Annotated in this window: 50 protein-coding genes, 2 tRNA genes and 1 other RNA gene; 33 read left to right on the top strand and 20 right to left on the bottom strand. The window is 57.8% G+C overall.

Annotation, left to right across the window (positions count from 1 at the left end; translation table 11 throughout):
- Nucleotides 1–120 precede the first annotated feature (120 nt).
- On the top strand, nucleotides 121–1,503 hold the full coding sequence (locus tag HMPREF0183_RS05600; protein WP_040348257.1) for an NAD-dependent succinate-semialdehyde dehydrogenase: 1,383 nt from the start codon (nucleotides 121–123) through the stop codon (nucleotides 1,501–1,503).
- 103 nt (nucleotides 1,504–1,606) lie between these two features.
- Here the strand turns inward: HMPREF0183_RS05600 and HMPREF0183_RS05605 are convergent, their stop codons facing one another.
- A complete protein-coding gene (locus HMPREF0183_RS05605) occupies nucleotides 1,607–2,374 on the bottom strand; it encodes a nuclear transport factor 2 family protein (protein ID WP_005883766.1) in 768 nt (255 codons plus the stop codon).
- 182 nt (nucleotides 2,375–2,556) lie between these two features.
- On the opposite strand from HMPREF0183_RS05605, the gene HMPREF0183_RS05610 reads away from it, so the two are divergent.
- The 3 genes from HMPREF0183_RS05610 to HMPREF0183_RS05620 all read left to right on the top strand — a co-directional run bounded on the left by HMPREF0183_RS05610 (nucleotide 2,557) and on the right by HMPREF0183_RS05620 (nucleotide 7,082).
- Nucleotides 2,557–4,047 (top strand): malate:quinone oxidoreductase, encoded by a 1,491-nt coding sequence (locus tag HMPREF0183_RS05610; protein ID WP_005883769.1) that lies wholly within the window; start codon nucleotides 2,557–2,559, stop codon nucleotides 4,045–4,047.
- Nucleotides 4,048–4,209: 162 nt separating this feature from the next.
- The gene (locus HMPREF0183_RS05615; RefSeq protein WP_005883771.1) at nucleotides 4,210–5,880 is read left to right on the top strand and encodes a PrsW family intramembrane metalloprotease; all 1,671 of its coding nucleotides are present in this window, start codon (nucleotides 4,210–4,212) and stop codon (nucleotides 5,878–5,880) included.
- A gap of 2 nt (nucleotides 5,881–5,882) precedes the next feature.
- Nucleotides 5,883–7,082 carry a MarP family serine protease gene (locus HMPREF0183_RS05620; RefSeq protein ID WP_005883773.1) on the top strand — a complete coding sequence of 400 codons (1,200 nt, stop codon included), beginning with the start codon at nucleotides 5,883–5,885 and terminating at the stop codon, nucleotides 7,080–7,082.
- A gap of 46 nt (nucleotides 7,083–7,128) precedes the next feature.
- Here the strand turns inward: HMPREF0183_RS05620 and HMPREF0183_RS05625 are convergent, their stop codons facing one another.
- From HMPREF0183_RS05625 to upp, 3 genes are all read right to left on the bottom strand, one after another.
- Nucleotides 7,129–8,034, bottom strand: coding sequence for an endonuclease/exonuclease/phosphatase family protein (locus HMPREF0183_RS05625; RefSeq protein ID WP_005883775.1), 906 nt, complete (start codon nucleotides 8,032–8,034; stop codon nucleotides 7,129–7,131).
- A 108-nt stretch (nucleotides 8,035–8,142) separates the two neighbouring features.
- Nucleotides 8,143–8,922 carry a winged helix-turn-helix domain-containing protein gene (locus HMPREF0183_RS05630; protein WP_156798173.1) on the bottom strand — a complete coding sequence of 260 codons (780 nt, stop codon included), beginning with the start codon at nucleotides 8,920–8,922 and terminating at the stop codon, nucleotides 8,143–8,145.
- Nucleotides 8,923–9,078: 156 nt separating this feature from the next.
- Nucleotides 9,079–9,714 (bottom strand): uracil phosphoribosyltransferase, encoded by a 636-nt coding sequence (gene upp, locus HMPREF0183_RS05635; protein WP_005883779.1) that lies wholly within the window; start codon nucleotides 9,712–9,714, stop codon nucleotides 9,079–9,081.
- Nucleotides 9,715–9,799: 85 nt separating this feature from the next.
- Between upp and HMPREF0183_RS05640 the strand changes: the two genes are divergently transcribed.
- Nucleotides 9,800–10,339, top strand: coding sequence for a tRNA adenosine deaminase-associated protein (locus HMPREF0183_RS05640; RefSeq protein ID WP_040348259.1), 540 nt, complete (start codon nucleotides 9,800–9,802; stop codon nucleotides 10,337–10,339).
- A gap of 4 nt (nucleotides 10,340–10,343) precedes the next feature.
- Nucleotides 10,344–10,814, top strand: a complete 471-nt coding sequence (locus HMPREF0183_RS05645) for a nucleoside deaminase (protein WP_280990788.1) — start codon at nucleotides 10,344–10,346, stop codon at nucleotides 10,812–10,814.
- 81 nt (nucleotides 10,815–10,895) lie between these two features.
- On the opposite strand, the gene HMPREF0183_RS13230 is transcribed toward HMPREF0183_RS05645, so the two are convergent.
- Nucleotides 10,896–11,843, bottom strand: coding sequence for a roadblock/LC7 domain-containing protein (locus HMPREF0183_RS13230; RefSeq protein WP_245527118.1), 948 nt, complete (start codon nucleotides 11,841–11,843; stop codon nucleotides 10,896–10,898).
- The gene (locus HMPREF0183_RS05655; protein WP_169309664.1) at nucleotides 11,840–13,414 is read right to left on the bottom strand and encodes an ATP-binding cassette domain-containing protein; all 1,575 of its coding nucleotides are present in this window, start codon (nucleotides 13,412–13,414) and stop codon (nucleotides 11,840–11,842) included. Before HMPREF0183_RS05655 ends, HMPREF0183_RS13230 begins: the two co-directional genes overlap by 4 nt.
- Before the next feature lie 394 nt (nucleotides 13,415–13,808).
- Here HMPREF0183_RS05655 and HMPREF0183_RS05660 point away from each other — a divergent pair.
- A tRNA-Ser gene (locus HMPREF0183_RS05660) sits at nucleotides 13,809–13,896 on the top strand.
- A gap of 687 nt (nucleotides 13,897–14,583) precedes the next feature.
- On the opposite strand, the gene HMPREF0183_RS05665 is transcribed toward HMPREF0183_RS05660, so the two are convergent.
- A complete protein-coding gene (locus HMPREF0183_RS05665; RefSeq protein ID WP_342610882.1) occupies nucleotides 14,584–15,630 on the bottom strand; it encodes a DMT family transporter in 1,047 nt (348 codons plus the stop codon).
- On the opposite strand from HMPREF0183_RS05665, the gene HMPREF0183_RS05670 reads away from it, so the two are divergent.
- Entirely contained in the window at nucleotides 15,533–16,099 is a 567-nt protein-coding gene (locus HMPREF0183_RS05670; RefSeq protein ID WP_005883791.1) for a TetR/AcrR family transcriptional regulator, read from the top strand. The two genes, HMPREF0183_RS05665 and HMPREF0183_RS05670, sit on opposite strands and share 98 nt — an antisense overlap.
- Before the next feature lie 82 nt (nucleotides 16,100–16,181).
- Here the strand turns inward: HMPREF0183_RS05670 and HMPREF0183_RS05675 are convergent, their stop codons facing one another.
- On the bottom strand, nucleotides 16,182–17,765 hold the full coding sequence (locus HMPREF0183_RS05675; protein ID WP_005883793.1) for an AMP-binding protein: 1,584 nt from the start codon (nucleotides 17,763–17,765) through the stop codon (nucleotides 16,182–16,184).
- Between the two features lie 86 nt (nucleotides 17,766–17,851).
- Entirely contained in the window at nucleotides 17,852–18,859 is a 1,008-nt protein-coding gene (locus HMPREF0183_RS05680) for an alpha/beta hydrolase (protein ID WP_005883795.1), read from the bottom strand.
- Between the two features lie 77 nt (nucleotides 18,860–18,936).
- Here HMPREF0183_RS05680 and hisC point away from each other — a divergent pair, with 77 nt between their 5' ends.
- Entirely contained in the window at nucleotides 18,937–20,040 is a 1,104-nt protein-coding gene (gene hisC, locus HMPREF0183_RS05685; protein WP_005883796.1) for a histidinol-phosphate transaminase, read from the top strand.
- Nucleotides 20,037–21,473 (top strand): FAD-binding oxidoreductase, encoded by a 1,437-nt coding sequence (locus tag HMPREF0183_RS05690; RefSeq protein ID WP_005883798.1) that lies wholly within the window; start codon nucleotides 20,037–20,039, stop codon nucleotides 21,471–21,473. The genes hisC and HMPREF0183_RS05690 overlap by 4 nt, the downstream gene beginning before the upstream one ends.
- Before the next feature lie 38 nt (nucleotides 21,474–21,511).
- Here the strand turns inward: HMPREF0183_RS05690 and HMPREF0183_RS05695 are convergent, their stop codons facing one another.
- Complete coding sequence (locus HMPREF0183_RS05695; protein ID WP_005883802.1) at nucleotides 21,512–22,324, bottom strand: SGNH/GDSL hydrolase family protein; 813 nt, start codon at nucleotides 22,322–22,324, stop codon at nucleotides 21,512–21,514.
- A gap of 1 nt (nucleotide 22,325) precedes the next feature.
- On the bottom strand, nucleotides 22,326–24,473 hold the full coding sequence (locus tag HMPREF0183_RS05700) for a M3 family metallopeptidase (protein WP_005883804.1): 2,148 nt from the start codon (nucleotides 24,471–24,473) through the stop codon (nucleotides 22,326–22,328).
- A 22-nt stretch (nucleotides 24,474–24,495) separates the two neighbouring features.
- Between HMPREF0183_RS05700 and HMPREF0183_RS05705 the strand changes: the two genes are divergently transcribed.
- Nucleotides 24,496–25,761 (top strand): MFS transporter, encoded by a 1,266-nt coding sequence (locus HMPREF0183_RS05705; protein ID WP_005883806.1) that lies wholly within the window; start codon nucleotides 24,496–24,498, stop codon nucleotides 25,759–25,761.
- A gap of 5 nt (nucleotides 25,762–25,766) precedes the next feature.
- Here HMPREF0183_RS05705 and HMPREF0183_RS13235 read toward each other — a convergent pair whose 3' ends face one another.
- From HMPREF0183_RS13235 to ffs, 4 genes are all read right to left on the bottom strand, one after another.
- Nucleotides 25,767–26,090: a hypothetical protein gene (locus HMPREF0183_RS13235; protein ID WP_245527119.1), complete on the bottom strand. Its 324-nt coding sequence runs from the start codon at nucleotides 26,088–26,090 to the stop codon at nucleotides 25,767–25,769.
- The gene (locus HMPREF0183_RS05710) at nucleotides 26,087–27,013 is read right to left on the bottom strand and encodes an APC family permease (RefSeq protein WP_005883811.1); all 927 of its coding nucleotides are present in this window, start codon (nucleotides 27,011–27,013) and stop codon (nucleotides 26,087–26,089) included. The genes HMPREF0183_RS13235 and HMPREF0183_RS05710 overlap by 4 nt, the downstream gene beginning before the upstream one ends.
- A gap of 72 nt (nucleotides 27,014–27,085) precedes the next feature.
- Entirely contained in the window at nucleotides 27,086–28,519 is a 1,434-nt protein-coding gene (locus tag HMPREF0183_RS05715) for an Ig-like domain-containing protein (RefSeq protein ID WP_005883812.1), read from the bottom strand.
- Between the two features lie 84 nt (nucleotides 28,520–28,603).
- Nucleotides 28,604–28,700, bottom strand: an RNA gene (gene ffs, locus HMPREF0183_RS12525) — signal recognition particle sRNA small type.
- Between the two features lie 62 nt (nucleotides 28,701–28,762).
- Between ffs and HMPREF0183_RS05720 the strand changes: the two genes are divergently transcribed.
- From HMPREF0183_RS05720 to HMPREF0183_RS05735, 5 genes are all read left to right on the top strand, one after another.
- Nucleotides 28,763–28,847: transfer RNA gene (locus HMPREF0183_RS05720), tRNA-Ser, on the top strand.
- 470 nt (nucleotides 28,848–29,317) lie between these two features.
- Nucleotides 29,318–31,096, top strand: coding sequence for a BCCT family transporter (locus HMPREF0183_RS05725; RefSeq protein WP_005883814.1), 1,779 nt, complete (start codon nucleotides 29,318–29,320; stop codon nucleotides 31,094–31,096).
- Nucleotides 31,097–31,214: 118 nt separating this feature from the next.
- A complete protein-coding gene (locus HMPREF0183_RS13240) occupies nucleotides 31,215–31,955 on the top strand; it encodes a GntP family permease (RefSeq protein WP_005883816.1) in 741 nt (246 codons plus the stop codon).
- Nucleotides 31,956–31,988: 33 nt separating this feature from the next.
- Nucleotides 31,989–32,657, top strand: a complete 669-nt coding sequence (locus HMPREF0183_RS13245) for a GntP family permease (protein WP_005883818.1) — start codon at nucleotides 31,989–31,991, stop codon at nucleotides 32,655–32,657.
- 45 nt (nucleotides 32,658–32,702) lie between these two features.
- On the top strand, nucleotides 32,703–33,467 hold the full coding sequence (locus HMPREF0183_RS05735) for an alpha/beta fold hydrolase (protein WP_005883820.1): 765 nt from the start codon (nucleotides 32,703–32,705) through the stop codon (nucleotides 33,465–33,467).
- A 180-nt stretch (nucleotides 33,468–33,647) separates the two neighbouring features.
- Here the strand turns inward: HMPREF0183_RS05735 and HMPREF0183_RS05740 are convergent, their stop codons facing one another.
- A complete protein-coding gene (locus HMPREF0183_RS05740) occupies nucleotides 33,648–35,270 on the bottom strand; it encodes an inorganic phosphate transporter (protein WP_005883822.1) in 1,623 nt (540 codons plus the stop codon).
- 229 nt (nucleotides 35,271–35,499) lie between these two features.
- On the opposite strand from HMPREF0183_RS05740, the gene HMPREF0183_RS05745 reads away from it, so the two are divergent.
- Together HMPREF0183_RS05745 and HMPREF0183_RS05750 are read left to right on the top strand one after the other, a co-directional pair.
- A complete protein-coding gene (locus HMPREF0183_RS05745; RefSeq protein WP_005883824.1) occupies nucleotides 35,500–36,321 on the top strand; it encodes an aldo/keto reductase in 822 nt (273 codons plus the stop codon).
- 2 nt (nucleotides 36,322–36,323) lie between these two features.
- A complete protein-coding gene (locus HMPREF0183_RS05750; protein WP_040348263.1) occupies nucleotides 36,324–36,653 on the top strand; it encodes a hypothetical protein in 330 nt (109 codons plus the stop codon).
- A gap of 38 nt (nucleotides 36,654–36,691) precedes the next feature.
- Here the strand turns inward: HMPREF0183_RS05750 and HMPREF0183_RS05755 are convergent, their stop codons facing one another.
- Nucleotides 36,692–37,147 carry a flavodoxin family protein gene (locus HMPREF0183_RS05755; protein WP_040348265.1) on the bottom strand — a complete coding sequence of 152 codons (456 nt, stop codon included), beginning with the start codon at nucleotides 37,145–37,147 and terminating at the stop codon, nucleotides 36,692–36,694.
- A gap of 52 nt (nucleotides 37,148–37,199) precedes the next feature.
- Between HMPREF0183_RS05755 and HMPREF0183_RS05760 the strand changes: the two genes are divergently transcribed.
- Nucleotides 37,200–38,054, top strand: a complete 855-nt coding sequence (locus HMPREF0183_RS05760) for a Sir2 family NAD-dependent protein deacetylase (protein WP_005883830.1) — start codon at nucleotides 37,200–37,202, stop codon at nucleotides 38,052–38,054.
- Between the two features lie 17 nt (nucleotides 38,055–38,071).
- The gene (locus HMPREF0183_RS05765; RefSeq protein ID WP_005883833.1) at nucleotides 38,072–38,680 is read left to right on the top strand and encodes a TIGR03085 family metal-binding protein; all 609 of its coding nucleotides are present in this window, start codon (nucleotides 38,072–38,074) and stop codon (nucleotides 38,678–38,680) included.
- 47 nt (nucleotides 38,681–38,727) lie between these two features.
- On the opposite strand, the gene HMPREF0183_RS05770 is transcribed toward HMPREF0183_RS05765, so the two are convergent.
- On the bottom strand, nucleotides 38,728–38,970 hold the full coding sequence (locus HMPREF0183_RS05770; RefSeq protein WP_040348268.1) for a hypothetical protein: 243 nt from the start codon (nucleotides 38,968–38,970) through the stop codon (nucleotides 38,728–38,730).
- A gap of 139 nt (nucleotides 38,971–39,109) precedes the next feature.
- Here HMPREF0183_RS05770 and HMPREF0183_RS05775 point away from each other — a divergent pair, with 139 nt between their 5' ends.
- From HMPREF0183_RS05775 to HMPREF0183_RS05830, 12 genes are all read left to right on the top strand, one after another.
- A complete protein-coding gene (locus HMPREF0183_RS05775) occupies nucleotides 39,110–41,794 on the top strand; it encodes a DNA polymerase III subunit gamma and tau (RefSeq protein WP_005883837.1) in 2,685 nt (894 codons plus the stop codon).
- Nucleotides 41,791–42,405: a recombination mediator RecR gene (gene recR / locus HMPREF0183_RS05780; RefSeq protein WP_005883840.1), complete on the top strand. Its 615-nt coding sequence runs from the start codon at nucleotides 41,791–41,793 to the stop codon at nucleotides 42,403–42,405. The genes HMPREF0183_RS05775 and recR overlap by 4 nt, the downstream gene beginning before the upstream one ends.
- 125 nt (nucleotides 42,406–42,530) lie before the next feature.
- Complete coding sequence (locus HMPREF0183_RS05785) at nucleotides 42,531–43,826, top strand: aspartate kinase (RefSeq protein WP_005883841.1); 1,296 nt, start codon at nucleotides 42,531–42,533, stop codon at nucleotides 43,824–43,826.
- A complete protein-coding gene (locus HMPREF0183_RS05790; RefSeq protein WP_005883843.1) occupies nucleotides 43,823–44,857 on the top strand; it encodes an aspartate-semialdehyde dehydrogenase in 1,035 nt (344 codons plus the stop codon). The genes HMPREF0183_RS05785 and HMPREF0183_RS05790 overlap by 4 nt, the downstream gene beginning before the upstream one ends.
- A 96-nt stretch (nucleotides 44,858–44,953) precedes the next feature.
- The gene (locus tag HMPREF0183_RS05795; protein WP_005883845.1) at nucleotides 44,954–45,994 is read left to right on the top strand and encodes a metal ABC transporter solute-binding protein, Zn/Mn family; all 1,041 of its coding nucleotides are present in this window, start codon (nucleotides 44,954–44,956) and stop codon (nucleotides 45,992–45,994) included.
- Complete coding sequence (locus HMPREF0183_RS05800; protein ID WP_005883847.1) at nucleotides 45,981–46,811, top strand: metal ABC transporter ATP-binding protein; 831 nt, start codon at nucleotides 45,981–45,983, stop codon at nucleotides 46,809–46,811. The genes HMPREF0183_RS05795 and HMPREF0183_RS05800 overlap by 14 nt, the downstream gene beginning before the upstream one ends.
- Nucleotides 46,811–47,704 carry a metal ABC transporter permease gene (locus HMPREF0183_RS05805; RefSeq protein ID WP_005883849.1) on the top strand — a complete coding sequence of 298 codons (894 nt, stop codon included), beginning with the start codon at nucleotides 46,811–46,813 and terminating at the stop codon, nucleotides 47,702–47,704. The genes HMPREF0183_RS05800 and HMPREF0183_RS05805 overlap by 1 nt, the downstream gene beginning before the upstream one ends.
- Nucleotides 47,705–47,755: 51 nt before the next feature.
- Nucleotides 47,756–48,652, top strand: a complete 897-nt coding sequence (locus HMPREF0183_RS05810; protein WP_005883851.1) for a metallophosphoesterase — start codon at nucleotides 47,756–47,758, stop codon at nucleotides 48,650–48,652.
- A gap of 57 nt (nucleotides 48,653–48,709) precedes the next feature.
- A complete protein-coding gene (locus HMPREF0183_RS05815; protein WP_005883853.1) occupies nucleotides 48,710–50,986 on the top strand; it encodes a transglycosylase domain-containing protein in 2,277 nt (758 codons plus the stop codon).
- 57 nt (nucleotides 50,987–51,043) lie between these two features.
- Entirely contained in the window at nucleotides 51,044–51,205 is a 162-nt protein-coding gene (gene sp36 / locus HMPREF0183_RS05820; RefSeq protein ID WP_284925847.1) for a Sp36 family protein, read from the top strand.
- Between the two features lie 2 nt (nucleotides 51,206–51,207).
- Nucleotides 51,208–51,663, top strand: a complete 456-nt coding sequence (locus tag HMPREF0183_RS05825) for a RidA family protein (protein ID WP_005883857.1) — start codon at nucleotides 51,208–51,210, stop codon at nucleotides 51,661–51,663.
- 91 nt (nucleotides 51,664–51,754) lie between these two features.
- Nucleotides 51,755–52,675 carry an NUDIX hydrolase gene (locus HMPREF0183_RS05830; protein WP_005883859.1) on the top strand — a complete coding sequence of 307 codons (921 nt, stop codon included), beginning with the start codon at nucleotides 51,755–51,757 and terminating at the stop codon, nucleotides 52,673–52,675.
- A 6-nt stretch (nucleotides 52,676–52,681) separates the two neighbouring features.
- Here the strand turns inward: HMPREF0183_RS05830 and HMPREF0183_RS05835 are convergent, their stop codons facing one another.
- Nucleotides 52,682–53,488, bottom strand: coding sequence for an MBL fold metallo-hydrolase (locus HMPREF0183_RS05835; protein WP_005883861.1), 807 nt, complete (start codon nucleotides 53,486–53,488; stop codon nucleotides 52,682–52,684).
- Between the two features lie 175 nt (nucleotides 53,489–53,663).
- On the bottom strand, nucleotides 53,664–54,341 hold the full coding sequence (locus tag HMPREF0183_RS05840; protein WP_005883863.1) for a Crp/Fnr family transcriptional regulator: 678 nt from the start codon (nucleotides 54,339–54,341) through the stop codon (nucleotides 53,664–53,666).
- A gap of 161 nt (nucleotides 54,342–54,502) precedes the next feature.
- Here HMPREF0183_RS05840 and HMPREF0183_RS05845 point away from each other — a divergent pair.
- The coding region (locus tag HMPREF0183_RS05845; RefSeq protein WP_005883865.1) for an endonuclease III domain-containing protein at nucleotides 54,503–54,754 on the top strand (252 nt) is incomplete at its 3' end.

Raw genomic sequence — 54,754 nt, forward strand, 5'->3', positions numbered from 1 at the left:
CTTTTGCACAGTCGCGCCCACCCACTCAAAGAAGCCTCAGAACCAAGACTCACCCCTCCACATGCGTGACCAGCGGTGTTAGTCTGACCGTACATGCGAGTCAACCTTCAAGGAGATGTGATGACAAACGGTTACCGCGTAGAAAACCCCGAAACCAGTGACGTTGTTGAAACCTTCGACAACGCAACCGACGCACAGATTGAAGAAGCTCTCGCCCTCGCGAATGACGCGTACAAAGAATGGTCGGCACGCCCCATGTCAGAACGAGCTGACATTGTGGCTAAAGTCGCCGCCCTGTTCGACGAGCGAAAAGACGAACTCGCCGACATCATCGGCCAAGAAATGGGCAAGCGCCACTCCGAAGGCGCTGAAGAAGCCGAATTCTGCTCCGCTATCTTCGGTTACTTCGCCACCAACGGTGAAAAGCTCACCGGCGACCTTGACCTCGAAGTCGACGGCGCACACGCTGTTCTGGAACGCCGCCCAATCGGAACGATCCTGGGCATCATGCCGTGGAACTTCCCGTACTACCAGGTGGCCCGCTTCGCCGGACCTAACCTGGTGCTGGGTAACACGATCCTGCTCAAGCACGCTGAAATCTGCCCCAAGTCAGCTGCCGCAATCCAGCAGATCATGGACGACGCTGGCGTGCCAAAGGGCGTGTACCAAACCCTGTACGCAACCCACGATCAGATTTCCACCGTGATCGCTGATAACCGTGTCGCAGGTGTTTCCCTCACCGGTTCGGAACGCGCCGGCGCCATCATCGCTGAACAGGCCGGTAAGGCACTCAAGAAGGCCGTCCTGGAACTCGGTGGCTCTGACCCATACATCATCCTCGACGCCGACAACGTCAAGGAAGCAGCCGCCAACGCGTGGGCTACCCGTATGTACAACACCGGGCAGGCATGCGACTCGAACAAGCGCATGATCGTCATGGACGACATCTACGACGAATTCGTCGCCGAACTCGAAGCGCTCGCCTCCAAGATGACCCCAGGTAGCTACACCTCGGACGACGAAACCGTGTTCCAGCCACTGTCCTCACGCTCAGCCGCTGAACGACTGGCCGGACAGCTGGAAGACGTCAAGAAAGCAGGCGGAAACATTCGCGTGGGCGGTGAACTCTCCGACAAGGGCGCCTACATCAGCCCTGCTGTCGTCACCGACATTCCACGCGGCTCCGACGTGTACTACGAAGAGTTCTTTGGCCCAATCGCCGTGGTCTACAAGGTTTCCAGCGACGAAGAAGCCCTTGAACTCGCCAACGACTCGCAGTTCGGCCTGGGCGGTTCCGTGTTCTCGCAGGACAAGGAACGCGCAGAGAAGGTCGGCTCGCAACTTGAAGTTGGTATGGCCAAGATCAACACCCACGCCGCGGAAGGCGAAAGCATCCCATTCGGTGGTGTGAAGCGCTCCGGTTACGGCCGTGAACTGGGTCCAGTTGGTATGGACGAATTCGTCAATAAGCGCCTGTACTGGGTTGGCGAAGAAGGCGCCTAACCGCGCCCCGGCGTCCAGCCGCCCCAACCAAAACCGCGCATAGAAGAACGGGCCCGAGGTCGTTGCTCCGACCTCGGGCCCGTTTTGGTTTGCGGGGAGTGGGTTAGAAAACCCCGTGGTTGTGAACAGCTTGGTCGTCTGCGGGGACCTCGCTGATTGCGTCCCACAGTTCGACGATCGCGCCGTCTTCTACGCGCCACAGTTCGCAGTACGCGTGACGGGTGCCGGCGATGCTGCCTTCAGAGTGCGTGAGCACGAAGTCGCCTTGCGCTACTGTGCGGTGGATCTTGTCATACTCCAAGCCTTCACCCGCCTCGCGGAGCTTCTCCAGGAAGTCGATGACGGCTGGGATGCCGTCGGCGATGTCGGGGCTGTGCTGGTCGAAACGCCCGTCCTTGCTGTACGTTTCAAAGCCGGAGTAGTCGCCACCCACCAGGGTCTTTTCGAAGAACTCGACCACCAGGGCGCGGTTCGCCTCAGTGTCAGCTGACGTATCAGGGTCAGTTGGACCGTCCAGCTGTGTGCGCCCCGATTCGTTGGGGGCAGCTTCAGGAACCAGGCTGTCCCAGTGTTCAGTGATCTTGCCGTCTTTCACCCGGTAAATGTCGAAGCCCACCAGAACGTCGTCATCGAGTCCCGTGAACTTGCCGTGCAAAGCAACCAAGTCGCCGTCTGAAATGACGCGCGAGTTTTCGTATTTCAGTCCCTCGCCGGCGTCTTCCACCAACTTCTTCAGGCCCGCACGGTCACCGGCTACAAGTGGTGAGTGCTCTACGAAATCGTCCGTGAAATCCGTGTCTAAAACTGAAGTGTCGTGTTGGTGAAACAGTCGAGTGTGGGTGTCGAGTACGAACTGTCCGTGATCTGCCATGACTGACGTCCTTCCACGTAGCGGTGCAGAGTGAACTGCCTGTTCTTGCAGTCTAATCACATCAAGAAGCGTGGCGGAACCCCTAGCTGGGAGCCGGTGTTTAGCCCATGGCATGAAAGGAGTAGAGTTTGTAGAGGAAGCAAGCCCTAGATAAAGGGTCACCAGGCTTGAGAAGGGTAAACATGTCCTACACGAAAGAAAACGTCGACGTTGTGCTGATCGGCGGTGGCATCATGAGCGCCACCCTGGGCACAATGCTTGCCGAACTCCAGCCCGAATGGTCCATTCGTGTTTACGAACGCCTCGACTACGTTGCGCGCGAAAGCTCAGACCCATGGAACAACGCGGGTACCGGTCACGCTGCTCTGTGCGAACTCAACTACACGCCACAGCTGGCAAACGGTGACATCGACATCACCAAAGCCGTCAACATTAACGAACAGTTCCACGTGTCACGCCAGTTCTGGTCGTACCTTGTTGACGAAGGTGTTTTGACCAACCCGTCGTCGTTCATCAACGCGGTTCCACACGTGTCCTACGGGCGCGGCGAAAAGGGCCGGGACTACATTCGCGCTCGCCGCGAAACCCTGGTGAAGAACCCGCTGTTCCGGGACATGGAATTCACCGACGACCCTGCTGAACAGGCCGAATGGCTTCCACTCATGTTTGAAAACCGTGGCCCTGGCCAGGTCAACGGCCTTTCCCGCATCAAGGAAGGCACCGACGTTGACTTCGGATCGCTCACCCGCCAACTTCTGGCCCACATGGGTACGCGCGGCGCACAGATCCGCACCGGCCACTCTGTATCCGACCTCAACCGCACGGCTGACGGCTGGAAAGTCAGTGTTCACGACCACACGGGTGCAGAATCCTTCGACGTTAACGCTAAGTTCGTCTTTATCGGTGCTGGTGGTGGTGCACTTCCACTGCTCCAGAAGTCCGGCATCGCGGAAGCCCGCGGTTACGGCGGATTCCCTGTTTCCGGTTTGTTCCTGCGCACCGCGAACCCAGACCTGGTTGAACGTCACCACGCTAAGGTTTACGGCCAGGCTTCCGTTGGTGCCCCACCCATGTCGGTTCCTCACCTAGACGCTCGCGTGGTTGGCGGCAAGAAGTACCTGATGTTCGGCCCTTACGCTGGCTTCAGCCCCAAATTCCTCAAGGGTGGATCGATCTTCGACCTCCCGTTCAGCGTGCGTGGCAACAACCTGCCGGTCATGCTCAACGTGGCCAAAGACAACTTCGACCTCGTCAAGTACTTGGTGACCCAGCTGGCTGAAACCAAGAAGGGGCGCTTTGAAGCTCTCGCTGACTTCACCCCAGACATCAACCGTGACGACTGGGAAATGTTGGTAGCAGGTCAGCGCGTCCAGGTGATGAAGCGTGACCCCAAGAAGGGTGGCGTCCTAGGCTTCGGTACCGAAACCGTGGCAGCTGCCGACGGCTCACTGGCCGCACTTCTGGGCGCGTCCCCAGGTGCATCCACTGCGACCCCCATCATGGTGGAACTGCTCAAGCGTTGCTTCCCGCAGCAGTACACCGGCTGGGAACCTAAGCTCAAGCAGATGATTCCATCGCTGGGTCGCAAACTGCACCAGGACGAAACCCTGCTCAACGAGGTGTCGGAATACAGCGCCCGTACCCTGCAGACCCAGGCACCTGACAACGACTAATTTGTCAGCACTCCTTACAGATCACGCCGAGGTCGTAGCGACTACCGCTACGACCTCGGCGTTCGTGTGGAGAGAGAAGTAGCGGACCTGTTACTTTTCGCGCAAAAGCGTGTAGGGCCAAAGCGCTTATGCTTGTTTTAGCAAACAACGTGAAGGAAGCGAATGTCGAACCAGTACGATCCTTACGGTCAGGGCAACCAGGGCCACGGTAATAATCAGTTCGGTAGTCAACCGGGCGCACAGCCTTACGGTTCTCAGCCTGGTGGCCAACAGTTTGGCAACCAGCAGTACGGCAGCCAACCATTTGGTGGCCAGCAACCCGGCAGCCAACCATTTGGTGGCCAGCAACCCGGCAGTCAGCAGTACGGCAGTCAGCCAGGGGCGCAGCCATACGGTAACCAGCCCGGCGGCCAACAGTACGGCAGCCAACCCGCCGACCACCAACGGTTCAGCCCTGGCGCGCAGCAACAGCAGCCGGCCAACTTCAACCAGTACGGCGGTTACCAGTACGGGTTCCAAGATCACACCTCGGACCAGGTACACCAACGCACATACGACGAAGGACGCTTCGCACCTTCACACACGCAGGCTCTCCGTATCCAAAACCGCGTTGAGACCCACCAGGGGGCACCTGCTCAGGCTCCATGGACCACGCAGGCGATCAGTGTCACCCCGAGCGTTGCACAGAAACCCAGTGACACCGGCGACATTGTCCGCCTGGTCATCGCTCTAGCTTTGGGTGGCCTGTTGCTGTTGGGCTTCGCCATCCTTTTCTTGTTCATGACTCTGTCGTCGGGTCTCGTGACATTCGTGGCGATGTTTCTGTCGTTCTTCCCGCTTCTCCTCATCATCGGTATGGTGCTGTGGTTCGACCGTTGGAAACCCCAACCTAAAGTCGCAATGGGCTTGTGCATCCTATGGGGTGGCGTTGCCGCGGTCATCCTGACGTTGATTTTCCGGTTCCCGCTGGAGTATTTGATGGCAGGCGCCGGGGTTACCGACGAAAGTGGCGCGATTAGTGCGGTTGTCATGGCGCCGATTTTTGAAGAGATCACCAAAGGTATGATCCTGGTGGTTATCGCGTTGGCTGCTCGCCGCTACTTCGAAGGGCCCCTGGACGGGTGGGTGTACGGCTCACTCGCTGGAGCAGGATTCGCATTCACCGAAAACATTTTGTACCTGTCAAGCGCGTACATGAGCGGTGCGCAGTACGGCGTGGGTGCGGCCTCCCTCATCATGACGTTCATTGTGCGTTGTTTGCTGTCCCCACTCTTGCACTCCACGTTCACCATGTGTGCAGGTGTGACTATTGGTTTGGCGGCCCGTCGTGGCCAGTGGTGGTCGATTATCCTCATGTGGATTCCGGGCTTGCTCGCAGGAATGTTCCTCCACGCCCTGTGGAATGGTTTGGCCACGTTCTTGCGACCCTCATCGTTCCTCGCGGCGATCGTGGTGATCATCGTCCCGTCGTTGCTGATTTCCTCGATCTGGTTCGGTCTGGCGATCTTCCTGCAGTTCAACGAAACAAAGCAGACACGCGCTAACTTGGGTGACTACGCGAACGCTGGTTGGCTCACCCACGCCGAGGTGGAAATGCTTGGCACGTGGAAGGGCCGTCGCGCTGGTAAGCGTTGGGCAGGACGATACCCATCGGGTAAGCAACACATGAAGAAGATGATCAAAACCTCTACCGCCTTGGCTACCACTCGTATGCGTATCGTTGGTGGAGTTGGTGGGGCTGGCGAGCAGGAACGTGAGCGTTACTTGCTGGATCAGTTCACTCAGGAACGTTCGGCGCTCATGCACGCTGCCGGGCAGCCTGGAGGTTTCTGATATTGCCCGCCCCTGACCTCATCCTCGCTTTCGTGGGGATCACCACGGCCTTTGCAGGGTGGAGGCGCGGTCTTATCGTGTCCTTGTCCTCTTTTGTGGGGTTCGTTGTGGGGTTTGCGCTGGGGCGGGTTTTGGCCGGTCCGGTTGTTGGTTGGGTGAATGGAAGTGCCAACGCCGAGGTCGTTCCCGCCTGGGTTGTTCCTCTGGCCCCGCTGATTGTGGGTTTTGTGGTTGCCGGCTTTGGTGGCTGGCTGGGGATGTGGCTCCGGCGGGTTTTGCACAAGACTCCTGGGAAGTGGGTTGACGCTGGGCTGGGTGCGTTCGTTGGTGTCGTCTCGTTTTTGCTGTGCGTGTGGTTAGCTGCCACGTGGATACGGACAACACCTTTTGTGCAGTTGAACCGGGCTGTTGCCGAGTCGCGCATCGTTGCGGTCACCGATTGGATCATGCCCGCTGACCCCAACGTGGTTGTGGGGACCTTGGATAGGGCGCTTGTGAACTACGGGTTCCCCACGGTTTTTAAGGGGCAGCCTGAGCGTATCCGGGGGATTGGCGAGCCGAACCCGGAAATGGTTGAGGTGGGCAAGTCTGTCAGTGGGTCAGTGGTCAAAGTGCGAACTGACGAGACCGTGTGTGACAATCTGCAGTCTGGAACCGGTTGGGTGTTCGCACCGGAACACGTCGCTACGAACGCGCACGTCGTAGCCGGTTCGACCAGTCTCACGGTCCAGGTTAAAGGAAAAGGGAAAGTGTTTGACGCTCAGCTGGTGGCTTTTGACCCCAAACGTGATGTCGCTGTTCTGCGGGTTCCGGGTTTGGCCGCCACACCTTTGGATACCGGGGCCGACCTTAAGGCAGGTGCTGACGCAGTAGCCGTTGGATTCCCTGGTAACGGTGGTTACACGATCTCACCAGCGCGCACACGCGAAACACTGAGGGCGCGGGGCACAGACATTTACGACGACGAATCAGTCACTCGAAACGTATACTCATTGCGCGCGATCATTCGTCAGGGAAACTCTGGCGGTCCCTTGCTAGATAAGAACGGTCGGGCCGTAGGAATGGTTTTTGCCACGTCCCTGAACGACAAGGAGACGGGTTACGCGCTGACAATAGGCGAAATCGAGTCAGTTCTGCGCCAAGGACGCAATGCGGAACGGCCCCTCCCATCAGGGAAGTGCCCCATGCTGACGGGTAAATAGGTGGCTGGCTACTTAGCGTGATGAGTGCTTTAGGTGTGCTGACCGGTTAGTCGTTTACATTGATGCCTGCAACAATTGCCCTGTGATCAGACGTCCCGCGTGGCAACACTGTGTCTGACACTGGTTCCATGCCACGGACCATGATGTGGTCAACGCGCGCCACCGGGAACTTGGCTGGCCACGTAAAACCGAAACCTCCGCCGGTTGCGCGCCGAGTATCCGTGAGCGAATCGTTGAGGTCAGCAAAGTAGCGGTCAGTGCTTGTGGAGTTGAAATCTCCGGCGACAATAACCCTCTGGGCCGGGTCCTCCGACACTTTCTGCGCAACCGTTTGCAGAGCAGCGTTACGCAATGATTCACTGCCTGGGCGCACTGACGGCATGTGAACCGAATACACGCGCACGTCCCCGTGGTCGGTTTTGACAGTGGCGGCAAAAGCGCGTGGCCAGGACAGCCCCAAATCGATTTCTTCAATGTCGCTAATAGGCCACTTGGACCACAAGCCCACCGTGTCGCTCACCTTGTGGTGTTTGAAGTTCTTGTCCATTTGTTCGCGGATGATCTTGCCAGACAAGGACTCGATCTCTTGGAGCGTCACAATGTCAGGTTTGCGCTTAATAATGTTCAACGCGGTGGCTGAGGGTTGAGGGAGGCGTGCGCCCACGTTTTGAGTAGCGACCACAATATCGGTGTGGTCGGGTTCACCGGCGGGCTTGAGATACATGCCAAACATTGACCCCCAAACCAGCGCGGGAATAACTACACCGATCACGGACCACACGGAGAACCGGATGAGTCCCAGGACCAAAAGAAAGACAACAAGAACTCCTGTCCACGGGAGCACGCTTTCCACCATGAGAGCGAGTCCGCGGGTGGTTGGAATCAAATGGTGTAGCAGAAGCAGGGCAGTGAGCCCTGCCCCCATGAGAAAAACAAAAGTCCCTTTGCGCATTGTCTCTCAACTTTACGGCCATACTCTGACCGCGGTTATAAGCACTTTTGCAGGGTTTATGAAGGTTGAGCGGTGCTCAGAAGGAGCGTACGCCTACTGCAGCGAGACTTATTTCACTGCTGTCGCGAGCCACACGGATACATCGGGGTGCTCGTCGAACCTGTATCCCACACCTCGGAGAGTGCGGATCACACTAGAGTATGACCCCAAACGGTTGCGGAGTCGGCGAATGTGCACGTCAACAGTACGTTCGTCGGTGTCTTGGCCAGCCCACACTTTTTCGATGAGCTGTTCCCTGGACAGGGATTCGCCGGGGTGGCTCACCAGTGTTGCCAGCAGGTCAAACTCCTTGGCAGTGATCTTCTGCGGGGCACCATCCACGTAGATTTCGCGACGAGGAATATCTACCCGGAGGCCCAAGTCTTCACGCATCGCTGGAGGTTGGATGCGTGAGGGGATGCGGGTGCGAAGCGGCCCGTGCTGACCGGCTGTTCCGCCGGTTGCGGCTGGGGAGCCGCTCAAGGCGGCGCGGACCGCTTCCAGGTCACGACCTCGGCCTTCTGGTGCCAAAGCAATGACCGCCGAGGTCTCTGCCTGGGAGGCGAGTTCCTTAGCGTAGTCCTGGAGCGCCTGTGCGATCTGGGTGAGGTTGGTGCCGTCCTGGGCGGCTTTTTCTTCGTCCAGACCAATGTAAATGGCGATGCCACGGGCAGCGTGAGGGGTTTGAGTGACGCCAGCGGGACCGAACGTGCGGGGTGCTTGTTCGGCGTCGACCGGTGCAAGGCGTGAGCCCTGGCGGCGCATCGCGACCGCGCTTCGGGGGTGTGCGGCGCTTGTTGATGAGGGACGACGCTGGGGGAGTGGTCCACCGTTCCGTTGCTGTGTCATATCGTCATTGTTCTTCATACGAGGAGGCTGGGCTCATTCACCATGTCATAAAAGACGTCGATGTGAAGAATTATGACACTATTTGACACGCCGAGGTGTCTGCGGGTAGGTCTGGAACGTGTGCTTAGGTGCGTTAGCGGTGGCGGGTGCAGGCGTTTACACCACGCCGTACAAGCGGTCGCCAGCGTCGCCCAGCCCCGGCACGATGTATGCGTCGTCGTTCAGGCCTTCGTCGTACGCAGCCGTGTGAACCGAAATGTTGGCGCGTCCCTCAAAGCGGTCGCTGACAGCCTTCACACCTTCAGGCGCCGATACCAGGCACACTGCGGTCACCTCGGACACCCCGCGTTCCAACAGGTACTCAATGGCCATGATCAGCGTGTTTCCGGTGGCAAGCATGGGGTCAACAACGTACACCTGGCGGTTCTTTAAGTCGCTAGGCAACCGTTCTGCGTAGGTGGTCACTTCGAGGGTTTCGTCGTTGCGTACCATGCCTAGGAAACCCACTTCCGCCGTAGGGATCATGCGCATCATGCCGTCGAGCATTCCCAGCCCGGCACGCAGAATCGGCACCACGAGAGGGCGTGGGGTGGCCAGTTCGACACCCACAGTTTCCTTTACGGGCGTGCGAATGTGCTTGTCTGTCACACGGATATTGCGGGTGGCTTCATACGCAAGAAGGGTGACGAGTTCGTCGGTGAGCTGACGAAAACGGGCCGAATCGGTTCGTTCGTCACGTAGAACGGTGAGCTTGTGGGCGATCAGAGGGTGGTCGGCAACGTGAAGTTCCATGTCAAAAATTATGCCTTATATGCATTGCGTAATTCGCGTCACGCGCGGGGGTGCGCACGGCCGGATCATGGGTAACAATTGAGGTATGTCATATTTCACTGCCGCCGTTGCTCAGGCCGGTGACGAATACCGCCCTGTAGATATCGACGTTGAAGAATGGTCAGACCTGGACGAGCTGGCCGACGCCCTCCGCTCTGTTGCAGGTGAGGACTGCGAAGCCGTCGCGATTGTCGAACGCGAAGACGAATGGTTCGCCCTTGTGCGCCTCACCGAAGCCGACAACATCAAAGTGTTTATTTCTGACATCGATGCCGCCCAAGCCAGCCCATATGCGGACCTCTTTGAGGACTACCTCGACTCGCCTCTTGACGAGTACGAGCTCGAAGACGGTGACGACTTCGATGACGACTATGAAGAGCCTAGTGACGATGATGAGTCTGAGTCAGCGATGTTCCCGGACGAAGACTCCACGTGGGGTGGCGACTCCGACATTTTCGACGACCTCGGGGTCAGTGCCAGCGACCTGCTGGACCAGTGCGAGAAGCACTCTGCGGACCCTGCCCGGATTGTTGCGCACGTAGGTGAAATCGTGGGGTTCGCTGAAGCTCTCGAGGCTACCCGCTAAGAACCTGGTGAGTCCTCTGCAGAGTCGGTCTGATCACCGCGCGTGGATGCAGCTCGCGCTAGGTGAAGCTCGCGCATGTGCCACCAGTGGCGATGTTCCGGTTGGTGCTGTCGTTGTGGTGGACGGTGAAGTTGTGGGGCGGGGGCGCAATAGGCGTGAAGCTGATGGGGACCCCACCGCCCACGCCGAAGTCGTAGCTCTGCGCGCTGCTGCCTCCAGGTTGGGGAGGTGGCGGTTAGACGGCGCGACCCTGGTGGTCACGCTTGAACCGTGCGCGATGTGTGCAGGCGCAGCCGTGGGTGCGCGGGTGGACGCGATTGTTTTTGGGGCGTTCGACGAAAAGGCGGGGGCGTGTGGGTCCCAGTGGGATCTGCCACGTGACCGGGGTTCCTTGCACAGGCCCCAGGTCTATGCGGGGGTCATGTCGGTTGAAGCCGTTCACGTGTTAGAGGAGTTCTTCGCTGCTCGCAGGTGAGGGTGCCTAAATGTATCGAGGGGACAGCATACGCTGTCCCCTACAAGCCCTTCATTCAACAAACTTAGGCTAAGCCATGAATCACACCGAGATCTGCTCAGCAAGCTTTTTCAGCTTGTGGCGTGCGAGCGCCAAGTTCGCGTGGCGACGATCGAGAACGAGGTAGATAAATAGACCTTCCGTCGTCGAACTGTTGAGCACGCTCAGCAGGTGGTATTGCGATTCGAGTGTGATCATGATGTCTTCGATGCTTTCATTGATTCCAAGATCAGAAATCGTGGACAACTTGGCACGAATAACATTAGAGTTTCCGGCTGCAGCGACATTGAGATCAAAGTTCGGGTTGCCTCCGCTTCCGAGCTCCATGCCGGATGCGATGTCGACGATTGCAGCGCCAGTAGCGCCCTCAATCTCCATCAGGTCGTGAATGAAAGCTTGGATATTTGTTGACATATTGCTCTCTTTCGTTTCTGACCGAGGTTTTCTCGCCTCGGAAAATGAATCGTTGTTTTGCTCAGTTTTGCCAGGATGCTGTGAGATGGACTCTTCAGTCCTGACATTGGAAGTATAGTCGCGGACTTCAGTGAAAAGTGGCGTGGGTTCATTTGAATGATCATTGACGGTGTTGGTCTCTGTGGCGAGTGGCCGTTGACCAAAACTTTCAAAAGCTGTTGGGAAGTAGTCGCGCGACTGATTGGCCACGTGTTTTGCCTCAGCACCCGCGTGGTGGTCAGGGGCGTCGGCGGGATCTACGTTGTATGAGTCCGCATCGTAGTTGGTGTCTTGCTGGTTGTGAACGACGCGTTCGTGACCTGTTGCTTTTTCGTGCCACTTTGTCACGGGATCATTTGATCCCGCTACGTGCGGCTGTACGGCACCGTAATGCCGCACGCTAGATTGAGCGATCTGACCCGGCGTCTCCGTGTCCGGCAGGGTTTGCATTGTGTGTGAAGTATCGGTCACATGAGGTTCATCAGTCTGCGATTTATCTCGCGGCTTGGGTGAGCGGCGGAAAAAGTTGAAACTCATCCAGACTCACCTCGAACACCCTTGTCTGTGGGTAACTTGGTGGTTGGTTCGGTGCTCGACTCTGTGTTCGACGAAGAGCGTCGCTTGCTTGATGTGCGGAAGGGGGTATACCCAAGAGCAATCATCATGACTGTGTCTTCCGTGAATCCGTCGGTGTCGAGCGGTCCGATAAGCTTGTTATCACGCATAACAGCCACTCTGTCACTTAAGGTGAGGAGTTCGCTGATGTCTGAGGACAAAAGGATGCACGCGCTGCCCCGGCTGGTGACTTCTTCCAGGAGCTTATATGCAGCTTGTCGCGAAAGCTCATCAACTCCGCGGGTGGGTTGATTGAGCACGAAGATGTTCGCATCGCTGTGCAGAGTCTTCGCCACAGCAAGTTTCTGCTGATCGCCTCCGGATAGCTCGCCGATCTTTCTTTGAATGCCCGGGGTCTTTACCCTCAGCTCTTTGAGGGTTGCGAGTAGCTCCCTGAAGCTCTCGACTTGGACGGCAAAAGACTCACCGTCTTCGTTGACTTTGGAGTACTCCGACGCGAGGAGGTTACCTTCCCCGTAGTCAACCTGACCATCGTTTTCTCCCAACGTTAAGATTCCCGATTGAAGTGCCTCATCTGGACTTGAAAACGTCTCTTCTTCACCGTTGACGGTGATGGTTCCGGAAGTGTGGGTCGCCTGTCCACTGATGACTTCCGCCAGCTGTTCGACGCCTGACCGGCGCAGTCCCGTGATGCCGAGGATTTCGCCCTTTCGGAGAGAGAACGTGGTAGGAGAGAGTTTCCCTTCGAGGGCGACATTGTCAAACCGTAGGATCTCGTCGCCGATTTCGTTGCGCTTTTTGGTGGGAACGGGAGCCTCAGTGTCAAAGATCTCGACTGTGATCGTTTTACGGTCGGCTTCCAGGGGAGTCAAGATGGAGCGAAGCTTGCCGTCTCTGATCACTGCAATACGGTTCGAAAGCGACTGTAGCTCGTCCAGGCGGTGGGAGACATAGATAATGGCTCGGCCCTGCTTGGACAGGCGGATGATCAGATCATGAACGAGTGAAATTTCGTGGTCGTTGAAGGTTGCGGACACTTCGTCCAGCAGGATCAAGGACGTTTCTTCGTTAGCGAGCCTCAGGATTTCCACCATTGTGCGTTCAGCTTGAACGAGATCGCGTATATATTCGTCAGCAGAGATGGAAACGCCGTTGTCTTTAAGGAGTCGGTTGGCTTCAGAGCGCTTCTCGTCATCCGACAGTTTGGACCGGTACGATGTGCGAAACATCGTCTGGTAGACGGTCTGATCTTCGTCGACTGTAATGCGTTGCGGAATGTACCCTACGCCGATGGCTAGAGCTTCAGCTTCGTTTGCCGGGGTGAACTTTTCATCCGCGAAAGTGATTGTACCCGCGTTGGGGGTGATTCCGCCGGACAACACCTTCAGAAGCGTTGATTTGCCTGCACCGTTGGCACCGACAATGCCAAGAACCTCTCCGCGTTTTAGCGTGAATGACAAATCATCGAGAGCGGTTTGAGACCTGTGTTTGACAGTCAGCCCATCAACCGTCAAAACAACATCGCTGGTCATTAAGCCTCCACCATAGTACAGAAACAGTGCCTCCACCATAGTACAGAATCATTGTTCGCACCCGTGTTTAGCGCCACGCTGAGAATCATCGAAAGAGTGGGTCCTCGGTGTAGTGTACGCGAAACGCGGTCTACACGAGTTTGCCGCGTGATCGGCGCTGTTCAACGAAAAGCCCTCACATTTCTTCATACGTCGACCGGGCTGTTTCCTCAACTTTCGTGGTGCTTCGCTGTCGATTCCTCGCAGTGACGGGGTGGGAGTCTCAAGTAATCTTCCTCGCAGGGTTGATGGGGGCGTGGTGGGTGCAGTTTGGTATCGCAGTTCTACTCGTGGACTATGTGTGAGTTTCCTAGAGGTTTGACTTAGATATAGCGCTCACAATAGAGTATTCCGCGGTAGCGTGTCCGAGCGGCCGAAGGTGCAACACTCGAAATGTTGTGTAGGGCAACCCCCTACCGTGGGTTCAAATCCCACCGCTACCGCGTTGTGAAGTCTCGGGACATCGTTCACTCGATGTCCCGAGACTTTTGGGTTATAGGCCAAAATGTGTGTATGGGTTGGGCGTGTCAGTTGTGTGGCACATGTCAGGTGGTTTTCTCTGTACCTCTGAACTGTTGTTCGTCAGCTGTATAGAATAATGTGTTGATTTTGGGCTGAAAACATAAACAAAACGAACAAAAAGGGCGTTTGCCCAACACATCAAATCGAGCTGTGGTGGGCAACACGCCTTTGGAAGTAGCTTTGCTGCAAGTGCTGAAGTTTTTGCCGGTTGATATCAAGGTGTGTTGCTGCGACTTTAACTGTACTGACGCCGGATGTTAGTCAAGCACAAGAAGGGTGGCTGGTTGCCACAGGTGTGTGAGATAGCCGCCACCGTTGTCGGACTAGATCTGCGCGACGAAGACGCTCCGCTGGTTGAACTACCCGACAGGCCCGCCCGGTTGCGATCGACATGCTGGCGGACGACTTAGTGCAGTCTCCCCCGTAGGGAGAGGTGCCGAGCTTTTTGCATTGACATACAGCATGGCCCAGGGGAGGTCATGCTCGTATTGCCGGGCGGGCTCTCCGATATCGTGGCGTGAGAGCAGCATTCGGGTGAGTCATGAAAGCCTTGCTTCTGATGTTGACCTGGTGTCGGAGCTCGAATCCGATCGGTTTGGGGCCAACGGTCAGGCTGTGCCTTGCTCACGTTGGTTGGAGCCTCTGGTAGCGAGGCCGACGCCACTCAGAACGACCGCGAGTCCAATCCATTGCAGGGTCAAAGGTTGCTGGCCAAACATCGACCACGCCCACAGCATCGTGGTTGGTGCAGTCAGGTAGAGCAGAGTGCTGGTCGTGGTGGCTCCTACGTGGCGCAGGCACCAGATGAACATTGCGTAGCCGCCCAGTCCGGACATGAACACCAGCCAACTGATCGCCAGCACCAGGGCCCCGGTCACTCGCAAAGCGAGACCGTCAGTCAGGAGGGCGACGCCACTGAAGATCACGGCAACAACGCTCACCTGCACGGTCAGGCTGGTCACCACTGGCACCCGGGGTTGCCAAGAGCGTTCCAGCAGGGAAGCCGCGGACAGCCCCAGGAGGCTCACGACCACCAGGCTCACGCTTCCCAGCCCCGTTGTGCTGATGCCTCCCACACTCAGGGCGACGCCACCGAGGGCCATGAGCAGGCCAACCCACTGGAAACTGCTGACCCGGTCACCGAAGATGATGCGTCCTGCCGCAGTCACGAGCAACGGTTGGAGTGCACACACCAACGCAGACAAGCCGGCATCCAGCCCTTGTTCAGCAGACAGGAACACGCCACCTAGGAAGAGCACGTGAGACAAGACGGCCAGGACGACCTGCTGCTGCACCTGACGTCTACTCAGTGTATGGAAAGATCGACGCAGCGAGGGGATTAGGAGGCACCCGACGAGCAGTACAAGGGCCGTCACTAGATATCGCCATGCCAGCAGGGTCCACGTTCCCGCGCCTGTCCGGTCCGCCAACGTCGCCCCGACGAACCCGGAACTCCAAGCCACTACGAACACCACACACATTAACCATCGCATACGTTTAGGTAAACATACCGGTCGGTATACTGTCAGTGCACCGCAATTGACTTGGGGGTAGACCATGCACATTGACTTGGCGGCATTCGAGCCTGTCGACACCACACCGGTCGGCCGCAGGATTCTCGAGGCTGCCTCAGAACTCTTCCGCGACCACGGCATCACCGCCACCGGTGTCGACAGCATCGTCGAGCGCGCTGCGACCACGAAGCGGACCTTGTACCAGCGCTACGGTTCCAAGGGTCGGCTCGTCGCCTGTTACCTGCAACAACGCGCGCACTTCTGGCAGCGAGAACTCCTAACAGCCTTGACCGGCGCCTCCCCCGTCCAAGCCTTGGAAGTCGTCTACCGGCATACTGTCCAGTGGGCGACCGCCACTCCGCGCGGTTGTGCTTTCGTCAACGCCTGGGTTGAGATTGGCGCCAACGACCACGAGGCCACCGAGTTAATCCGAGCAGAGAAGGCCTGGATGCTGACTCTTTTCACTCAGATTGCCGGTGGTGATGGGAACACGGGGACTATCTTGCACCTGCTATATGAAGGAGCCCAGGTCACCACGTCAATCCAAGGCGACCCACGAGAACTCGCCCAAGCGTGCGCCGCATCACAGGAATTACTCAACCGTCAGTGAAGAGCATTTCCTCGTAGCAAGACCACGTATGAAAATCGCGCGACACAGTCTGTTCTGTGTCGCGCGATTTCGTGTTTCGCTTTCAGTCTTCGCGCTTCCGCAACTCCCCGCGACGCAATTTACCGCTTGGCGTCTTAGGAAGTGCATCCACAAAGTGGACCTTGCGTGGGTACGCGTGAGCGGAGTACCCCTCCTTGACCAGCAACTTGAGCTCTTCAGCCAACTCAGGGGTAGCCTCCACGCCCTCCCGTAGCACCACGTACGCTTCAGCGAGTTCACCTCGGACGCCGTTGCGGTCTGGTTTACCAACAACTCCAACATCGACCACGTCAGGGTGCGTGATAAGTACGGACTCAACGTCGAACGGCCCAATGCGGTAACCGGCCATGAGGATCACGTCGTCATCGCGACCTTCGAAGAAGAAGCTACCGTCTTCATCCTTGTACCCGGCGTCTGCGGTGAGATACCACTTACCGTCTTCACTGAAACGCTCAGCCGACTTCTGCGGGTCGTCCTGATAACCCGTGAACCACAAGAGCGGGCTGTTTGGCACGCTGATGACGATCTGACCGTCCAGAATGTCTGCCTCATACCCGGCGATCGGCTTACCCATGGATCCAGGCTTGAGCTCTTCACGCACGTCGTCGTTCCACTGGTTGCAGATCACCATGCCCAGTTCGGTTTGGCCGTACTGGTCATAGACTTCGGTCCCCAGTTTTTCTTTAGCCCAGTCGATCACGTCAACCGTGAGTGGCTCTCCTGCTGAAGATGCCCGGCGTAGCGTGAACCCGGGTTCCAGCCCAGACTTGGATAGCGTGCGGTACACGGTGGGCGCGGAAGCGTAGTTGGTCACGCCTTGTTCGCGCATGAGCTGCAGAGTCGAGTCGGCGGTGAACTTGTCTTGTTGCATGAGGTTGGGTAGCCCGATGGCCAGCGGCCCCAACACTCCGTAGTACAGGCCGTACGCCCAGCCTGGGTCGGCCGCGTTCCAAAACACGTCCTCGGGGCGGACGTCCAGGGAGTAGTGCATGTAGCAGTGGAAGCTTGCCAGCGCGCGCACTGGGACTGCAACCCCTTTGGGGTTGCCAGTGGTGCCCGAGGTGAACAACTGCACCAGCGTGCCGTCGCCTCCCATCGCAACCGAGTCCTCAAGCGGTTCAGGCTCGGTTTGCATGCGGTCGTAGTCTTCACCAATCGTGATGACGTTGAGCCAGTTCAGCGGTTTCACCTTGTCTTCTTGCGACGGTTCGGTGATGACGAGCTTGGCTTTTGCACCTTCCATGCGCACCTTGATCGCACCGGTGGCAAACGCTGTGAACAATGGGACGTACACGGCCCCCAGTCGTGTGAGTGCTAGCAGCGTGACGGGCATGTCGGGGCATTTGGTGAGGAGGACTCCCACGCGGTCACCCTTCTCAACACCCTGTTGCTTAAGCGCGGTGGCAAGTCGCTTGGACCTGTCAGACAGCTCACCGTACGTCGGTTTGGACACCGTTCCGTCGTGAGCGATGAAGGTGAACGCGGTGGCCTGCGGGTCGTGGCGGTCACACAGTAGATACGAAGCATTTGCGTCTGGTGTGTCGTAGGTTTCGAGCCATTCTTGAACGAGCTGATCTAATTTCACCCGTGCCTCCTGGGTTAAGGGTTTCCCTGTTGTTTTCACCATAGCGCTGGGGATTTTTCCGCCTGCGCGCAGGGTAACCTAAACCACATTTTGGGGTGCCACTAACTCATCAGCTTCCGCACGTTCACTTAGTCCAGGTAGCCGTGGACAAACTGCATGATGCGTGTGAACGCTTGGTCGCGAACGCTCTCTTCAGACAGGTACACGTCGTGCATAGCGCCTGGAACACGGTCCACAACAACAGTGTCGGCAAGGTCGAGGGCCCGCCTGGCCAGAATCTCCACATCGAGCACAATATCCGCGTGAGCCATCTGTGGAGCGTAGTTCACCGATTGCATCGAGGTGCGCGACATCTGCACAAGCACTGGCACGTCCAGGTCAAGGCCACGTTCCACCCGCTTGTGCCCATCAAACACCGCCCGCAAGAACTGCGGATACACGGGGAACGACTCTGGAGGTTTGAGCCGAAGGTCAAACGGTGTATCCCCGTGGGCTTGCGCAACAGCCAGCACGTAGTAGTTAGGCAGGGAGATACGAAGCGGACTCACTGGGTTCCGGGCCGCCATGAGGGGTCCCAGCAGTTTGCGGACGCTCGCGGTGTATTGGAACTCCAACCACGGCGAGTTCAGCACCAGACCAGCCACTCGCCCAGGGTTATCGTTGGCCCACAGCGCAGCGGTGAGGCCTCCGGTTGAGTGGGCGCTGAGCACCACACGGCAGTGGGGGTGAAGACCAGTGAGCACGTCCAGGCAGGCGGAGATTTCTTCATCATAAGCGCCGAGGTCGTCAATGAGTCCCGGGGTTCGTTCAGGATCGGAGAGGTCCAGGTTCCTGCCGTAGTTGCGCAGGTCAACGGCGTAGAAATGGGCGCCCATGTGGGCCCAGAACCGGGCTAAGTCACGGTGGTAGAAGTAGTCGGACCACCCGTGAATGTAGAGGACGGCAGTGTTGGCGAGTTCCACGGGAGGGACGCCGTCCAGGTGGGGGACACCTCGGGAGGGGTGGTTATCAACCCGGGGCAGGTATCTCACCAGGGTTGCCCGATCCCCGCAGGGCAGTTCCAGGGGCAGGGATTCGAACCCCGGGCCAAGAATGTCTGGAAGCCACTGCGACTGCGTAGGTGGTGTGGGGTTCATGCCCCTATTGTGCCAGGTGAAAAACCGGTACGGCACAGGTCTGGGAACGTACTTGCCACGGTGTTTACTATGGTCGTATGGAGTTTCGAGTACGGTCAGCGGTCGCTGACACCCCCGCGTATGTTCCCGGCAAGCCTGCTGCTCCCGTGGCTGGACAGAAGGCGTACAAACTGTCGTCCAATGAACACTTCATGAGCCCGCTTCCCGCTGTTGTTGAAGCGGCCGCGAAGTCCTTGGAAACCATGAACCTCTATGGCGACCCGGGCGTTTTCGACCTCACTGAAGAGATGGCGCAACACCTGAGTGTGGAAACGAACCAGCTGGTCTTTGGGGCCGGTGCCTCTGAGATTCTCGCTGCCCTGTTTCACATCACTGCAGAACCCGGCACCGAGGTGGTTTTCCCGTGGCCGTCGTTCGAAATGTATGTGCCGCTCACGTTGCTCGAAGGGGCTACCCCGGTCAAAGTTCCGTTGCGTGAGGACTTGGGGCACGATCTTGACGCGATGGCCGAAGCCATCAATGACCGCACCCGTCTGGTGATTCTGTGCAGCCCCAACAACCCCACAGGTGGACCGGTGGGCCGTGAGGAATTTGAAGAGTTCATGGCGAAGGTTCCTCACGACGTGCTGGTGGTGTTGGACCAGGCGTACTTCGAATACATGGTCGAAGGTGGTTTCGACGGCGTTGACGCTCTGCCGTCGCACCCGAACCTGGTAGTAGTGCGTACATTCTCGAAGGCACACGGCATGGCGGGCTTGCGCGTGGGATGGGCGGTTGCTCACCCCGATGTCATCAGCGCTATGCGCACCGCAATCATGCCGTTTAGTGTGTCACGCGTTGCGCAGGCCGCTGCTTCTGCGTCCTTGCGATTGGCATCCGATGTGGATGTGCGGGCAAAAGAAATTGCCCGCATCCGTGACGATATGCAGGCACGGTTACGTGAAATCGGTGTCCCAGTAGCGGACTCCCAGGGTGGTTTCTTGTGGCTTCCGCTGGAAGACAAAGCAGAAGAGTTTGAACGCGCATGCCGTGACGTGGGCGTGGCCGTTCGTCAACTCACCGGGGGAGTACGTGTGAGCATCGGCGAAGAAGAAGCGATGGACCGCGTCGCCCATGTCGCCAGCGAGCTGGTAGCCCGCGGGCACGCAAGCGGTGCAACGACCTCGGGCCAAGAATCATGAGCAACCCAGGACTCCCGGATTCGACCGGACTTCCAGACCTCAACGAACTCGCAACCCAGCTCAGCCCTAATGCGCTGGTCACGGATACTGACGTTATCGCAGCCCACTCCAGCGACCGTGCGTTGTTCTCACCCGTGGAGAGCGCCCTCGCCTTGGTGCGTGCTACGTGTGTTGAAGATGTGCAGGCCACGGTACGGTTTGCCGCCAAACACGCGATCCCCATCATTCCGTCCGGGGCACGCACGGGGCTTTCGGGAGGCATCAACGCGCTCGACGGGTGCATTCTGTTAAACGTTGCCAAAATGAACCGGATCCTGGAAGTGAACACGCTGGACGGGACCGTGACGGTGGAACCGGGGGTCATCAACCTGGATCTCAAGAACCACTTGGCCGATTTCAACCTGTCGTATCCGCCAGACCCAGGTTCGGTAGCGATTTCCACTATTGGCGGGAACGCGGCCACCAACGCCGGCGGTATGTGCTGCGTCAAATACGGTGTGACCAGGGACTTTGTGCGTAGCCTCAAGGTGGTGACCGCCGACGGTGAAGTCACCACGGTAGGGCGCAACACGGCAAAAGGCGTCGCCGGTTTCGACCTGGCGCAGCTGTTCATCGGTTCGGAAGGCACACTGGGCGTGATTGTAGAGGTCACGTTGCGCACAGTGCCCAAGCTGGCCGATCCGCTCACCTCTGTGGCACTGTTTTCTGATCCTGTGCACGCCGCTCGCACAGTCACTGACTACCTGGGCAAGGGTGCCACCCCGTCGCTGTTGGAATACATGGACGGCGGCACCATTGAAGCGGTCAACGCGTACCAGAATTTTGGGCTGCCCAGTGGGGCGGGTGCCATGCTGATTGTGCAGTCGGACGGTTCGGGTTCGATGACGCGCGCTCAGGAAGACCTGGAACTGTTCCAGCAGGTTGCTCAAGATAACGGGGCAACTGACGTGATGTATTCGGATGATCCGCGTGATTCGGAGTCCTTGGTTGCCGCGCGCCGGGCGGTTGCCCCGGCAAATGAAAAGTTGGCCCACTCCCGAGGTGGTGGCGAGCTGGTTGACGACGTGTGCGTTCCGCGGGGCCGCCTTGCGGAGTTCTTTGAGCGCCAGGCTCAGATTGCCCAGAAGTTCCCAGACATTTTGGTGATCGCGTGCGGTCACGCTGGTGATGGGAACATGCACCCCAACGTCATTTTTGATGCGGGCGACCCAGTTTCCATCCAGCATGCAAAAGAAGCGTTTGGCATGATCATGCAGGCTGGCTTGGATTTGGGCGGAACCATCACCGGCGAACACGGTGTAGGGGTTCTGAAAGCCGAGTGGTTGGCACGCGAGCTGTCGCCGTCAGCGCAAAAGATGCACGTGGCGATCAAACAGGCACTGGACCCGCAAGGGATCTTCAGTCCTGGGAAGATGCTGTCGCATTTGAAGTAGTTGATGAGGCTGTTTAGGTCGTGGTGCCAGTAGTGACGTCACGCCTGTTCAGCTTCGTGCGCTTCTTTTTCGAGCGCGCGTTTGGCAGCCCGGCGCACAGCTGGCCACAGTGCAGATGCCCACGCTACGTAACCGCGTTCGGACGGGTGGAAGATGTCGCCACCCGTGTACAGCAGATAGCGCCACAGGCCCAGTTCGTGGGTTGTCGAAAATAGGTCCGCCAGTTCCAAGTTGTTTAAGCGTGCCTCACGTTCGATGATCGTGTTAGCGGCACGCACCTTCGGCTCAAGCCACGGCAGGCCAAAGCTGGGGATCGTGGACACGACTGTGCCGGCCGGAAGGCGCTTGTACAAACGAGTTGCTGTCCACTCGAAACCCTCGAGCGTGTACTTAGGGTCGATCAGGTCATTGGCTCCGATGACACACATGGTGATGTCTGCTGGTGGCAAGTCGTCCAGAAGGGGTAGCTGCTTTTCCATGAGAAGCCACGAGCTGGCCCCGGGCACTGAAATATTGGTGACAGAAACCTTGCGTCCAGTTTCTTCTTCGAGCCGCTGTTTCAAAAGGCCCACATATGCGCGCTCCGGTTTGGAAGCGCCCACCCCGCTAGCTGCCGAATCGCCTAAGACGTTGACCGTCAAGGGCGGAAGCTCCTGCAAGGATTCGTCGAGCTCAAGTTGCGTTCGCGCAGACTCAGCCCAGAACTTAGGGAACAGTGCTGACTGGATGCGCACACGCACAACCGCAATTCCGTACCCGGCACCCATTCCTAAGGTCACACCGCCCACTGCCGTGGCCGCCTTCAAACCAGCCTTAAGCCCAGCTTTCAACGCCGTTTTCCCAGCACCCACGTCAGTCCGCGTCCTTTACTGAGCTACCGTCCACCTCGGGCGTGCTGCCATCTACCTCAGTCTGGGTATCTGGCAGAGCCCGGCGCCGTAACAGTGGCCCCACACCGGGTTGCTCGCCAAAGAAGTCCGTAATCGTTGTGCCCGGGTCAGTGGAATACCCGGGAGCCAAAACTGCAGTGCGGAATGCGTCACCCGCTTCAGGGTTGAGCCCGCCCTGGGAGTTAAACCATTCGGTGACATACGCGGCGAGCTTTTCCGACCACAAGTACGAGTAGTAGCCAGCGGAGTACCCCAGAGCGAACGTGTGCTGGAAATACGGAGTGCGGTACCGAGGCGGCACCAACGGGTTGAAACCGGTGCCGGAGAGCACGTCGCGTTCGAAGTCGAGCACCGACTCCACCTGTTCGCCAGGCTCCAGCGAGTGCCAGCTGAGGTCCAAAAGCGCGGCCGCCAGGTACTCCACCGTGGCGAACCCCTGTCCAAACGCCTGGGACTTCTTGATGCGCTCAACGAGTTCGTCCGGGATCGGTTCGCCCGTGTGCACGTGGACGGCGTAGTGGGGGAGCACTTGCGGGTGTAGCGCCCACATTTCGTTGAGCTGGGACGGGAACTCCACATAGTCCCTGGGCACCGAGGTGCCTGAACGAGTTTCGTACGTCGAGTTCGCAAACAGCCCGTGTAGCACGTGCCCGAATTCGTGGAACAGCGTGCGCACATTGTCCAGGCTGAGCAGGGCAGGTTCGCCGTCTGCTGGTTTGGGAATGTTCATGGTCAGGCTGATAACCGGGCCCAAACCGGAAACTCGGCCTGGTGACACCAACTGGTCCATCCACGCCCCGCCACGCTTTGACTCCCGCGCAAACGGATCCACGCAAATCACGCCCAGCGGCCGGTCGCCGTCGAACGCGCGGTACACAACCACCTCGGGGTGCCACGCGGTTTCATCCGTGCGTTCAAAACGCACGCCGTACAACTGGGTTGCCGCAAACAGCACACCGTCGTTGAACACGTTCCACAGGTCGAAGTACTCAGCGACCGAACCCAACTGGTACGTGTCCTGTTTGTAGCGCTTGAGGTAGTACGCGATGTCCTCAGCTTCCAGGCGCTGTGGCTGGTACGTTGTGCGGATCGTGTCCAGTTCTGATTCGAGCTGTGCTAGTGCGGGCTCCAGCAAGTCCACCACCAGCGCGGTCGCGTTTTCGCCGTTGCCCGCGTCCTGCTGGGAAATCACATAGTCCTTGTACGACTTGTATCCCATGAGGCCGGCCAGGCCGGCGCGCAGAGCGGTGAGGTCGGAGACGATCCAGCGAGTATCGGTTTCGGTTCCGCGCGCACCTCGGTTGGTGGAGGCGTGGAACACGGCTGTGCGGGTTTCAGGGTCGTCCAAGTCCGAGGTGATGGGCTGTTGCGTAGTGGACTCCAGGGTGATGAGCGCGCCAGTGTGCCCGTCCTTGGTCAGGCCACGCTGAACTGCATGGGAGGTGACAGTGCTCAGTTGCGCGTCAGGCAAGCCTGCAAGTGACAGTTCCGAGTCGTGCGGAATGTGCACGGCTGACTCTTGGGTTTCGGCCAGAACGAACTGGCCGAACTCTGTCTCCAGCGCAGAAATCTCTTCAGCGAACGCTGCCACGCGCTTTTGGCTGTCCTCAGTGAGGCGCGCACCCGCGTGTGCGAAGTCGGCAACCATGAGTTCGTGGTGACGGGCGTCTTCCGGGTTCAGGGCCGCAGTGCTGACGCTTTCTAAACGTGCGAAGAGCTCAGCGTTGAGGAACACATCAAGTTCCGCGCGGGTGAGGATGGCGGCCGACTCTGTTGCCATCGCCTCCACAGCGTCAGACCACAAGCTGGATTCGTACAAGCGGATAAACGGTTGCAGGCGGAACACCAAGCTGCAGGCCGCATCAATCGCCAGCGTGGTGTTGTTGAAATCCGCCGGTTCAGGGTTGTCCAGGATCGCGGAAATGGACTGTTCTTGAAACGCGACGGCCCTGGCCAGGGCGTCCATGATGAGTTCAGGGGTGATGTGGGAAAAATCCGGTAGTGTCAGGGGCTCCGGCTGGCTCACAAAGTCCCACAGATAGTTAGGTGATTCCGCTTCTGGGACGTGGCCGGGATGGAGGTCTTCGGAACCCAAAACTTTCTCCTGCACTGTCGAGGTCTATTGTGAGAGGGTGAGCGAATACTTGGGTACTGGAGCAGGCGATCCGCGAACTCGACGAATCAAGATCGGAATCATGCTGGCCGGTCTCGCTACCTTTACACTGCTCTACAATACCCAAGCAATCTTGCCGGACCTCACACGCGACTACGGAATCACCCCGTCTGGGGCCGCGATGTCGGTGTCTATTGCAACCGCGGGCGTTGGGTTAGGGCTGCTTGTTGCAGTCCCTATCAGTGAACGGATCGGCCAAGGTCGTTTAATCCGCTGGTCTGTCGTCATCGCTGGCGTGATGGCCGTTGGGGTGGTGTTCATCTCCGACTGGAACCTGTTCTTGGTAGCCAGATTCGTGATGGGGTTCATTCTGGCGGGTTTGCCCGCTACTGCCACAGTGTACCTGCGTGAAGAGATCCACCCGTCGATCGTGTCATCCGTGATTGGGGTTCATATTTTTGGAAACACCCTGGGTGGATTGGGCGCCCGGATCATTCCGTCTACCGCCATTGAAGTGTTTGACTGGTTAGGGATCGAAGGGATCCTGGGGCTAGACAAGTCACACTCCGCCATGTTCACTGCCTCACTTGTTGGACTGTTAGCGGGCCTGGGGTGCTTTTTCCTGCTGCCGCCGGCCCAAGGGTTCGTGCAACACCGCGACTCGTTTAGCGTTCTGGTAAAGAAGCTCGGGCAGGCGTTCACCGACCCCGTTCTGCTGGGCCTGTTCGTCGTGGGCTACCTGGGCGTGGGGTCATTCATTGGTGCGCTCAACGTGATGGGATTCCGCTTAGAAGGCGATCCGTATTTCGTTCCGATTGGGATCGTGGGACTCATTTACTTTGTGTACCCGCTTGCCGGGTGGGCATCTGCGATAGCCGGCAAAATTGCCGATCGCACATCACTGCGAACAGTCATGGCGTTTGGTCCGCTCATCGGACTGGTGGGGGTTGCGCTCATGGTGATCCCCAACGTGGTGTGCATCGTCGCGGGACTGGCGATTCTTGCAATCGGGTTCTTTGTAGGACACTCCACCGCTGCGTCCTGGGTAGCAGGTCGAGCAATCCGATCCGTAGGCGTCCCCGCACAAGCCGCATCTATTTACATGGTGTGCTTCTACCTGGGATCGTCCGTCACCGGCAACCTCACGCCCCTAGCCTGGTCACACACCGGCTGGACAGGCGTCACCGCAATCATCGGAAGCCACATGGTTCTGCTACTGATCATTGCGCTCATCCTCAAACGCACACCAGTCGCACCCGCCCGCAACCGGACGGTCGACATATAAGCAAGCTATGAACGACCTCGGCGGTTAGACACGAACATCACGGCGACGATGACTACGGCCGCGGCTGCGCCTAAGAGCAGGCCGGTAGGTGAGACGGTGAACCCGATCGCAACACACAGCACCACGCCCAGAACCTGCAGAGCCTTGGGGTACATGCGGTGCTCACGGTCTTGCGTGAACGCGGCCAAGTTGGCGATCGCGTAGTAGAGCAGCACGCCTGTGGACGAAAAGCCGACGGCTTTTGTCACATCCACAGAAAAGACCAGGATGATGGCCAGGACGCAGAACAGGATTTCAGCGCGGGCAGGGGTCGAGTGGCGCTCGCTCACGTGGGCAAAAACGTGAAGTTGCGCGAATCCCTGGCCATCGCCAAACATGTGCGCCCCAAACCAGCCATGAGCCCCAACAAGGCGCCCAGGCACGCCAACGCCGCAACGACCTGGACCACCAGCTTCATCCACGGCACCTGAACGGCGTCAAAAATTGGGGCCGTGGAGGTGGCGAGGGTTTCCTGATCCAACATGTGGGTCAGTGTGAACGTGATGAAAACGTACACGATTAGCGTCAGGCCCAACGCCCACATGATGGCTCGAGGGATCGTGCGGGAGGGGTTCGTCACTTCTTCACCCAACGTCGCTACACGGGCATAGCCAGCAAACGCAAAAAACATAATGCCCGCACCCTGCAAAATACCCAACGGAGCGGAAGGTAAATAGGCAGCGGAAGGGGAGGTGACCTCGGCGGGGGTGCTCAACCACGACGTAGCCACGAACAATGCAAGTCCAGCCAGCACGATCACCACAATGACCTTGGTGACCGTCGCCGTTTTAGACACGCCCAGAATGTTGACGGTAGTGAGCGCGATCAACGCGAGGGCCGCAGTGAAGGACAGGACGAGCGGGGGAGCGCCGGGCAGAGCGTAGTGCGCGAACGTCATCGCCATTGCGGCAGCCGAAGCAGTCTTCCCCAACAGAAACGCCCACCCGGCAGTGAGCCCCCACGCCTGACCCAGCTGTGCGCGCCCGTACGCATACGTGCCGCCCGCAACCGGGTACTGCGCGGCTAGCTGACCAGAAGACGTGGCATTGCAGAAGGCAACCAGGGCAGCCAACCCCAGAGCAATGTAGATGCCAGACCCGGCGTGAGCAGTAGCTGGGGCGACCGCCACGAAAATGCCGACGCCAAGCATAGAGCCCAGGCCGATCATGATCGCGTCACTCAAGGTGAGCGAACGCTTCAGAGAAGACATCATGTCTGTGTTGGTATCAGGCCAAGGCAAACAGAAAGTGTCTTGAAGATGCGGTTGTGGGGCTGCCTTTTCGTGCTACTTCTTGATCGAGCTCAGCTTCTGCCACTCTTCCCACGTGTACACCCAGTCCTTGATGTCACCAGAGTCTGTGGTCAGGGAAACGCTGGATCCGACAACTTCAACCGGGTCGCCAAAGAGTGCAGATTCGTAGTATTCGGCGGCGTTCGGCGTGGACAGGTTGACGCATCCGTGGGACACGTTTGCGCGTCCCTGGGAGCCCGCCGACCATGGGGCCGCGTGGATGAACTCACCGTTGTTGTGGATGCGAACCGCATGGGTGACGGGGGTGGAATAGCCCCAACGTTCGGACTTCATGGTGTAGTTGCGGGACTTCGACATCACAATGTGCATCCCGTTGTACGACGGAGAACGTGCCGCACCCAGGGACGCTGGGAAGTCCATCACCTTTTTGCCTGAGCGTGTGACGGTAAGGCGGTGTTTTTTAGCGTCGGCGACAGCGATCTGTTCGCGGTCGATTTCGAAGTCCAGTGTCATGTCTTTTGCGCCAAATGAGTTCTTGGAGAACGGAACGTCTTTGACTGGAGCGCTGACGTGGATCTTGGAGTGTTCGGGCCAGAATTCTTTTGGCCGGTAGTGGATGCGCGAGTGGCCGTCGTCATCTGGGAGCCATCCCCATGCGCCTTCGACTTTACGCGGCTTGTCGTCCTTATCGGTGACTTCCACGGTCAGACGGCTTTCGATTCCCGGGCGGTATTCCTTGGGGATCTTGTGGGCGAAATTGAAAATGATGGGGGCGCCCACGCCTACTTTCATGTCGTCGTCGAGCAGGGTGCGCATGCGTGCGCCATCACCTTTAGGTTTAGCAGTTTCCACGGTTCCAGTGGATTCGTGGGTGTTGCCGTCAGGTGAAACGGTTGTGGCTTTCCACGTGTAAGACGATGACCCTGCGAGTGTGAAGTTGGACTCCCAGGAAGTGCCTTTGGGGTTGTTGTCAGCTGCGCCACCCTGTGCACCGTCCTCAGGGGCTTCGGTGGAGTCAGGGTCGGCTGAAGGTTCGTTACTGGGGTCGTCTGTTGCCGAGGTGTCCTCGGCTTGCTCTGTTTCTTCAGTGTCGTTCTCTGAGTTGGAGCCGAGGTTGCCGCCGGCTTCTGCGCTGCCGTCAGCTTCGTCGGTTTCGGTGCCATCTGTTGCTGAGGCTGAGGGGTCAGCGGTCGCCGAGGTGGTTTCAAAAGTTCCAGCGTCGGCTGGGATTTCTTTGTGGTCGTCGTCGGTGAGCTCTACGGAGACGAATTCGCCTTTTTCGACGGATAGTTGCAGTTTTTCACCTGGCGTAGCTTCTGCAACGACGCTGACAACGGGTTCTGGGTCGGGCTCCTTTGCCTTAGAGCCGGGTCCGGGGTTGTTGTCACCGGAGGTGCCCGCTGAGCATGCCGCAACGGCTAAGAGACTTAGGGCGATTGTCGACGAAGTGAGAAGACGACGGAACACGAGCTTGAACCTTCAGTAGAGCTGATGAAAATTCGACGGACCTTCGACATTGGAAAGGCCTGAGATATAAGCATACAAGAGAAAACAAAGGACCCTTCGTGCACCCGCCAGAGCCTCCTTACCCTTGCTACCTTCCGGTCCTGGGGGGATTCGCAGGATAAACGCCACACGAAGGGCCACAGATAGTGTAGCCGAGACTCACGCGATTAGTAAAAGTCGCGTGAGTCCGTTAAGCTACTCTGCGGAGGATTCGCCTAGCGGCCTATGGCGCACGCCTGGAACGCGTGTTGGGTTAACGCCCTCAGGGGTTCAAATCCCCTATCCTCCGCGTAGGGCCCCGGTAGTTCGTTGAACTACCGGGGTTTTTGCTTGCCTGTCCCGAGTGTTCGCGGGGTTCCTTGGTCAGGGTTAATGCTCAAAATGTGTGTATGGGTCGGGCGTGTCAGGTGGTTTTCTCTACAACCCAAGTCCATTTTTCTCGAGGGTTGTAGAGTAACGGCTCGATTTTCGCGCGAAAACGTGAACAAAACGTACAAAAGTGGTGTTTACTCTACACTCTTGTTCGAGGGTTGTAGAGTAAACGGTTCTTCGCATCTGCGGGGTGGGACAGTTCATATGAAGCGCTCCGGGTGATCAAGTCCCGACCAGATGGCGCGCCGTTTTAAGGACATATTAAGGACAGGACAGAACCTCTATAGAACTGGCGTGACCAACTAGTGAGTGAGGCAGCCTTTTAGCGTATTCTCAAGCTTTCGTTAGACTTTACGGGTTCATTGTGACCCCAACCGGGAAGAGTTTATGTCTTCAGCACTGAGTGAAGAACACGAGCTTGAGTATCAGGTTCAGAACAAGGTTCAAGATGATGACTCCGACGAAGTCATTATTGAAAAACTTAAACGTCAAGGCGTGCGAATTTCTAAAGGTGGAGTGACGCCTTTTGTCTTTTGGCCCTCGCTGATCGTCGTTTTAGCAGTGGCCATCATCGCAATCGCGGCACCTGAAGCCACAGGTAACGCACTTGTCGCCATGCAGAGCTGGATTGTAGGTACGCTGGGCTGGTGGTACATGCTGGTCATCGCCGCCTTCATCGCATTTGCTCTCGTTGTTGCGTTCTCCAAGTACGGTTCCATCAAACTTGGCCAAGAAAACGACAAACCAGAATTCGGTCTGCTGTCATGGTTCGCCATGCTGTTCGCGGCTGGTATGGGAATCGGCCTGGTGTTTTATGGTGTGGGCGAACCGCTCATCTACGCGACCGTGGACCCCAAACCAGGCTGGCCAGAAGACCAGGCCATGCGCGGCCAGCTTGCGATGGCACAGACCTTCGTGCACTGGGGTCTTCACCCCTGGGCCATCTACGCCGTCATTGGGCTTGCTCTTGCATACGCCGTTCACCGGCGCGGCCGTCCCGTTTCAATCCGCTGGGCCTTGGAACCGCTCCTGGGTGAGCGCGTCAAAGGCTGGATGGGTGACGTCATTGACAACCTCGCAGTGTTCGGAACCATTTTTGGTATCGCAACCTCGTTGGGACTGGGTGTTCAGCAGATCGCAGCCGGGCTGGCAGAGCTGGGTGTGGTCGGCGAAGCTGACAACCGCCTCCTGGTCATCTTGATCGTTGTAATTACGTTCCTGGCCACGCTGTCCGTGGTGAGTGGCTTGGGCGCTGGTATTCGCTGGCTGTCGAACATCAACCTGTCGCTTGCGGGCATTCTCCTTATTAGCGTGCTGTTGGTGGGTCCTACGCTGTTCCTGTTCCAAAACTTCATCGAATCGATCGGCGTGTACTTGGCCAATGTGCTCAACATGACGTTTGACGTGGGTGCCTACACGGGTGACGACGGGGCTACCTGGAACTCTTCGTGGACCATCTTCTACTGGGGTTGGTGGATTTCCTGGGCGCCATTCGTAGGTGTTTTCATTGCCCGTATTTCCCGAGGTCGTACCGTCCGCCAGTTCATCGCAGGTGTCCTTTTGGTTCCGTCTATCGTGGGCTTCTTCTGGTTCTCCGTGATGGGTGGAGCAGGTATTTACCGCCAGTTCTTTGGCGAAGGCGATCTGGTCAATGAAGAAGGCAAAGTTGTGGCTGAAGCAGCGCTGTTCCATGTGCTATCTGGCCTGCCACTGGGCTCGATTTTGTCCGTCATTGCGATCATCCTGGTGGCGATCTTCTTCATCACGTCCTCCGACTCCGGTTCGCTGGTTGTAGACATGCTGGCCTCGGGAGGTCACCCCAACCCGCCGGTGTGGTCGCGTGTCCTGTTTTCTGTGCTGGAAGGTGCCCTGGCGATCGGCCTGTTGCTGGCCGGTGGATTAACCTCCCTGCAGGCCGCTGCCCTTGCAACAGCCCTTCCATTCAGCGTGGTTTTGCTGTTCATGTGCGTGGCGACCTTGCGGAGCTTCAAAGCCGATATGTCGGCGATTGAACGCGAACGTCTGCGTGAGGTTTACCGCACCATTAGCGAAACACTGGTGGAAGACTTCGACGAGAAGTTCGGTCGCCCAGTCGATGCTCGTGTTGACGATCGCATCGACTACCGAATCAGCCGCACCCGTGGCGCTATGAACCGTAAAAAGTAGCGTTCACCTAGATTAATACGCCCACTCTGTGATTCATCTCACAGGGTGGGCGGTTTTTTCTCGCGCATCCGAGCCTATATAAGCTACCGAAAATCGCATTCGACCTCGTGGAGGCCCCATGCTCGGACTTATCGGTGTGCTGCTGGCACTCGGACTACTCATTTTTCTCGCCTACCGTGGCTTTAGTGTTCTGTACTTAGCACCCATTACAGCGCTGGTTGCTGTTGCTTTTGCTGGGTTGCCGCTGGTGGCCACCTACACGCAGATCTTCATGCCTGCGGTCGGAAAATACATCATCACGTACTTTCCCGTTTTCGCTCTGGGTGCGATATTCGGAAAACTCATGTCGGACACCGGCTTTGCGAAAGCGATTGCACTGTGGATCGTGAACACCATTGGTGCGAAGCGTGCCATGTTGGCCACGATCCTTTCCGGCGCAATTCTGACCTACGGTGGCGTCTCGGTGTTTGTGGTTGCGTTTGCTCTGTTCCCGATCGCAAACCAGATGTTCCGTGCAGCCGACATTCCTAAGCGTCTGATTCCCGGAGCGATAGTGGCAGGCTCCGCTACCTTCACGATGTCCGCCTTGCCGGGAACACCCGCCATCCAGAACGCGATCCCCGGCCCGTTCTTCGGAACCAACGCGTTCGCCGCACCCGTCTTCGGTATTGTGGCTGGGCTCATTATGTTCGTTCTTGCGACCATGTGGCTTGGCTGGCGTGCAAAGAAGCTTACGGCCGCCGGTGAGGGCTACCAAGACTCGAACACGCGCCCCGGCTTTGGTGAGGCAGGTGAGAATGACAACAACGGCGATACCGGCACCTCATCAGGGACGACCACCTCGGCGGTTACTCAATAATCCCCGAACGCCCTGCTTGGTTTAGTCCCCATCGTGATCGTGATCGTGACCAACTTTTCGCTGGTCACCTGGGTCTTTCCCGCGATGGACTTTGCGTATCTGCAAGAAGAGACCTACGGCAAAACCGATATTTCCAAAGTGGGCGGTATCTGGGCCATTGTGATCGCGTTGTTCTTCGCGTGCCTGTTCACCCTGGCTGTAGGTTGGCGCCACATGAAGGACGCCAAGGAGTCGCTCAACCAGGGTGCGACTGGGTCCATGCTTCCCATTTTCAACACCGCGTCCGAGGTGGGATTCGGTGCGATTATTGCGAGCGTTCCAGCGTTCTCGATTGTGCGCGACGCTGTCTTGAGCATTCCGGGTAACCCGCTCATTTCGTTGGCTGTTGCCATCAACGTGTTGGCCGGTATTACGGGATCAGCCTCGGGTGGTATGAGCATTGGGCTGGAAACCTTGGGCGCGGACTATCTTGCGCTCGCCCAGCAAGCGGGCATTTCTCCTGAAATCATGCACCGTGTTGCAGCTATTGCATCAGGTGGTATGGACTCGCTTCCGCACAACGGCGCTGTCATCACAATGCTTACGATCTGTGGCCTGACACACCGTCAGTCCTATGCGGACATGGGTGTGGTTTCAGTTGTCATCCCGATTATCAGCTTGACGGTTGTTCTTGGGTTTACGCTCGTGTTCGGTCTCGTGTAACCAGCCCTAACCATCCCACACCAACCCCACAACCAAGGAGGAGCCATGACCAGCCACACGCACCCGTATGCTGAGCTGGCCGCCCGCCTGGGTGGCCAGGCCAGATGCTTCACCACCTCGGAAGGCGAACTCACCGGCTACACGGCAGGCGACCTCGGCGCTTCCACCCCGGTGATCCTGGTGCACGGTTGGCCGGAGTTCGCGTCCTGCTGGGAACCCATAGCACGCGAACTCCTCAAAGCCGGCCACCCCATCATTGCCTACGATCAACGCGGATACTCGCCCGGGCTCCGTCCCGAGGCGCTGGAAGAATATACGGTCGAAAAGCTGGTGAATGACCTCGGCGAGGTTGCCAATGCAGCCGGCGTTGACCGTTTCCACCTTGTGGGGCACGACTGGGGTGGCGTGATGGGGTGGGCCGCGGTTCCGCACATGCCTGACCGGACCGCGACCTTCACATCCCTGGCATCAGCGCACACGCGGGCGCACGGCGAAATGATCGCGAAGGACTCTGATCAGTACGAACGCATGGAGTACTTGCGCAAGATCCGCCACCACCCTGACCAGATCGTCACCAGCATGTTGCGCGATGACGCGGCGAAGCTCCGCGCGGTGTACCAGGGCGTTATCCCGCGCCACGTCGAAGATTCGTATGTGCAGCGCTTCAGTGACGCCGAGGTGTTTGCGGCCAGCCTGAAGTACTACCGTGCGCTGGGGTTGGGGACGGATATGGCCACGCAGCCGATCACCGTCCCCACGTTGTACGTGTGGGGGGAGCGAGGATGCTGCGTTTGCGCGCTGTTCCGCTGAGCTCACGGGGAAGTATGTTGAGGGGCCGTATGAGTTCGTGGAACTCACCGGGCGCTCGCATTGGTTGCCAGAAGAAGCGCCCGAGGTGGTTGTAGCTCATCTGCTCACACACTTTGCGCGGGGATAGCCACCTGGCTACCCCCGCGCATGTAGTGGGTTTTGGGTCAGTTTGTGAGCGCGTTAACCGAAGATCGCCCGAAGAACCAAGACGCCTACCGCGCCTACCGCGGCTGCGGCAGGAACCGTGATGACCCATGCGAGCGCGATTGGTTTCATGAGGTTCCAGTTCGCCGCCTTGTTCACAATTCCCACACCCAGAACTGCACCAATGAGGATGTGAGTCGAGGACACTGGCAGACCCAAGACGGAAGCCAGCATGACAACACCGGCGGCTGCGAGCTCTGCGGTGAAGCCGGACGCTGGGTGCATTTCGGTGAGTCCTGAACCAACTGTCTTGATGACGAATCGGCCAATGAACCACAGTCCTGCGACCAGAGCCACGCCGGCGGTGACCATCACGGCGGCAGGCACACCTGCTTCGTCGTTAATGCTGTTGGTTTTGAGCACGTCCAGAATTGCGGCGAATGGGCCAATCGCGTTTGCGATGTCATTTGAACCGTGGCTAAATGCGAACGCTGAGGCCGTGAACACCTGCATCCAGCTGAACAAGAGGAACGTGGAACGTGACAGGTCTTGTTTTTTGAGCGTGCGAGCAAAAATGAACACCGCCATCCACACGGATGCCGCGATCATGCCCAAGATCAGGAAGTTACCCACCGAACCGATGTCCAAGTGCAAGTTTTTCAAACCCTTGAACAGCATCATTGAGCCAATGACAACGGCACCGAAAGCAGCCAGCAAGGGAACCCATGTTTCGAGTGCCTTGTGAGCGTTGATCTCTTTTGCGCGCTCTTCAATGTGGTGAAGGTCGCGGTAGTAGTCGGATTCGAGCTCTTCCGGGTCGTAGTTGTCCCGCAAGTACACTTCAGCGTCACGCGCCATGGCGTTGGTGTATGAGATCTGTTGTAGTTCGTCTAAACGTTCGAATGCCTGCTTGTGTGTCGTGCGGAGTTCGGCACGTTCACGCTTAAGCTCGCGGAGTTTTTCGTCCATGCGTTCGTTGAACACCAGAATGTGTTTCTTGATCTGGCTGAACATGAGCCATGCGACTACACCACCCAAAAGAGGGGACAGCACCCAGGACAAGACGATCTTGCCGATTTCTGACCACTGCACCATTGACCAACCGCCACTGCCGGTCACGAATCCCAGCGTCAAAGCTGCACCAACAATACCTCCCACGATGGAGTGGGTGGTGGACACAGGCCAACCCATGCGGGTGGCCACCAAAAGCCACAGGGCTGCACCTAGAAGGGCTGACATCATGATGAACACGAAGTCCATGGGGGCAAGGTCGATCGCGTTCAAGTCCACGATTCCTGAACGCACGGTTTCGGTGACTTCGCCACCGGCGAGAACGGCACCGCTGACTTCGAAGATCGCTGCGACAACGAGTGCCTGTTTCATGGACAGGGTTCCGGCGCCCACACTCGTTCCAAACGAGTTGGCAACGTCGTTACCACCGATGTTGAAGGCCATGAACAGACCAAAAACGATTGTGGTGATGAGCAGGATGCGGTTGGCGCTGGGGTCGACATAACCAAAGGACCACAGGGTGAAAGACACCAAGGCGATCGCCATGAGCCCACCGAATGCGATGTGCCACCAACGGTCTGGCCCTAAGAAGCCGGACGTTTTGGGTGTAGCTGACGTGCCTGGCTTTTCGTCAAGAGATGCAGACATAACAAACCTTTCGTCGTACGTACATATGGTGACGCTAACGGTTAACTTCAAAGGCAGGGATGCGTGAATTTTGAGTGACGAATGCATTTACTTTTGCGCGTTTGTTTAAGGTAGGTCTGCGAACGCTTAGCTACGTGAAACACAGCTCACTGTGACACGAGGGCATGAAACCACTGCCTTTGAGTGATAAAACAGAAGTCCCAGGGATCACTGTACGAAAGGAACGATCATGACAGTCCCACAGCTGACGTTGAGCGACGGCAACACCATCCCACAGCTGGGGTTTGGTGTGTGGCAAATATCCACTGACGACATCGTTCCAGCGGTCACCACGGCGTTGGAGACCGGATACAGGCACATCGATACTGCCGCGATTTACAAAAACGAAGAAGGCGTGGGACAGGCGATTGCCCAGAGCGGATTAAACCGTGAGGATCTCTTTGTCACCACGAAGCTGTGGAACAACCGCCACACTGATGCGCGTGCTGCTCTCGAAGAAAGTTTGACCAAGCTTGGTCTGGACTACGTTGACCTGTACCTCATCCACTGGCCAGTTCCGGAACAGAATAGGCGTCTGGAAGCGTGGGCTGCCCTTGAACAGGCGCAGGCCGACGGGTTGGTGAAGTCGCTTGGTGTTTCCAACTTCCGCGAAAGTGATCTCTATGAACTGGCAAAACACGGTTCAGTTCGCCCGGTGGTCAACCAAATTGAGCTCCACCCCACGTTCACGCAGAAGGAACTGAGCGCGTACAACGCCACATACGGAGTGGTGACCCAAGCGTGGTCACCTCTGGGCAGGGCCCACGATTTAGAGAACCCCGCGATTGCTCAGATCGCTGAGCGCACCGGACGCACACCAGCTCAAGTGGTGTTGCGCTGGCACCTGCAAGCTGGCCGGATCGTGTTCCCCAAGTCCGTAACAGCGAGCCGGATCAAGGAAAACTTCCAGGTATTCGACTTTGCACTTTCCGATGTGGACATGGCCGCGATCAGCGCGCTCAACGCAGATAATCGGATCGGCCCTCACCCCATGGATTTAGGCGCTGAGTGACCATGGCAGAAGACTCGAGCGACAAGCACCACGAGGCTGAAACCAACGCTCACAATGCGCTGGGTATCGCAGCGTTTATTGCGTCGATGTCCTCGTTACTTGGATTCGCGTTCATTGGCCCTATCGCGGGAATCATCATGGGTGGCATGGCGCGCAAACGTTCACGCGAAGACGGCCTGTCCGACAATAAGTTCGGTCGCTGGGGAGTGACCTGGGGAATCATTTTCCTCATCGTGAACGTGGTGGTCACGGCCGTGATCGTCGGAATCCTGATCATGTCTTTTGCCCAAGACCCGTATGGGGCTCCCGGCCCTAACGCTCCGGCCAACTGACCTCGGCTCCCGGTCGCTAGCCAACTCACCGCCAGCGTTTACATGACGGTGGCAGCCACGGTGCCGGCCGCCTCGGCGATGGCGTCCGTGTGCGACTCCTCAACTTCGCCAGTAAACGCAACCGGTTGCGCAACCAACTTCCACCCCAAACCGGTGGTGATCGCCTCCATGGCGCGTTCTGCGCCGGTGGTGTCAAAGCCGCCGTGAATGAAGTAGCTGAAAGGGCGTCCCGAGGTGGGCTCCCGGACATCGTTGTACGTCGTGTCGAAGAAGTGCTTGAGTGCCCCGGAAATATAACCGAAGTTCGCGGTGGTGCCCAGAATGTAGGCGTCGGCGGACAGGACATCCTCAGTCGTTGCCTCGAGTGCGGGTTTTTCAACGAGCGTGACGCCGTCGAGTTCAGGTAGCGTGAAAACATCGCGCACCGCTTGAGCGAGCTGCTCCACGCGCGGACTTGGCGAATGGTGGACGAACAACACTGTTGGTGTAGACATAGAGCCACGGTACAACGGACGCGCTTGTTGTGCGCATGCGACAGGAGAACACATGGCCCGAATCAAGGACCCACTGGCGGGGCTCACCAGGCCAGACCCCAGCCACACGGATGAACAGATCGCTACCGTTTTGCACTCGATGCCGGCCAGCGACTGGGTGGTGCTCACCGGGGCAGGGGTGTCCACGGATTCGGGGTTGCCTGACTATCGTGGCCCCAACTCTCCCAGGCGAACCCCCATGACAATCCAAGATTTTCGCGCCTCGGCCAGCAACCGCAGGCACTACTGGGCCAGGTCGTTTTTGGGCTGGGAGACAATCCTGACCGCGCGCCCCGGACCCGCGCACTGCGAACTTGCGCGCATAGCCCCGGGTGGGATCATCACGCAGAACGTGGACGGCTTGCACCAGGCTGCCGGCAGTGACGGCGTGATTGACCTGCACGGACGTTTGGACCGCGTGATCTGTTTGCAGTGCGAAAACCTATTTGATCGTCAGTGGGTGCAAGACGAACTTCAGGCCCTCAACCCGGACTTTGCGGATCAGTTGGGGGTACCAGCCGAGATGCTCGAAACCGCGCCCGATGGTGACGTGGCCGTTGACGACACACAAGATTTCACGGTTTTGCCGTGTCCCGTGTGCGGGGGCGATCTCAAACCCGATGTTGTGTTCTTTGGGGAGTCCGTTCCTGTGCAACGAAATCGGGAGGCGCACGCGCTAGCCGCCCGAGGTCGTGGCTTGGTGGTTTTGGGGAGTTCTCTGGCCGTGCTTTCTGGTCTGAGGTTCGTGAAGAATGCGTTTAAAGAAGACAAACCCATTGTGGTTGTCACCGATGGGCCTACACGTGGGGATGAATTGGTGACGTATCGGTCAGTTTCACGGGTAAAAGACTTCCTCCCGCTGTGGTAAACCTCTAGGCTTGAAACATGACGAACTTTGCTCGCGCAGAACGCTTGTCAGTCGCTGCTCTTCTACGTGAAGTTGGCCCCGATGCCCCCACCCTGTGTGAAGGGTGGACCACTCTGGATCTCGCGGTTCACTTGGTGATCCGCGACCGTTATCCCGCAGCGTTGCCGGCCAACGCGAGTGGCAAAGCGGGCAAGGTCGAGTTTTTCGCGAAGCGCACTGCCGCACGCGAAGCAGAGCTGAAGGATCTTCCGTGGGACAAGCTGGTGGGCATGGTTGCTGCCGGGCCAGGGGTTCTTTCTCCTATGGGGTGGACTCCGGTGGATGTGTTGACGAACACCGGCGAGTTCTATGTGCACCACGAGGATATTCGTCGAGCACGCAAGGGCTGGGAGCCACGCAACATTCTTCCCGAATTTGAAGCCCAGTTATGGAACGTGTGCAAACCACTGGCGCACTCACCCAGTGTTCGAAAGGATGGCCCGCTCATTGTGCGCGCTCCTGGGCACGGGGAACTCCACGTGGGCAACACTGACGACGGTGCGGCGGTGCTGGAAGGTAAGCCGTCTGAACTTGTTTTGTTTTTGTTTGGGCGCAGGGACCACGCGCAGGTTTCGTTGCGTTCGTAAGGTTTTCGTCGCCGGTCTGTGGGCGGGTTTTAGCCCGAGGTGTCAGGCTAGTGTGACTTCCCGTCGGTTCCGCGTGTGTCGGGTGGGAGGTCTGCGCGCGGGTCGTTAGGTAGAAGATGTTCGGAACCTTCTTGTTGCCTGCGCATCTCTTCTTCACGCTTGACCATTTTTGCCCCAATATAAGAATCTGGCCGGTTCATGGTGCGGTGAATGAGGTACCAGCCACCAAAAAAGGCGGTAATGAAGCAGGCCGCCACAATGATGATTGCAAGCATGTGAGGCTCGTCCACAGTCTCTCCTTATTTGGGGGTTCTTCGGGGATAGATGCCCGAGGTGTTTCGCTGATGGACATCATACGCTCCCACTTTTTGCGCAGTGTGAGGGGTCGTGAACTCCACTGTGTCAGTGGGTGGCATTAGGGTAGTACATGTGTCTACCGCTCTTTACCGCCGCTACCGGCCCGATACGTTCGCTGACGTTATCGGCCAAGACCATGTCACTGGTCCGCTGAAAGCTGCCCTCGACAACGGGAGGGTCAACCACGCGTACCTCTTTTCTGGTCCGCGCGGTTGCGGAAAAACCACCTCGGCCAGAATCCTCGCTAGGTGCCTCAACTGCGAACAGGGCCCCACTTCCACGCCGTGCGGGCAGTGCGCTTCGTGCCGTGACTTGGCCACGGGAGGGCCGGGATCTCTGGATGTTGTAGAGATTGACGCTGCTAGTCACAACGGTGTTGACGACGCGCGTGATCTGCGTGAACGTGCGGTGTATGCGCCTGCGCGTGACAGGTTCAAAGTTTTCATTTTGGACGAAGCTCACATGGTCACGCCGCAGGGGTTCAACGCGCTTCTGAAACTGGTGGAGGAACCACCCCCGCACGTGAAGTTTGTCTTTGCGACCACTGAACCGGAAAAGGTCATTGGGACCATCCGTTCGCGCACCCACCATTACCCGTTCCGGTTAGTGCCACCAGACATCCTCACGGCATATTTGACCGAACTGTGCCAGCGCGAAAACGTTGCGATCGGTAAAGGTGTTTTGCCGTTAGTTGTAAGGGCAGGCGGGGGATCGGTCCGTGACACCCTTTCTGTTTTGGATCAGCTCATGGCCGGTGCGGGACCTGACGGTCTTGACTACACAACGGCTGTTGCCTTGTTGGGGTACACGCCGGATTCACTGTTAGGTGACATCGTTGACGCGTTCAGCGCAGGCGACGGTGCCGCTGTGTTTCGGGTTGTTGACCGGGTGATCGAGTCGGGTCAGGATCCTCGCCGTTTTGTTGAAGACCTGCTCGAACGGTTCCGGGACCTCATTGTGGTGGGTACGGCCCCCAACCAAGCGCGTGCGTTTTTGCCAGAAGCTCCTGATGACCTTCTTGAACGGCTCATCACCCAGTCGCAACAGTACGGGGCGGCCGAGCTTTCACGCGCTGCGGACATGCTCAACGAAGGTTTGAGCGAAATGTCCGGTGCAACGTCCCCACGCCTGCAGCTCGAACTCATGTGTGCACGGGTTCTGCTGCCGTCGGTGGAATCGTCCAGGCGGGCCGTTGTGTCTCGCGTTGAGCGTTTGGAACGCAGGGTGGGAATGTCGCCTACCGGACGTGCCAGCAATGTGCCCGCGGCTCCGCAAACTGACGCTGGTGAAGCGCCGACGACTGAGCAGGCGCCCGAGGCGGTGCAGACTCCCGCTCCTACCCCGTCACCGGCGGTTCCTCAGCCGGGAGGGCAGCAAGGCGCACAGTCAAAGGGGAATGCTCAAAAGCCGCAGGCCGATCTCGATTCAATCGCAGATTTCGCGTTCGCCGCTGAAGAACTCGCAACAGCCGATCAACAGGCAGAATCTCAGAGTCAGCCGGAAGCACAACCGCAGCCTGATTCGCACGTGCAGCGCGACCGGGAACCACAGCGTCAGCGGGAAGTACAGCAACGGCCGGAGCCCCAGCGTCAGCGGGAAGCACCTCGGCGGGAAGAACCCCCGATGCAGCGTCAGCCAGAGTCCCAGCGCCAGCCGGAACCACAGAGCCAGCAGGAACCACAAGCAAGTTCGGGCAACAACGAAATCGATGCGATCCGTAGGAGTTGGCCACACATCCTCGATGCGCTCACCGGAAAGAGCCGGTTGGTGCGCGCGATTCTTTCTGGAAATGCGGTTCCGCAGGCGTTTCGCGACGGTGTGCTCGTGCTTGGATTCAACAACCAGTGGTCCGTGGCAAGCTTTGACCGGCCTGGAAACAGCGAGAAACTCGCGCAAGCGATCAACGAGGTGTTGGGAATCCGGGCCAATGTGGTGATCGGCGATGTAGGAGTCGACACCGACGTACGCTCACACCAGGCTGAACCCGCGCCACGTCAGCACGATTTCTCGCCGCGCCAGCATGATTCATCGTCGCAGAACTCACCGCACCAGGGACGGCAACGCCCAACCCAAGAAGAAGTCGATGCGGTCGTAGGACCTCGGGCCGTTGACCAAGCGCCCGTGGACCGCGAAAAATACTGGAACTTGGACGCAGACACTCCCGCTAACCGCAACCGAGAATCCTCCGACTCACAGGAGGAAGACCATACCGGTGGAACAGGTCATGAACACCCTGACGCCACAGAAACTCAACATAAACCTGAAGAACCGGCGTCGTACAGCGGGTATAACGAGCCTGGCACCTCGGCGGGGCAAGGAGCCGTTGAAGTGCCACAGGTCGTGGTCCCACCCCCAGTAGAAGAACCCGAAGACATTGACGACGTCCTCGGAGCCTACGCCGACCCCAACTTGGGATACGACGAACCCGCAACCACACACCAAAGCGCCCCCAAGCAGGAACCCGGTGACGAACCGTGGGCAGAACTACGCACACGCGGTGCACGTACTACCCCGAACCCGGCGACCACCTCGGACGCGGAGCCTGCTGCCGGGCAACCAGACAGCGCAGAATCCGAAGACACAGCGGCCACTGGTTCGCAGGGAGCTGAACAACCTAACGCTGACGGCCCTGACATCAGCAACTACGACGACTACGACACCGAAAGCGACCCAGAAATCACAGAGAGCCGCGACATCGGGGCACCCGTGTTCTTAAGAATTATCGGTGGCGAGATCTTGGAGGAAGTTGACGAATGAGTGCCATCTACGACGGTGCCCTCGCCGACCTCGTCGACGAACTGGGAAAACTACCAGGAATCGGACCAAAATCCGCGCAACGCCTGGCCTTCCACATCCTGCAGTCACCCGCTCAGCAGGTCGAACAACTCGCTAGCGCACTCACTGAAGTCAAACGGCGCGTCAACTTCTGTGAAATCTGCGGCAACGTAGCTGAAGGTGAGAAATGTGCAATCTGCCAAGACACGCGCCGCGACCAAAGCGTGATTTGCGTGGTGGAAGAAGCAAAGGACGTCGTCGCAATTGAACGTACCCGCGAATACCGCGGGCTGTACCACGTGTTAGGCGGGGCCATCGACCCCATGGCGGGAATTGGCCCCGACCAACTCCGCATTAAACAGCTGCTCACCCGGCTCCAAACCGGCGACGTCAAAGAGTGCGTGATCGCAACCGATCCCAACCTCGAAGGCGAAGCGACCGCGACATATGTGATCCGCCTGCTCTCCACCGTAGGCGTCAACGTCTCCAAACTGGCCAGCGGACTTCCGGTAGGCGGCGATCTCGAGTACGCCGATGAAGTGACCCTGGGCCGGGCCTTCCAAGGGCGCACGCAAGTACACACAAGCGAATAACTGGGGCTACCACCTCGGGCAACGTCACGCATCTCACGTGTGACACGAACGCATCCGGCACGCACGCGTTCCTCTACAATGGAGCCATTGCGCAAGCGTCGTCCTATTACACAGAAAGAACAAGTGTGAGCTTAGTTGTTCAGAAATTCGGTGGATCATCAGTTGCCGACGCCGAATCAGTCAAGCGAGTAGCTCGCAGGATCGTCGAATACCGCAAAGCTGGTCACGACGTTGTCGTAGTCGTATCAGCCATGGGCGATTTCACCGACGACCTCATTGACCTGGCAAACCAGATTTCGCCACTGCCACCGGCTCGCGAACTCGACATGTTGCTCACCGCAGGTGAACGCATCTCCATGGCCGTTCTCGCAATGGCGATCGCCAACCTGGGCTTTGAAGCACAGTCCTTCACGGGGTCCCAAGCCGGAATGATCACGGACGAATCCTTTGGTCGCGCCCGCATCGTCAACGTCACCCCCATGCGCGTCAAAGAAGCACTTGAAAACGGCAACATCGCAATTGTTGCCGGGTTCCAAGGGGTTTCGCACGCCACCAAGAACATCACCACCCTGGGCCGAGGTGGTTCGGACACGACCGCTGTTGCGCTCGCCGCATCGCTCGACGCGGATGTGTGCGAAATCTATACCGACGTCGACGGGGTGTTCACCGCCGACCCACGGATCGTGCCAACTGCGCGCCGCATCAACCACTTGAGCTACGAAGAAATGCTCGAAATGGCAGCTTCGGGTGCGAAGATTTTGCACCTGCGAGCCGTCGAGTACGCTCGCCAATACGATGTGCCACTGCACGTGCGTTCATCCTTTAGCCACAACCGCGGAACATGGGTCAGTGACTCGCCCATTCCCCCTACATTCGCTCCTGAAGAAGAGGAAACAAGCATGGAACAGGCTGTAATTTCCGGTGTTGCCCACGACCGACAAGAAGCGAAACTTACCGTGGTGGGAGTTCCCGATATCCCGGGTAAGGCGGCAGAAATTTTCCGGGTGATCGCGGAAAACGAAATCAACATCGACATGATCGTGCAGAACATTTCCACACGTGACCCGGGCCGCACGGACATTTCCTTCACCCTTCCTATGACTGACGGTGCGACTGCCACGCGAGTACTTAACGATGTGCAAGAAAGCATCGGATTTGATCATCTGCGCTATGACGACCAGATTGGAAAGCTGTCAGTGGTTGGAGCGGGAATGCGTTCCCACCCGGGAGTCACCGCCACGCTCTTTAATGCACTGTCGGAAGCTCACATCAACATCGACATGATTTCCACATCAGAAATTCGGATCAGTGTTGTCACCCGGGCAGATCTGCTGGATGCGGCAGTCAAGGCCGCGCACACGGCATATGGTCTGGACAGTGACTCAAACGAAGCGATTGTTTACGGAGGTACCGGACGATGAGCCTCAAAGTTGGTGTGGTTGGAGCAACCGGCCAGGTAGGGCGCGTGATGCGCGAACTCTTGGCTAATAACCCGGGATTCGACATTGCTGACATCCGATTCTTTGCATCTGCACGTTCGGCCGGTAGCGAGTTGGAATTCAAGGGTCGCTCGATCGTCGTTGAAGACACTGCGACTGCTGATCCGTCAGGTTTGGACGTAGCTTTGTTCTCAGCTGGGGGCTCAACATCTAAAGCTCACGCACCTCGCTTTGCAGAAGCTGGTGTCACGGTTGTCGACAACTCTTCCGCGTGGCGGTCTGACGACGATGTGCCTCTGGTGGTTTCGGAAGTGAACCCAGACGCGCTGGACCGTATCCCTAAGGGGATCGTGGCCAACCCAAACTGCACCACCATGGCGGCTATGCCCGTACTCAAACCCCTGCACGATGCGGCTGGATTGTCCCGTCTGATTATCAGCACGTACCAGGCGGTGTCGGGTTCGGGGGTCGCCGGTGTGGAAGGCCTGGTGAGTGAAACCGAGGCTGCCGTTCCGAACGCACGTGGCCTAGCTCTGGACGGCAAAGCAGCCGGTTCGAAAGCAACTGTGTACACCGAGCCCATCGCGTTTAACGTTCTCGCGCTCGCTGGTGACATGGTGGACGACGGTGAAGGCGAAACTGTTGAAGAGAAGAAACTGCGTAACGAATCCCGCAAGATTCTGAGCATTCCTGAACTGTTGGTGTCAGGTACGTGCGTGCGCGTTCCAGTTGTCACCGGTCACTCGCTGTCCATCAACGCGGAATTTGACCGCGACATTACACCAGATGAGGCGACCCAGATTTTGGCCCAGGCCCCAGGCGTGGAACTCGAAGATGTGCCTACGCCGCTCAAGGCAACCGGCGGTAACACAAGCCTGGTGGGTCGAATCAGGCGAGACCAGTCAGTTCCAGGTAACCGAGGCTTGGCGCTGTTCGTGTCGAACGACAATCTGCGCAAGGGTGCTGCGCTGAACACAGTGCAGATTGCTGCTCTGCTTGACCAGCGCAAATAGAGCCTCACGCATAGAGAAATGCTTATATAACTATTTGTCAATAAATGTGATGCGCAGATACTTTCTGGTTGTTTCGTTTAGCTAGAAAGGTCTTCTATGAAGTCGCTTCGCATCGCTTCAGTTGCCGTTTGTGCAGCTGGTGCCCTCGTTTTGTCCGCGTGCGGATCTCAGTCTGGCGATTCCGGTGGTGACAAGCTCAACGTGGTGACATCGACCAACGTCTACGCAGACATTGCTCAAACGGTTGGCGGTGACGCTGTAGATGTCACGCCGATTATTGACGACGCGTCGAAGGACCCTCACTCCTATGAGGCGACCACAGAAGACCAGCTGAAACTGTCCAAAGCTGACGTGGTTGTGCAAAACGGTGGTGGTTACGACGCTTTCATGACCACGCTGTTGGAGGCTTCTGACTCCGAGCCCGAGGTGGTTGACGCCGTTTCGGTTTCCGGTCTCCCAGGTTCGGCAGGATTGAGCAACGAACCCCACGGCCACGAGGGCCATGATCACGGCGAAGAGGGCCATGAAGGCCACGACCATGGCGAAGAAGGCCACGAAGGTCATGACCACGAGCATGGCGAAGAAGACCACGACCATGAAGGCCACGACCACGGTGCGTTTAACGAGCACGTGTGGTACTCCGTGCCTACCATGATCAAACTGGTTGACGAAGTCGCCGAAACCATGAGCGAGAAGTCGCCTGAGCACAAAGACGAGTTCACAAAGAACGCTGACGACTTGCGTGGCAAGCTTGAAGAGCTGAACAAGAAAATCACTGACGCTCAGTCACAGAACAAAGGCAAAAAGGCGGCCGCAACTGAGCCAGTCCCACTGTGGCTGTTTGAAGACATGGGGCTCGAACCAGTGACCCCGCCAGAGTTCTTGTCGGCGATTGAAGAAGGTAACGACGCGCCTCCTCTGGTGTTCAAAAAAGCTCAAGACCAGCTGAAGAACAAAGAAGTTGCCATCCTTGGCTACAACACGCAGGCAACGAACGAACAGGCCGAATCTCTGAAGAAGGCAGCGGACGACGCCGGCATTCCTGTCGTGGACATGGCAGAAACCATGCCCAAAGATTCCAACTATGTCGACTGGATTTCTGGCTACGTCGATGAAGTAAACAGTGCCCTCAAATAAGCATGAAAGTCCGTCGCGAAACTCTGTCTTAGAGATTCGCGACGGGCTCCTCAAATTTGGCGAGCGCGTCCTGTGGCATGACCTCAACCTCGAAGTAGAGCCGGGGGAGTTCATCGCCGTTCTAGGGCCAAACGGCAGTGGCAAAACCTCCCTGCTCAAAGTGCTACTCGGACAGTACAAACTGTCTGGTGGCTCGATCCGTGTGGGCGACCACGGCGTGCGCAAAGGCGACCCAGACATTGGCTATGTGCCACAACAACGATCCGTTGACCCGGCTACACCGTTGCGCGCCCGCGACATCGTGGCCCTGGGGGTAGACGGGCACCGCTGGGGGCTACGCCTGCCATCGTCGAAGTTTAAGAAACGTATCGATCACCTGCTTGACCTTGTGGGAGCTGGGGACTACGCAGACGCACCGGTAGGCACCCTTTCCGGTGGCGAGATGCAGCGCCTGCGTTTGGCGCACGCGTTGGCCAGCAGTCCGCGCTTGCTTCTGTGCGACGAACCTCTTCTCAGCTTGGACATCCCGCACCAGCATTTGGTGGCTTCGCTGTTGGACAAAGAACGCAAAGCCAACGACACTGCGATCCTGTTTGTTACTCACGAAATCAACCCGATTCTTCGCTACGTAGACCGCATCATCTACATTGTGGGCGGACACTTCTTGGTGGGCACACCCAGTGAAGTAATGAACTCTGAGGCCCTTTCGCACCTGTTCGACAGCAAGGTCGAAGTGCTCAACATAGGCGGCCGTTTAGTTGTTGTTGGTGGCGATGAGCAACACCATCACCCCGAACCAGAAAGCGCCAAACAGTAGTGGAACAGTTGACTCAACTTTTTACGTTCGAACACTACGGCGAGCTCGTAGTTCTCTTGCGCAACTCCATTCTGGCCTCGGCTGTTCTGGGAATGGTTGGTGGCCTGGTGGGCTACTTCGTCATCATCCGCGATATCCCGTTTGCTGTTCACGGTGTTGCAGAGCTGTCGTTTGCAGGTGCGGCGTTCGCGCTATTGGTGGGCTTTGATGTGGTGTTTGGGTCCATCGTGGGGTCGCTCATCGCAGCGTTTCTCATTGGGGCTGGAGGAGTGCGCGCGTCTGATAAGAACTCGATCATCGGTGTTCTTATGCCGTTTGGTCTTGGCCTGGGGATCCTGTTCCTTGCGCTGTATGAGGGCCGGGCGGCTAACAAGTTCGGCTTGCTTACCGGTCAGATTGTGGCGGTCAACCCTGGCCAGCTCAAGGTCCTTATGGTGTGTGCCGCTGTTGTGGTTGTTGCTTTGGCAGTGATCTGGCGTCCGTTGGCTTTCGCTTCGATTGACGCCGAGGTTGCCCGCGCCCGAGGTGTCCCGATCGGCTTTCTGACGATCACCTTCATGCTGGTGTTGGGTTTGGCTGTGGCGTTGAGCGTGCAGGTTGTGGGCGTGTTGCTGGTGATGGCGCTGTTGGTCACCCCGGCAGCGGCAGCCACGCAGATTTCTGCGAACCCGTACCTGGTGCCGGTTTTGTCAGTGGTTTTTGCCACGGTGTCCTCGGTGGGCGGTGTGCTGATTGCTCTTGGCTCGCCTGTGGTGCCTATCAGCCCGTTTGTCACGACCATCAGCTTCCTCATTTATGCGGTGTGCCGGCTCATTGGCCGTAGTCGCGAAAAGCGGTACGCCCGTCAGCGCAACCGTCGGTTGGCTGAGCTCGATGTGGAACACCGCGTGTAAGAACACACCGAGCTTGTCGTGGAAGCGTGTGTTTCACGGTAGCGTAAAAGGGTGGACACAAAGAAGATTCTTCGCGTGATTGCCGGTGCGGGGGTAACGGGTGCCGTCGCAGCTGGTGTGTGGGGCGCGTGTATTGAGCCGCACCTTTTTACTGTGCGACACCAGACGTGCCCGGTTCTGCCTCCCGGCAGTAAGCCGCTACGGGTTTTGCACATCAGTGATCTGCACGTAGCGCCGTGGCAAAAGCACAAGATCAACTGGGTCCGTTCGCTTGCACAACTCCAGCCAGATTTGGTGATTAACACCGGCGACAACTTTGGGTTCAACTCGCTCGAAACCGTTATTCATACGCTGAATCCACTCACCGCGTTTCCCGGGATCTTTGTTTTTGGGTCGAATGACTTCCACAGCCCAGCTCTGAAGAACCCGGCCAGGTATCTCATGGGGCCCAGCGAGGTTAAAGAGAGCGAACCGGATCTGCCCGCTGACGACCTGCGCCGGGCACTCACGTTGCGAGGTTGGAACTTTGTGGACAATTGCAACGCAACCGTTGAGGCAAACGGTCTGACAGTTCGCGCCTCGGGCGTGGGGGATGCGCACATGAACAACGCCCACCTGAGCGCACAACACCCCAGCTTCCAACCCGGCGCCGACCTCAACGTGGGCGTCACCCACTCACCCTATTCCGCCTCGGTCGACGCTTTGATCCACGCGGGAGCCCACATTGTGTTCGCCGGCCACACTCACGGCGGCCAGATCCGCATTCCCGGATACGGGGCGCCCGTCACCAACTGTGACCGACCTCGGGACGAAGCACGCGGCCTGTTCACCCGGTCAGGTGTACCTGTTCACGTCAGCGCAGGGCTGGGGTTCTCAATTTTTGCGCCAGTTCGCTTTGCTTGCCCGCCCGAGGTGACGCTTCTGAAACTCGTGGCGCGCGAATCCTGAGCAGATACTCAGTTTCTGCTGAATCTGCAGGCTTGCTGCCATCGGTACAATGTTCGCATGGTGTCTTCTGCGTCCAACAAAAAACCCAACCGCTTATCTCTGCTCCTGCAGTTCATCGCAGTCAGTGCAATCGCTGGGATTGTGGGTGCCGGTTTGGCGATCCCGTCAGTGGGTGTCGCCTCAGTCGGTGCTAAGAACGCTGCCGATATCTTCAATTCACTCCCCGCCGAGCTGGAAGAACGTCCTCTAGCAGAGCAGTCCAAGATGCTGGCCGCCGACGGCTCGCTCATTGCGAGCTTCTACTGGCAAAACCGTAAAGAAGTCCACATCGACGACATTTCGCAACACATGCAGGACGCAACAGTTGCGGTGGAAGACGAACGCTTCTTCAAGCACGGTGGCGTGGACCTTCAGGGTATTTTCCGCGCGCTGGTGCACAACACGTTCTCTAACTCCAAGCAGGGTGGTTCCACGCTGACACAGCAGTACGTGAAGAACGTGCTGTCAGAAAACGCTCACTCGCAAGATGACGCAGATGGCGTGGAAGCAGCAACAGAAGCAGACGGTGCCGCGGGGTATGCGCGTAAGCTTCGCGAAATTAAGTTGGCGACCGCGCTTGAAAAGAAATACCCCAAGATTGAAATCCTCAACCGGTACCTGAACATCAACAACTATTCAGGTTCTCCGCGAGTGTACGGTGTGGAAGCTGCCGCTCACCACTACTGGGGTATTAAAGCTAAAGACCTCAACATTGAACAGTCCGCATTGTTGGCTGGTGTGGTGAAGAACCCGGCAGCATACAACCCAGAACGTTTCCCGGACCGCGCGTTGGAACGCAGGAACATTGTCTTGGGTCAGATGCTGAAGTACGACTACATCTCGCAGGAAGAATACGACAAAGCTGTCAAAACTGAATTGGGCCTGAAAATCCACAACACGCCTAACGGTTGTGCCGCGGCCAAAGAAGCTGCGTATTTCTGTGACTACGTGCAGCGTGTTATTGAAAATGACCCGGTTTTCGGTAAGACAAAAGAAGAGCGCGCCAACGTCCTTGCCCGAGGTGGTTTGACGGTCAAGACGACGCTCAACCGGGATATGCAAAAGGCTGCAGATAGCACCGTGAAAAAACGGATCCCAGTGGGTGACCCATCGGGCGCAGGGCACTCGATTGTGACGGTTGAGCCTGGAACCGGAAAGGTTCTGGCGATGGCCCAGAACCGTAACTACTCCGTGGCTGAAGGCAAGAAGAACGTCGATACACAGTTGAACTACAACGTGGACCGTAAGCACAACGGCGCGAGTGGGTTCCAGGTGGGTTCGACGTGGAAGCCTTTTGTGCTGGCTGAATGGTTGCGTGAAGGTAAGAAACTCAACACTACGGTGGATGCGACGAAACGAACCTACTCTGCTGGTTCGTGGAAGTACGACGGTTGCCCATCCGTAGGTGGTAGCTGGAACCCCAACAACGCCGGTGACGGTGGAGGGTCTAGTTCGATGACCGCGCTACAAGCCACCAAGAAATCAGTGAACACCGGATATGCGGCAATGGGTAATCAGCTCAATATGTGTGGAATCATGAAGACTGCACAGGCATTGGGGCTGAAGTACGGAAACGGTGAACCGTTGGACGAGCCACAAGAAAACTGGAAGAAGGAACGAAACCTCTACATTTCCTCCATGCCTTCTTCGATTCTGGGCACCACGCCGGTGGCGCCGATCGACATGGCTGCCGCGTATGCGGTGTTTGCCTCAGGCGGTACATACTGCAAGCCGTCCCCAATTGACAGCATCAAGGACGCAGAAGGCAAAGACGTTAAGGCTCCAGACCCCAACTGCCACGAAGCGATCGAGCCCGGTGTAGCTAAAGCAGTGGCGTACGCGCTGACACAAACCTTCAATGGAGGTACAACCTCACGTTTGAGGATCGGCGCTCCTGCAGGTGCCAAGACTGGTACTACGAACTTCGAAGTTGGTCACACATGGTTGCTGGGCTTTACGTCTACCCTATCGACCGCTGTGTGGACAGGTGACCCGGACGGTGTGCGCGACTGGCGTAAGAACTCAAAGGGTAAAGTCCGCGGACGCGTGTACGGTGGAACCATCTCTGGCCCATCATGGCAGTCATACATGAACAAAGCCATCAAACACACGAAGGGTAACGAAGGTTTCCGCGCACCCGGTTCCATGATGGGCTCCGACGGTGGCGTTGGCGGTGGAGGTAACAGCGGACCTGCCCGCAAACCTAAGAAGCCGTCTAACAACGGTGGTGGTGGCTCCAGCAACAACGGCGGCGGTGGAGGTGACGGCGGCGGCGTCAACACCATCGGTGGCTAGGACCGCTTGACCCTGATCACTGAGCGCACCGCAGGGTGCGCGAAGAAAGGTAACAACATGCAAAAGTGGGAATACGTAACTGCACCTCTTCTCATCCACAACACTAAGCAGATTTTGGACATGTGGGGCGAAGACGGTTATGAACTGGTCCAGGTTGTACCTGGTCCCGATGGCCAGGGCCTGGTCGCCTACTTCAAACGTCCTAAGCAGGAGGGCTAACAGTGACAGTCGCGGAGAAGCTCACGGAACTGGGCATCCAACTGCCCGAGGTTCCGGCACCTGCTGGGGCTTATGTTCCAGCCGTGGTCGACGGTGACCACGTGTACACGTCGGGACAGTTGCCATTTGTAGACGGGGAACTGGTCAACCCCGGTGTGCTGGGTGACTCAGTAACGGTTGAGGCCGGTTATGACGCGGCGAGGCTGTGCGCCATCAACTCGCTTGCAGCGATCCAGTCTGTTGTGGGCGACCTGGACCGTGTCAAGCAGGTGGTGAAAGTCGTGGGATTTGTGGCCTCTGCGCCCGGATTTGACCAGCAGCCACGTGTCATCAACGGAGCGTCCGAACTGCTGGGTGAAGTGTTCGGTGAGCGTGGCCAACATGCACGTTCGGCAGTGGGCGTGTCAGCGCTTCCTCTTGGCACCTCGGTCGAAGTTGAAGTCACAGTACGAATCTAAGGTTCGCGTCGAGTTACACACGTAAGGACATCCCCTGCCATACCGTTCGCACACGATCCCTGCTTCAACGGGGCTCACAAAAATCTTGGACATGTTTGAAGGTGGAAAGCGAACGCTCACACCTCCTCAACCGCTACCTGCATCAGCAATTGTTCTGATTCGCGATTCGGAACACGGCGTCCAGATGTTCATGACACGCAACGTGAACGAACCTGGGCAGGACGGTCGCAACCGGTGGGACTTTCCTAGCGGGCAGGTGCGCCCCTCAGACTCGCGCTGGTTGCCCATGGCAGGAGCCACACCTGAGCGGTGTGCGCAGATGCTGCGGAAAACCAACGTTACGCGCTCACTTGCGTACTTCGTGGCCGCTGGGCGTATTGCGTTGGAACTCACTGACGTACTTGTTGCGCAGACCGCTAACGGAACAATTGCAACCGAAGCTGACGTGACGTACGTGCGTGACTCTCGCGCTGAACTGTTCCAGAAAAAAATGGCCTTTGGGGATGTTCTGGAAACCCGCAACTTGGAGTTTCGCCCCGACATGCTGCGCCCGTGGTTACGCTGGGTCAACACCGAATGGCAGCTCAAGCGTTTCGACACCGTGTATTTCACAGCCGTGATGCCACCCGATCAGAGTGTGAACTTCGAATCGTTCACTGGTGCCTGGGGTGGTTGGGTGAGCCCAGCAGAAGTCTTGTCGATGTGCGGGGAAGACTCTAGCGACTTTATCAGCGGCCCAGTGCGCCTCATCTGCGAATCGCTTTTAGGCGTGCCAAGTGTGGCCGCGGCAATGTGCAAGATCCGCGACGTGACACCAATTACTCCCGAGGTATTTAAAAAAGACGGGACATGGTGGGTGTCCTTGGACCCGCATGCTGACCCTTCAGAACGGGGACGTACGCGACAGACCGAGGTGGTTGACACCTCGGGCGACGAGGAAGGCGAGGACCCGCAATCCTTGACCTCTGAGCTGGAAGAAGTCGATGGCCCGGCGAACTCTAGCGAGGTGTGAGCAGGGTCAGCTGTTCAGTAAGTATTCCAGCTGTGCGGATACCGACGATAAGACGGCGGGGCGCAGTTTCTGCGGGACGTCAGCGTAGACGATGTCGGCAATCCGGCCGGCGTACTCTTGTGAGATTCCTCCGGTGGCGTCGGTTTCGATCTGGCCCGCCTGCTCAACGACTTTGCTCACCTGGTTGAGACGGTCCTTGCGGTGCGAAATGTAGTAGTCAACAACAGCGCGGGGGTCTTGGATGGTGGGGCCGTGGGCAGGTTCGATGAGATCGACCGTGTGGTTCACCAGATCAGAGATCCGTTGCATAGACTCCAGATACTGTCCCACTGAACCTTCCGGATACATGATGACGGTGGTTCCCTCGCCCAGGATCGTGTCGCCGGAAAAAAGAGTGTTCCCGTGGAGCACGCTGATGGAGTCCGCGGTGTGCCCAGGTGTGGGGATGAGCGTGAGGCAGTCGTTTGTGTGCGAACCGAATGCGACCACGTGTCCTTCTGGGTGTAGCGACGTTAGCGCTGGTGCACCTTGTGCAAAGGTCTCATCGACCGCGTAAACAGGTACGCCGGGGGCCCATTCGTGCACGGTGCCAAGCATTTCGGAATGGTCTGCGTGATGGTGAGTGAGCACAATAGCCGTGAGCGTGGCGCAGTCGACGGCGTTTTCAAGAGCTTGCTTGTGGCTAGCGAGCTCGGGGCCCGGGTCAATCAAGGCGACGGTACTCAGATCGTTTGACGGCACGATGTACGAGTTTGTGCCGTCAAGCGTCATTGGGGACGGGTTGTTCGCTGTCACACGGATATGTGGCTCCATTGCCTCTCTTTCCTCACGTGGACGTTAAGTGCATTCATGTTACGTATGCGGTCCATGAATACTGAACCCGTGTCCACAGTGTGGTTACCCGAACGTAAAGCGAGGGTGATAGAAACAGAAGCGCGCCTGGCACATAAGCCAGGCGCGCTTCGAATGTGTTTACGTGTGCGTGGGTTTAGTGCGCGCGGTGTGTCAAACGGTCGAGGTCCAAGATGACAACCGAACGGCCCTCAAGGCGGATCCAGCGACGTTCAGCGAAATCAGCGAGCGCCTTGTTCACAGTTTCGCGTGACGCGCCAACAAGCTGAGCGAGTTCTTCCTGGGTGAGATCGTGGGGCACCAGAATGCCGTCTGGAGCAGGCTTCCCAAAACGGTTCTTCATGTCGAGGATGGCCTTAGCGACGCGGCCAGGAACGTCGGAAAACACCAGGTCGCCAACAGTTTCGTTTGTGCGACGCAGTCGCTGTGCAAGCGCCTTCAGCAGGTTCATGGCGGCCTGCGGGCGTTCTTCAAGCCAGTGGAGCAGGTCTTCGTGCTTGAGGCTCAAAACCTCCGACTGTGAAACAGCAGTCACCGTGGATGAACGCGGGCCCGGATCGAACAATGCGAGCTCACCAATGATTTCGCCGGGGCCCACAACCGACAGCAGGTTTTCGCGTCCGTCAGAGGATTCGCGACCCACTTTAAGCTTTCCGGTGGACACGATGTAGAGTTCATCTCCGCTGTCCCCTTCGTGGAAAAGGGGAGTGCCACGGCGAATACTGCGCGGTTTCATGAACTTCATGAGGGCGCTGGTCGATTCTTCATCTAGTCCGGCGAACAGGGTCGCGTTGCGGACGACTTCGATGTCCACTATCTACCTCCATGGGAAAAAGACTTTGGTACAAACCTACCCGTTTTGAGGCGCTTGTCACACTTCAACAGGCGAAGTGTAACGATCTTTTAAGCGTTTCAAGAGCGGCGCCAGGGCGCCTGTTTCATGCCTCTGATCTGCGTATTGCATAAGCTGGAGGAATGAAGTCAGTCATCCCTGCCCGAAAACGACGCCAGTTCGCCCAGGAGACTCGTTTGGCGAAAGTGCGTCGTGCGCGCAAGATCGACAGGATTCTTGCACAGGTGTTTCCGGATGCGCGGGCGGAACTTGACTTCACCAACCCGTTTGAACTTCTTATTGCCACGGTGCTTTCAGCTCAAACAACGGATGTGCGCGTCAACCAGGTGACGCCTGCGCTGTTTGCGCGCTATCCCAGTGCGCACGAACTTGCA

Source organism: Brevibacterium mcbrellneri ATCC 49030 (assembly GCF_000178455.1).
GTDB classification, from domain to species: domain Bacteria; phylum Actinomycetota; class Actinomycetes; order Actinomycetales; family Brevibacteriaceae; genus Brevibacterium; species Brevibacterium mcbrellneri.

Bases quoted from the DNA above. Each gene is read 5' to 3' on its own strand.
- HMPREF0183_RS05600 (WP_040348257.1), top strand. From the start codon at position 121: ATGACAAACGGTTACCGCGTAGAAAACCCCGAAACCAGTGACGTTGTT.
- HMPREF0183_RS05605 (WP_005883766.1), bottom strand. From the start codon at position 2,374: ATGGCAGATCACGGACAGTTCGTACTCGACACCCACACTCGACTGTTT.
- HMPREF0183_RS05610 (WP_005883769.1), top strand. From the start codon at position 2,557: ATGTCCTACACGAAAGAAAACGTCGACGTTGTGCTGATCGGCGGTGGC.
- HMPREF0183_RS05615 (WP_005883771.1), top strand. From the start codon at position 4,210: ATGTCGAACCAGTACGATCCTTACGGTCAGGGCAACCAGGGCCACGGT.
- HMPREF0183_RS05625 (WP_005883775.1), bottom strand. From the start codon at position 8,034: ATGCGCAAAGGGACTTTTGTTTTTCTCATGGGGGCAGGGCTCACTGCC.
- HMPREF0183_RS05630 (WP_156798173.1), bottom strand. From the start codon at position 8,922: ATGACACAGCAACGGAACGGTGGACCACTCCCCCAGCGTCGTCCCTCA.
- upp (WP_005883779.1), bottom strand. From the start codon at position 9,714: ATGGAACTTCACGTTGCCGACCACCCTCTGATCGCCCACAAGCTCACC.
- HMPREF0183_RS05640 (WP_040348259.1), top strand. From the start codon at position 9,800: ATGTCATATTTCACTGCCGCCGTTGCTCAGGCCGGTGACGAATACCGC.
- HMPREF0183_RS13230 (WP_245527118.1), bottom strand. From the start codon at position 11,843: ATGAGTTTCAACTTTTTCCGCCGCTCACCCAAGCCGCGAGATAAATCG.
- HMPREF0183_RS05655 (WP_169309664.1), bottom strand. From the start codon at position 13,414: ATGACCAGCGATGTTGTTTTGACGGTTGATGGGCTGACTGTCAAACAC.
- HMPREF0183_RS05670 (WP_005883791.1), top strand. From the start codon at position 15,533: ATGCACATTGACTTGGCGGCATTCGAGCCTGTCGACACCACACCGGTC.
- HMPREF0183_RS05665 (WP_342610882.1), bottom strand. From the start codon at position 15,630: ATGCCGTGGTCGCGGAAGAGTTCTGAGGCAGCCTCGAGAATCCTGCGG.
- HMPREF0183_RS05675 (WP_005883793.1), bottom strand. From the start codon at position 17,765: ATGGTGAAAACAACAGGGAAACCCTTAACCCAGGAGGCACGGGTGAAA.
- HMPREF0183_RS05680 (WP_005883795.1), bottom strand. From the start codon at position 18,859: ATGAACCCCACACCACCTACGCAGTCGCAGTGGCTTCCAGACATTCTT.
- hisC (WP_005883796.1), top strand. From the start codon at position 18,937: ATGGAGTTTCGAGTACGGTCAGCGGTCGCTGACACCCCCGCGTATGTT.
- HMPREF0183_RS05690 (WP_005883798.1), top strand. From the start codon at position 20,037: ATGAGCAACCCAGGACTCCCGGATTCGACCGGACTTCCAGACCTCAAC.
- HMPREF0183_RS05710 (WP_005883811.1), bottom strand. From the start codon at position 27,013: ATGATGTCTTCTCTGAAGCGTTCGCTCACCTTGAGTGACGCGATCATG.
- HMPREF0183_RS05725 (WP_005883814.1), top strand. From the start codon at position 29,318: ATGTCTTCAGCACTGAGTGAAGAACACGAGCTTGAGTATCAGGTTCAG.
- HMPREF0183_RS13240 (WP_005883816.1), top strand. From the start codon at position 31,215: ATGCTCGGACTTATCGGTGTGCTGCTGGCACTCGGACTACTCATTTTT.
- HMPREF0183_RS05735 (WP_005883820.1), top strand. From the start codon at position 32,703: ATGACCAGCCACACGCACCCGTATGCTGAGCTGGCCGCCCGCCTGGGT.
- HMPREF0183_RS05740 (WP_005883822.1), bottom strand. From the start codon at position 35,270: ATGTCTGCATCTCTTGACGAAAAGCCAGGCACGTCAGCTACACCCAAA.
- HMPREF0183_RS05745 (WP_005883824.1), top strand. From the start codon at position 35,500: ATGACAGTCCCACAGCTGACGTTGAGCGACGGCAACACCATCCCACAG.
- HMPREF0183_RS05750 (WP_040348263.1), top strand. From the start codon at position 36,324: ATGGCAGAAGACTCGAGCGACAAGCACCACGAGGCTGAAACCAACGCT.
- HMPREF0183_RS05755 (WP_040348265.1), bottom strand. From the start codon at position 37,147: ATGTCTACACCAACAGTGTTGTTCGTCCACCATTCGCCAAGTCCGCGC.
- HMPREF0183_RS05760 (WP_005883830.1), top strand. From the start codon at position 37,200: ATGGCCCGAATCAAGGACCCACTGGCGGGGCTCACCAGGCCAGACCCC.
- HMPREF0183_RS05765 (WP_005883833.1), top strand. From the start codon at position 38,072: ATGACGAACTTTGCTCGCGCAGAACGCTTGTCAGTCGCTGCTCTTCTA.
- recR (WP_005883840.1), top strand. From the start codon at position 41,791: ATGAGTGCCATCTACGACGGTGCCCTCGCCGACCTCGTCGACGAACTG.
- HMPREF0183_RS05790 (WP_005883843.1), top strand. From the start codon at position 43,823: ATGAGCCTCAAAGTTGGTGTGGTTGGAGCAACCGGCCAGGTAGGGCGC.
- HMPREF0183_RS05795 (WP_005883845.1), top strand. From the start codon at position 44,954: ATGAAGTCGCTTCGCATCGCTTCAGTTGCCGTTTGTGCAGCTGGTGCC.
- HMPREF0183_RS05815 (WP_005883853.1), top strand. From the start codon at position 48,710: ATGGTGTCTTCTGCGTCCAACAAAAAACCCAACCGCTTATCTCTGCTC.
- sp36 (WP_284925847.1), top strand. From the start codon at position 51,044: ATGCAAAAGTGGGAATACGTAACTGCACCTCTTCTCATCCACAACACT.
- HMPREF0183_RS05830 (WP_005883859.1), top strand. From the start codon at position 51,755: ATGTTTGAAGGTGGAAAGCGAACGCTCACACCTCCTCAACCGCTACCT.
- HMPREF0183_RS05835 (WP_005883861.1), bottom strand. From the start codon at position 53,488: ATGGAGCCACATATCCGTGTGACAGCGAACAACCCGTCCCCAATGACG.